Source organism: Prosthecobacter vanneervenii (assembly GCF_014203095.1).
Classification (GTDB): domain Bacteria; phylum Verrucomicrobiota; class Verrucomicrobiia; order Verrucomicrobiales; family Verrucomicrobiaceae; genus Prosthecobacter; species Prosthecobacter vanneervenii.
The window spans coordinates 111,825-169,495 of sequence record NZ_JACHIG010000006.1 but is presented as its reverse complement, the minus strand read 5'-3'; the positions used below and the strand labels follow the sequence as shown (position 1 = coordinate 169,495).

Here is a 57,671-nt window from a genome sequence, read left to right as displayed (position 1 = left end):
GCAGCAGAAGTAGCGCTGCACTTTCAAAACAAAGACAGCACCGCAGATCACACGGGCCGCAGGTGTCATGCGTGGACACCCGCATTACTGGCCATCTGCCAGCCATCTGGCGGAGTGGGATCGTCCCGATCCCACATCACCCGGCGTCACCGCTGATCCGCAACCCCTCTGCAGATGCGAAAACAGGCCACCGAATCCTCTATCTACGCCTGCTCTACCGCACTCAACACCTGCTCCAGGCCCTGCGCCATCAGGTCGTGCTGCCAGCTCATCAGATGACTGGCAGGATCGCCATCAATGACGAGTTCCTCGATGGTGGCGCGCGATCCCAGCAGCGAGGCTTCGATCTCCAGTCCCTGCGCCACCTGTTCACGGTAGGCACACAGTTTGTCGATCTGCTCTCTCTGCGCATCGCTCAGGCGTCCCTTTGTCTTCTTGGCACGCTGGGGCCAGTCGGCGGGAGCAGAGGCCATGATCGCCACCACGATGTCAAAAAACTCCTTCTTCCAGCGCGGGCGCCAGCCGTTCGGCGGATTCAGCGACTGCCCAGCCTCAAACTGCTCGGCATAGGCCACCATCTGCTTGTTGGACATGATCTTGAAACAGGGCGTGTCACGCTCACGGGCGATGCCCTCGCGCCATTCCCACATGGCCTTCAGAATCGCCAGACCTTTGGGATGCAATCTGCCACACCCCTGCACACGCCAGGGATCTTCACGCGAGATCTTTTCTCTCGCAGCCACATCTTCCTGCAGGGAGCGGCAGCTTTCGTGAAACCATTCTTCCCGGCCCTTGGCCTTGAGCTCAGCCACAAATTTGTCCGCGATCGGCAGCAGATAGCGCACGTCATCCACCGCATACGAAAGCATGTTTGGCGGCAGTGGGCGGCGGCTCCAGTCAGCCTTCTGCGAGGCTTTGCAAAGATCCAGATCAAAAGCGTTTTTCACCAGCGCAGCCAGCCCAAACTGCCTCGCGCCCAGCAGACGTGCCGCGATCTGCGTGTCCCGGATCACCCGCGGGCTCCAGTCGTAAGTCCGCCTCAGCATCGTCAGGTCGTAGTCTGCTCCATGGAACCACAGCTCATGCGCATCCAGCAGTTCCAGCAGGGGGGAAACATCAGAGATGGCCAGCGGATCCACCAGCGCGTACTTGCCCGCGCAGTTCACCTGCAGCAGGCACAGCTTCTCATGGTAATGATGCAGACTGTCCGCCTCGGTGTCGAGGCAGCAGCGTTTGTCAGGGCTTTCTGCCAGCCAGAGGCGCATCTGGCCGATCCACTTCTCGAGATGAGCTGGAGTGTCGATGAACTCGTAGTCCGGCGCCTGGGTTGATCCTTCCTCGTTCATTTCAGTCCCAGCAGAAGGATTTCAGCATTGTTGCTGGTGCGATTAATGTTTCGGATCAGCATCTCAAGTGCCTCCACAGCTGGCACAGCGGCCAGCTGCTTCCTCACCTGGGTCACACGGCGGAATTCATCCGGATGGTAGAGCAGGTCGTCACGCCGTGTGCCGGACTTCAGCAGATGCAGCGCCGGGAAGATGCGGCGCTCGGAGATTTCGCGATCCAGGGTGGCCTCCATGTTGCCCGTGCCTTTGAATTCCTCAAAGATCACGTCATCCATGCGGTTCTCCGTTTCGATCAAGGCCGTGGCGATGATCGTCAGGCTTCCTCCTTCATCCACATTGCGGGCGGACCCGAAAAACTTGCGCGGCTTCTGCAGCGCCTTGACGCCCACACCACCGGAACCCGTGCGGTCCTTGCCGCCGTTCAGCGCATTGTAGCCACGGGCCAGTCGCGTGATGCTGTCCAGCAGAATCACCACATCCTTCTTCAGCTCCACCAGTCTGCAGGCGCGCTCACGCACGATCTCCGCCACCTGGCTGTGCCTCTTCGGACCTTCATCAAAGGTCGAGCTGTAAATCTCGCAGCCCTGCACGGTTTCCTCAAAATCCGTCACTTCCTCTGGCCGCTCGTCCAGAAGCAGCACGATGAGCGTGATCTCCTTGTGATTTTGCGTGATGGAACGGGCGATGTCCTTCAGGATCACCGTCTTGCCAGAGCGTGGCGGTGCGCAGATCAAACCGCGCTGGCCTTTGCCCAGCGGGGCCACCAAGTCCAGAATGCGGGAGCTGACAGCGCAGGGCTTTGGAGTTTCCAAAATGATGCGCTTGTTCGGGAAAGTGGCTGTGAGCTTGTCAAACTCCACCGGCGTCTCCCACTGCTCAATAGGCACGCCTTCCACTTCCGTGATGCGGTCGATCGCGATGTACTTGTCACGATCCTTTGGGGCCTTGGCCTGGCCGGCGATCCTCTGGCTGGCGCGCAGGTTAAACTTTCTGACCAGGAAAAGCGGCACAAACACGTCTTCCGGCAGAGGCGCAAAGCTGTATTTCGGGTAGCGGATCAGCGCGTAGTTGTCGGTGCCGATTTCCAGCACACCCTCTACCTTCAGCCGGGTCTTGTGCTCGGCCATCCAGGAGCACAGGTCATAAATGAGCTGGTGCTTGCTGCGGCTTGCGTTCAGGCGGAAGCCCACCTTGTCCGCCAGTTCCAGAAGCTCCCCCAAGGATGCATCCTGCAGTTCGTTGATGGAAATTTCCTCCGGGAATGGCGGCTGTGCTCCTTCCGGTTTCTGCACCTCTGCGGGCTTTTCGACCGCTTCAGCAACGGCCGTCGTAGCAGCCTCCGGGCTCTGAGTCTCAGTAGATGCCACAGGAGCACTGTCCGTGGAAAGTGGAGCCTCCGATGAGGGAGTGGCTGTCGGGGAGGCCACCGTGGAGGGGGATTCGGGAGTTTGATCGTTCATGCTTGCAAGAGTGGACTTGCCAGCGTCAGCACCTGGGCTTCAAGAGAGGCCAGCGCACCATCATTCCAAATGACAGCGTCTGCTCTTTCAACCTTGGCTTCGATGGGCCATTGGGCCTCCAGGAACTTATGAACGGTCTGTTCGTCGAGCCCCCGGGTTTCCATCATCCGCCTGACCTGTATCGACCGGCTGGAAGCCACCACGATGACAAGGTCTGCTGAAACTGTACCTCCAATCTCATAGTGGAGGGGGACTTCCGCAAGGAAAAGATTTGCCCCCACCTTCTCAGCACCCACACGGGCCGCCTCAAGCGCTTCCAGCACCACCGGGTGCAAAATAGCCTCTAACTTCTTACGCGACTCAGAATTCGGCAGCACTACTTCCCTCAGCCACTGCCGGTTAGCGCCACCGGAAGTGGACAGCGCTTGGGATCCAAACACTCCCGCAAGTTCTTTGAGAGTAGCCGCACTCCTCAGGGCTTCCGCCACTGCTAAATCGGCGGAAAACAGCACAGCCGCTTCCGAAAACTGCTGCATCAGCAGTTTCGTCACCGTGCTTTTGCCACACCCAGCCCCACCTGTAATCACCCAAGACTTCATCGTATTTGGTCAAAATCTTTCATTTTCCGCCATCCTAAAACAAATCAGGCAGGACGCATGATGCATCCTGCCTGAAATTTGTTTAAGTAAGCCTAACAGCGAAGGCTGATTAGTTTACTGGACCCGAAACTGGGGGCAGCAGAGCATTACCACCGCTAGCAGCCGCAGCAGCATCAGCACCGCCACTGGCTTGACTGTTGACCGGCTTGATGCGCTGACCAGCAGGATCGATCAGATGAGCGGTCACGAAGATCATCAGGTTGCGCTTGTAATGCTGTTCAGCTTCACTCTTGAACAGACGGCCCACGATCGGGAGATCACCAAGAATTGGCAGTTTGTCCTGCACATCCTGCACGTCCTCACGCATCAGGCCGCCAAGGGCAACCGTCTGGCCGTCCCAGATGGAAACACCAGTGGTCACTTTACGCACCGAGAACACGGGCTGATTGATGATGTTCGGGGTGATCAGACGTTCTGGCTGCTGCAGGGGGACGTAGCCCTGAACTGCTGTCTGGTTGCCCAGTGCGTCAGTGACGATGGAGATAACGCTCAGCACCGACTGACTGGACGGAGAGAGAATCGGCGAGCCGTAGTTGATGAAGCCGTCAAACTCAACCACTTCAGGGGCGAGGGTAAGTTCAATCGTGTTGCCATCAGCGCCGACAGTCGGTTCAGCTTCAAGACGAACACCGGTCTGGCGCATTTCGAAAGCTGTGGGAGTCGTTGGAGTTGCGATCTGGTTACCGCCACCGCCACCACCAAGGTTCAGACCACCGTTGCCTTGGGGAAGACGAGGAGGATCAAATTCGGTAGGATAGATGAATTCGCGAGTCACTTCCATCGTAGCACGAGTACCGCTCTTGGTTGTCACGCTTGGGGCGCTCATGAGGTCCACACCCTTTTTCTGGCTGAGACCGCGCATCACCGTCTGGAATTGGGGATCAGAGAAGATGCCAGCTGTGGAGAAGATGCCAGGAGCCACAGATGTAGTTCCTGTGGTGGAACCCGTGGTCAGCAGATTATCAATGCTGCTGTTATTAACAGCATAACCACCACTGCGATTTCCGGAGGTCATAGGACCACCACCGTAAGGGAATGTCGGAGTTCCCGTGGGGTTAGCCGCTGTAATAGTAGCTGGATTAACAGCTCCTGTTGGAATCAAACCAGCGAAGGCACCAGCGACAGGGATATTTGGAAAAACCTGCGTTCCACCAACATTGTAACCAGGTTGCACCAAATTGGAAGCAAACGGATAATTAGCTGAGTTGTAAGCGTTTCCGTTGCCAGTAGTACCACCGCCGAGAAAGACGTTGCCAGCTCCATAAGCACCAAGCAGCCAGTCGAAGCCCAGCTCTTCTGTGTTCTTCTGGGTGATTTCAACGAACTTGGAAGTGATCACGACCATCTTGGGCGCCGATTTAGTGATGGACTCCACATAGGCTTCCACTAGGTCAAGGTTCGGCTGTGTGTTCCTGACAACGAGCTGCGATGTCGCAGGATTGTAGCTGGCAGAAGAGCCCTCAGGGAAGTTGATGCCTGCAGCTTCGAGAATCTGCTTGGCCGTTCTTCTGGCGATCAAGCCACTGCCACCAGCACCACCACCGCCGCCACCACCTGCTGCAAAAGGATCAGCAGCGGGAGCAGCCGGGGCAGCGGCACCAGCGTCGCCACCACCGTTGCTAAGGAAGTCCGGTGGCACACGATAGCTGCGAGTATATTGCTCGCTGGCATTTTCAGAAAGCGGCACCACGAGCACAGCGTGAGCTTCCACCTTGTACTTCATCTGCGCCAGTTCGGTGACATAACGAAGAGCTTCAGACATTGGCACGTCCTTGAGGTCAAGGCTGATGGACGCATTGCTCGGGGCTTCTCCTTGGCGAAGGATGATGTTCACACCTTTGACGCCGCCAGCCTCAGTAAACGTATCCAGGTCACGGCTCTTGACACGAAGGAACTCGATCGCTTCGTCGATTGTCGCATTGTCAAACTTGACGCTTGGGAACACGATTTTGTTCATCTTCTCAGTCAGGTAGGCACCTGGGCTGCGTCCCACGCCGTAATCAAAAGCAACTGCTGCCCCCTGCACTGGCACCTTGTCCTCCCAAGCTTCGGCAACCTGAGAAAGCATTTTGGCACGCTGATGATCATAAGCCGACTTGAAGTATTCTTGGCGCTTGCGCTCGGCGTTTTCCATACCACGGCGTGCAGCGCTGTTGTATGGGTCCACGCGGATCACATCCTGATATTGGGAAATCGCCGCATCATAGTTGCCGATCTCCACAGAGCTGTTTGCAAGGAGGAGGCCTGCTTGGACTTTGCCCACGTTGGTCACATGTTCTGCAGTGAGAGCCGGCGGCCAGCGGTCTGGGTCGTCCAGTTGTTTGGCAAAGGCTGCCGCAGCTTTGTGCCCTGGCACGGCTTTGATTGCTCCGTCCAGAAGCTCTCTTGCCGCCTTGTAATCCCCTGCTTTGGCGCGTTCTTGCGCCACAGTGACACTGCAATCAGCATACTTAAGCTGCGCAAGATCCAGCCAGTCGCGGGTGAGCGGAGCATTCGGAAGACTTTCGATGGCGGCTTTGTATGAGCCCAAGGCACCTTCGTAATCTGCCCCACTGAAGAGCTTGTCGCCACGATCCATGGCTGTGCGGGCGTCTTCGATGCGGGCATACCTGCGGGCAATTTCTCGATTAGCCATTCCGGAGACTGAGCTTTGCGCCATGATCGGCGAAGCGCCCGCAGAAAGGACGAGGAGGGAAAGGTTAAAGACCAGACGAGAGTGGTGGGTCATAGGGCAAACTGACAATATTTTGTGGTAAAAAAGGATTACTAACAGATGTGGGCAAACTTTGGCGAGTTAATTCTTCATCCATTCAAAAAAAGCGGAGGGTGATTATCCTTGCTTCACTTCAATGGTCTCCTTGGTCGGTTTGCCATCAGATCCCACGGGGGAGATGATGGCCTTGGTTTCCTCCAATTTGTGAATATAGTAGGTTTTACCAAGCCCTGGAAGTTGGAAGGTTCCGCCCTCTTTGATGCCTGGAATCACGTGACGCTTCAGGTAATTGAACATGAACTCGGCTTCATACTCAGCCAGGTTCACTTCTTTGCCCTGCACCATTTCAAATTCCTTCTGGGTGGCTGAGTCGTGGACCTTGATGATGTAAATCTCCTGCGGCCCAAGAGTAGGATTATCTCTGACCTCTTTCCGGCTGGAAAGGATCTTAAAGCGCAGCGTTCCTTTATCGAACCCAAACTCTTCGTTCAGCGGCTTGAAAACACTGGCCTTGCTAGGGACGAGACGCTGCACTTGGAAGGTTCCATCGCTTCCGCCCTTCAGCAGGATGATGTAATCATGGCTGATGCGCTTGCCCAAGGCCAGCTTGTCAGTAAATGGAGGCATTGAGGTTGCATCCCGCGGATCCGTGTTGGCCTTGAACTCTTCCAGGTTGGAAAAGCCGTCGCTGTCCGCATCCAAATCCCCGACGTTGGGAGAAAAAATATTCGGCAGCTGCTTTTCCGGAGGATTCTTGGTCTGGTCTCCCACAAGAAAAAGGTTCGTCATGGGCTCTCTCAGCTTTGGCTCAGGAAGAAGCAGGTCAAACAACTTGCCTTCTTTCATCACCAACAGCACGGATTTATTCAGCGGTGCCCCCTTGCCGTTGCGCACCGGAGAAACCCAAAGATATCTCTTTTTCAAGGTCTCGATGGCATCAGCCACCTTTTGCTTGTCCGGAGCGTTCAAATCGTTTCTTGGAGCCGCCTGCTGCAAGGCGATGCTCTCTTCAAAACCTTGAGATTCGAAGATCAAAAAAACGGCCACTCCGATCGCGATGATGGAGGAGATGACCAAGATGGTTTTTTCGTAGTTTCCCTGTCTGTTCTGCATGATGCTGTTAGGCTGCGGATTTTAAAATTGAGGATCAACGTCCAGCAGGAATCTGAGCTGCCACCCCTTTGGCGGCGTCCAAAAATTTTACCAAGTCAATTTCCATCCTGACTTTCAGAAGCTCATTGCCAAAAACAGGAATGGTGTCGATTGGAGCAGGAGCAGGAGGGCGTATTTCGTCTGAGGCCACTTCCTCGCTTGCAGCGGCAGCCTGCCCACCCCCCATTTTGGGACCATTGGTAGCCGGCAGTCGCACTGAAGAGCGCAAAGGCCCCTCCTGAAGCTGGTTCTCGATACGCAGCTGACGCACACTGGTGAAAAATGGCATTTCAGTAGTGGCCAGTCGGCTAACCAGGAGCTGAAGAGCACCCTGATCAAGAGTCAGAATCAGAGAGATTTGCCTCTTCTCCAAGATCTCCGCCGCCCCCTGCCTCTGAGCCGCCGCACCTCCCGCTGGTGCATTGGCTGCAGCTTTGGCTTCCAGCGCCAGCTTTGAACGCTCAAGCAAGTCAAGAGACTGCACATTGCACTTCAGCAGCATTTTCACCAGTTCGTCCATCGCGTCCAGATAGCCGGAAAGCTCAGTGGCCGCCGCCGCAGAAGTCGGCAGACTGGAGGTGTACTCGTCAAATCCGAAGGCGAAATCAGCAGGAAGCTGCATCTTTGATTGGGCAGCTGTCCGGATCTCCGAAATCTTCGTCTTCAGCTTTGCCTGAAACTCAATGTCCTTCATGGGCTCGACCTTCGGCTGAAGAATCAAAAGCGCGGCTCCAAGCTTGTTCACATCAGCCGCATACTCATCCACCATCTGCTTTTTGGCCTGCAGATTGGCATCGGTAGGTGCCAGACGAGCCCCTTTGAGAGCCGCCATCTGATTGCCTAGACCAATGTATCCTTCCTTCGTTTCTTCGTAGCTGCTCCAGGAGTCATACAGCAGGTAGCCAAGCGCCAGCGTGCCGACGAGAATGACGCCAAGAATGGCCGCCAGAGGTTTGTTTTCACGTATCCAGTCCATGGTTCTTTATTTAAATTGCAGGGGCTTGCGCAGAGGCATTTTGATTTCGAAGCTGTAAGCGTAGCGTGCTTCATCCACACCGCTGTCCACCTTCACATATTTATCGCGTTTGGTTTCAAAGTCCGGCATGTCAAAGGAGTCCATTTTCGCCAGCTTGGCGGCAAAATCGTAAACCACCTTTTGCTCGCCTTCATTGTTCTTGCGGTAGAGACCGCGCACACGGAGGGAATAAGCCGGAGCCGCCGGAGCACCCGCCTTGCTGCTGCTCGAGTCAGATTTGGTTGAATCATTATCGTTGTTAGCCCAGAGCGGCGCAGTGATGGGCTTGTCATCTTTGAGCACCTCCACCACCGGCAGCCAGATAAGATCATTATCAAACTGCTGGTTGAGGTCATTCAGCAGGCGCACCCACCAGGAGCGATCCGTTACAGCCTGCTCCAGCTGCATGCTCCGCCCCTTCAATTCCTCCTGCCGCGCATCCAGCTGTCGGATCCCGTCCGAAAGCGAACTCAGCGTGGAAAATTCTCTCTGCATCGCAGCTGTGCGCTCCTTGATGACATCGTTGGCACTGTTAAACCAGTAAATCGACGCTCCCAAAGCACCCATCAGGCAGAGCCCGGCAAGGATCAACGCAGGCGCACGGCGTGCGGCATCGCGTGCAGAGGCCAGAGCATCTGGAACCAGCTCGATTTCACATGGACAGCCGCTCATGCCACGCAGCGCGAGGCCCACAAGCTCTCCCAATGCAGGAGCGTCAATCTGCGCTGCATCCGCACTCACGGCACGGTCGGTCTGCACCCCTCTCAGGCCGTTGAAAACTTCCACCGGCAGCTTGAGCTTTTCAGTGAAAAACTCCGCCACATATCCGGTTGCCGACCCACCGCCAGCGAGGAAAACCCGTTTCGGAGCACTCCCGCCCTGCTGGCTGCGGTAGAAGGTGATCGTGCGCATGATTTCAGAGTGCAGGCGTGTCATGGAGTTGCGCATGACCTTGGACATGGCGTTCACGCCTTCGTCCGGATGATCCTCCACAGCTCCACCAAGGGCCACAAAGCCCTGAGAGCGCTTCTGCTGTTCAGCTTCAGCAAACGACACGCCAAACTCCTTGGCAATGGCATTGGTCACAGCCGCTCCACCGACAAGCAGATTACGGGTGAAAAACCGGTCGCCTTCAATGAACACAAGGTTGGTGGATCTTGCACCCATGTCCACCACGAGCACAGGCTCATCGACATCAGGATAGCTGTAGCGGAAGGCGTTGTAGAGCGCCAGAGGCCCGACATCCATGCCCACGACCTTCACACCACTTGCGCTTACCTCCTGATACATCTCATTCAGAGGCTCACGCTTCATGGCGGCCAGCACCACTTCGACCTCGCCTACATCAGATTTGGTGACCACTTCGTAGTCCCAGGAGACTTCGTCCAGCTGCCACGGCACGTTCTGGCGAGCCTCAAACTCCACAATCTGAGAGAGCTTGTCATTGGAAACCGGAGGCAGCTTCACAAAACGGCTGAAAACCGGGTGTCCTGGCACGGAGCACCAGGCTTTCTGCCCTTTGATTTTCAGCTTAGTGGCAAGCTCTGCCAGAGCCGTTTTCATCTGAGACAGACGGCTGACATCCACCGAAGGATCTCCGTCAAGCTCAGTAATTTCATAGCGTTTGAGGATTAGATCCCCACCTGGCGTCTTGCCAAAGACGGCTCCACTGACACGTTGGGAGCCGAGGCTAACGACTGCGATGCTGTTTGGGTCTGCCATGCTGTAAAAGGGGAAATTTGCTGATCAAATCTGAGCTGATTGAGGGCAAGGATTACTTGCTTTGGACAGGCACGTCGTAATCGCCATACACGTAGGCAAAGGGAGTCTGCGTCTTGTTCAGGAGCATGCCCGACATGATGGCAAACGCATCTTTGTTTTCCCACCACGCTGTTTTGCCAACGCTGGACTTTGCCGCGATCACTTTGCCGTCCACCACAAACTCAACACCCCAGCCCTGAATGTCCGTCGATGCTGTCACTGTATCCTTTTGGAAAATGGATTTCAGTGAAGCTGGGGAAATGTAGGCGAGCGCGTGGCAGGGCTGGTCAGCGGGGATTTCGATCAAGTTCAACGTTCCAGTGACCACTTCACGCTTGTTCTCTTTCGACATGTGCTGCAGCGCCACGTAAATGTTGAGCTGCATCCCTCCAAAGGTGCCCTTTCTGCCGCCAGCTTCCTCAGGAAGCTTGATGTCAAATTCCACGTCCAGCTCGATCCAGTTCTTCGGCTCCCAGCGCTTCATCTTGATGTTGCTCACATTGAACTGGGGAGTCGGCTGCTCCTCGACCACCACATTTTTAATCCTCAGCTTGACCTTGTCGGCGTTGCTGCTGGGGGCCTGAGCCTGGACTGAGCAGGTGAACAGAAGGGAAGCAAGAATCAAGCTGAAGGATTTCATGGCTGGGGGCTGGTGGTTCCGGGAATTTAAAAGTTTTATCAGCAAAACACCCTGCGCATCAAGCAGTGATTCGCAGAAAGTCGCGAAAATGCTCCGCCCTAGAGCAGATTTGCCTCTCAAAAGGCGCAGACAGTATCTTTTTGTGCTTCATCAAGCTGGAATTGAGCAGAGGAAAAAACAATCAGTCTGATGCCTCGGGCACATCCATGCAAGCAGAAGACTGGTGGAGATTTGGCATTTATCTGGTTCTTTTGCGGTCTGGCACCCAGATCCTCAAATATCAACCAGCATGTCATTACCTTTCATTCGCACCGCCGCCCTTTGCCTGGCCACCGCCTTGCTTCCAGCCTGCGGTCCGTCGGAGCCGCCCGCCTCAGATGCCGCCCCCAGCTCCAGTGAGCCGGCTGCTCAAAAGCCCTCGCCACAGCAGTCCACTCCGGCCACTCCCGCCGCCCTGCTATCGGCTTCCAGTCTTGCCGCCAAAGACGAGCGTGCGGAGATACGCCTGCTTCTCTCAGATGCCCGCATCGCCATGCAGGCATTTCAGCGCGACGGCCTCAGCATGCTCGTCGGCAGGCGGGCGGGCTACCAGCTCACCACCAGCGACGCCGAAGGCAGCAGTGCCAGGCAGATCGAGCAGTTCCGCCAGTCCATCGCCACAAAGCCGGCCGCCATCATCGTCAGCCCCATCGATCCCGCAGCGCTCGCAGCCCTCATCGTCGAGGCCAAAACCCAGGGCATCATCGTCATCGGCCTCGACAAACGCATGCTCAATGAAGGCTGCGCCAGCATCGTTTACTCAGACCAGCGCCTCATGGGGCGGCTGGCTGCAGAGACGGTCGTCGAGGCCTTGAAACGCAAAGCCGCTGAAGAAAATCGTACCGACATCACCGGGCGTATTGTCCAGCTCCGCGGCGCGGCTGACAGCCACACCTCCAGCGAAATGGCCGAGGGCTTTGGCGAAGGACTCCGCAGCCAGCCTGGCATCATCATCGTTCACGATGCACCCGCAGACTGGAACACAGAAAAGGCCACCCAGCGCACGGCGGAAGCCTTCAAACTCCAGCAAAGTTTTGACGCCATCTATGCCCACAGCGATGCCATTGCCGTCGGCGCTGCCAAAGCTGCCGAAACCGCAGGCAGGCGCGACAATGTCTTCATCATCGGCACAGACGGGCTCTCTGGTCAGAAGCGCGGTCTCGAATCCGTCCGCGATGGTGAGATCGATGCCAGCGTCATTCAGCCAGCGCTCGTGGATCTTGCACTGCAAATCATCGCCAAGCTGCGCACAGATAAAACCTTCAAACCACAGCCCGCCTATGAAATTCAGCCGATGGTGATTCTCCCGAAAAACGTGGAGCAGTGTCTGCGCACCGGCACCTACAAGCTTCCGCAGCTTTAGCCCTTTCGGCATCGGTACCGCCCCCTTTTCTCTACCCTCCCTCTTCCTGCGATGCGCAAAAAACGCCCACCGCAGGCCGTTCACGGTCAAATATCGCCCACCGCACCACTCCCCCGCCCCCGCATGATTGCCGCCCCCATCCGCCTTCGTACTCCTTCCCCAGCCATGCTGCGCTCCCTCGCCGCCACCGCCCTTGTCCTTATCGCCCTCGCCGACCTGCGGGCGCAGGATGCCGCGCCCAAGCCCGACGCCAAGGCCCAGCTCGAAGAGGCGCAGAAACTCGTCAAGCAGGTCTCCCCCGGAGTCTTTGACCTCAACGGCATCCAGATTACCGCCGCCACCCGCGAGCTCCGCATCCCCTGCTCCATCCTCCATCAAAAGCTGCCCATCGAGTACGCCCTCTGCCATGAGGCCGGCGAAAAAGTGCACGAAACCATCCTCGAGACCAAGGTGCGCCCCATCCAGATCCAGCTCGCCCTCCTCCTCGCCAATTATCAGCCCGGCACCCTCGGCATTCTCGAAAAACTCGACCCCAAAGAGGAACGTCCCTACAAGGCCAAAGACACCGAACCCAAAACCCCCGGTGCCAACCGCCTCGCCATCCACGTCGAATGGAAAGACGGTGACAAAATCAAAAAAGTCCCCCTCTCCGACTTCATCCAGGACATCGAAAAACGCAAAACTCCCGATGACCTCGACACCTGGATCTTCAATGGCTCCTTGATCGACGAAGGCGGATTCGCCGCCGAAACCACCGGCTCCATCATCTCCACCTACGTAGACCGCAGCGCCATCATCAATTCCGCAGCCAAAGGCAACCAGCGCGACGATCTCTGGATCAGCATGCCATCCAACATCCCGGCAGAGGAAACCAAAGTCACCCTCATCATCACCCCCGCAGCCACCAAATAATCCCCCCTCTCACACCATGAAAATCCCAGCCTTCATCCTCACCCTGGCGCTCGGCACCACCGCCGCCTTTCCCCAGGCCGCCACCCAGCCGGCGCGCAATGAATCCCTCAAGCAGGAGCTCCGCCTCAGTGTCGAGCGCGGCATCAATTTCCTCCGCTCCAAGCAGAACCCCGCCACCGGCCAGTGGGGCGAATCCGAGCCCGTCGCCATGACTGCCCTCGGCATCATCGGCTTCATGCTCGACCCCAACCGCAAGCCCGGCGATCCCGTCCCCGCCGAGGTCGAAAAAGCCACCAAGTACCTCATCAGCCAGGCCCGTCCGGATGGCGGTATCTTCACCAAGGCCCGTGGCAACTACAACACCGCCATGGCGCTGACGGCGCTTCTCATGAACAACAAGCCCGAAAACGAAGAGGTCATGCTCAAAGCCCGCCGCTACCTCGTCCGCTGCCAGGTGGACCTTGATGAGAAAGGCAAGCAGGACAATCCCCTCGACGGCGGCGTGGGCTACGGAGACGAAAAAGGCATGCACGCCGACCTCTCCAACATGACCTTCGCCCTTGAGGCCCTCTACTACTCCCAGTCCATGCTCGCCGACAAAGGAGACGCCGCCAAAAACGAGCCCCAGCTCAATATCAGCGCCGCCATCGACTTCATCCAGCGCTGCCAGAACCGTCCCGAAAGCAACAAATCCTCATGGGTCAGCAAAGACCCCGACGACGCCGGCGGCTTCATCTACAACCCCTCCGAAACCCGCGGCGCCAAAGTCACCAATCCCGATGGCAGCGTCGCTCTTCGCAGCTATGGCAGCATCAGCTACGCCGGCCTTCTGAGCTTCATCTACGCCGGACTCGACAAAGACGACCCTCGTGTCAAAGCCGTCATCGAGTGGCTCCAAAACCACTACAACCCCGATGAAAACCCCGGCCTCGGCGCCGCCGGCCTCTACTACTACTACCAGACCATGAGCAAGGCCCTCAGCATCGCCAAGATCGACTTCATCAAGACCAAGGACGGCAAGCTTATCGACTGGCGCAAAGACATCACCGAAAAACTCCTCAGCCTCCAGAAAGGCGACGGCTCCTGGGCCAACGCCGAAGGCCGCTGGATGGAGTCCGACCCCGTCCTTGTCACCAGCTACATCCTCATGGCCCTCGGCCGCATCCACCAGACCCTCTAAAAAGTTGCCCAGTTGCGCCGCAACTGGCTCAGCTCCATCTCCCAACGCCGCGCCCTCAAAAGCGCGGCGTTTTTTGTGCCCTCACATTGCCCCTCCTCATTCAGCCGCCCCCATTTGGACTGCGGTCGCGAAGTGAGGCACGAACGCAGCTATCGCTTTCGACGGCCTCACTGACTCACGCGCACCACAAAATCCCTCGAATGCGGCAGCCGGCCATTCATCGCCAGCCCTCCAGACCAAAGCCCGCCGCCAGTCACGCGAAAGCCATCCCCCACTCCAAACATCCCTCTCGACACTCCGCCCCATCACCCGGTAATCTCACCAGCATGCACCGCTCCAGCAGCCTCCTCCTGCTTTTGGCCATCATCACCCTGGCACACGGAGCAGAGCCAGCCAAAGACAAAGCATCGCCTCAAAGCCCCGCCACAGCACAATCTCCCTTGGAGCTGGCTGCGATAGCCCGGCTGAAGCAGAAAATGAACGAGATCATCATCCCCTCGGTTCATTTCGAAAATGCCACGCTTGAGCAGGCACTGGAATTTCTCCGCAAGAAGAGCCGTCAGTTGGACAAATCATCTGCTCCCACTGGCACCAAAGGCATCAAGCTCATCCTTCGCCAGCCCGCTCCACAAGAGGAGATCCGCATCACCCTCGATTTGAAGGACGTGCCCTTTTCTGAAGCCCTCCTCTATGTCACTGAGCTAGGACAGATGGTGTACCGCGTGGATGCCGAAGGCGTGATTCTCTCAGACAGGCATGCCTACGAAAGCGAAAGACACACCCGCACCTTCAGAGTTCCGCCAGACTTTTTTTCAGTCGAAGATTACGATCCTTCAAATGTTCCAACAGATCCATTCGCAACAACTGCTCTCGCACCAAATACCCCGGCTGGTAAAATCCCACGAAAAACCCCACAGCAAATCCTCGAAGCCGCAGGCATCACCTTCCCCGAAGGCAGCAGCGTCAGTTTCAATCCACTCACCGGCCTTCTCAGAGTTACCAATAACCAGCCCAACCTCGATCTGGTTGAAGCGTTGTGTGAATCGATTCTCTACCATCCTCCCAAAATCATCGCCTTAACCCTGACCATCATCGAAGGCCCGGGTGACCTCGTCCGCCAGATCAATACAGATGCCTCCAAGTCTGCCGATGCCGGCAGGCAGCTCACCAGCCTGCTCGATCTCGCACACAAGCCCGGCTCCTCCGTTCGTGTCGCTGGCCATGCCTTCATCGAAACAAAATCTGGATACCCCGTCACCACAGAAGCCGTGTCTGAACCCTGGCTTTCAAACCGTGCCCCCATAGATCTAAGCAGCCGCATCTCAGAAACAGCAGACCAGCAGCCCACCGGCCTGTGCCTCAATCTCGAACCTAGCATTCAGGCCGATGGACAGACCATCGATCTCAAACTCGACCTCGAATTACGCCAGTTTGCTTCCTCCGCAACGGATGCCCCACACTCAGACGGCACGACACCAGCGACAGACATTCCATCCCACCATCTTACCTCGAGTCTGATGATCCGCGATGGCACCACCAAGCTTATCGGCATAGCCCGACCACCCGGCCTGCAGCAGAAAGCCAACGACACCCTCTGGGCCGCGTTCATCACGACCGCCATTCGTTACGTAGAAAATCCGCCCCACCACCTCGCGCTCGGCATCCCCTCCACTTCCACGCCTCCCAAGGGCCTCTCAAGCATCACCTTCCAGATCCCGGAGGGGCTCTTTGAGTCGATCATGGAGCCCGCACCCAAATCTCTCAAGGATTGGCTCATCGACCAAGGTGTCACCTTCCCCTCAGGCTCAGTGATCGAACTGAAAAACGACCTCCTTCAAATAACGAACACGCAGGAAAACATCGACACCATTTCCACTTTGATCGCGGCCGCAGTGCATAAAGCCCCCAAAAACGTCGCTGTCAGACTGCACACCGTGCGCCTGCCCTCATCTTATTTGCCAAAGCTCTCTCAGGCCGCACTCAACTCCACCGACCAAACTGCCGAATGGAAAGAAGTAGAATCCGCCGCCGCACGCGGCGAAGCCGTGTTCCTTGAATCCGCCTTCTTCGAAACCAAATCCGGCACTCGCTCCTCCCATGTGGCCGCCAAGGAATGTTACTTCCTCGCTCAAACACCACCCAAAGACAAAAGCCCTCCCGCCATTTCCCTCAAAAACCAGACTCTCGGGTCTTCTTTGGAGTTAGAGCCCACCCTGGGTGCCGATGGTAGGACCATTGAAGTGGACTACAACCACGATCTGCATGTCACCGCAGCAGACAGCATCCGCGCGCTTAAAACCCGCAGCCACACCACCATGCATGAGGGAGAAATAAGACTCATCGCCCTGCATCAGGACCTCTGCAGCAGCCATGCAGACCACATCTGGGCCACCTTCCTCCAATGCAACGTGGTGCCTCACTTCCCCAGGCCCAAGCATCCGCTGAAAGTCACAGCCCTTGCATCTGCAAATCCTGACGCACTGGAAACAAAAACGTACTACCCACCTCCGGAAATCCTCTTTGAATTGCATAAACTGAACTCTCCGTCGCCCTTCCCAGCGATGGGAGCAGATCCCTTTGGAACCAATGATTCTCCCGCTCCACAAGAAGTGCCCCAAAGCCCAAAGAGCCCCCAGGACGTGTTAAAAAAATTAGGCTTCACCTTCCCCAAAGGCAGCCTCTCTCATTTCGACGCCACCACGTCCACCCTGACGGTGCGCAACACTCCCGCAAATCATGCCCTGATTGCCGCTGCCATTGAAAAACACATTCTCGCCTTGCCCAGCACCGTCGCCATCACCACGCACGTCCTGCAAGGCCCCGGACCCCTCCTGCGCAGCCTCGCCTCCCAGGCATCTCACAAAAGCGACCACCGCACCGAGTTCGACGAACTGCTCACAGCAGCCAAAGCTGGCACCGTCTTGCACCTCGACACCGCACGCCTCGAATCCAAGCCCGGCACCCGCGCAATCACCAATCAAGGCCATGAGCACAAAGCCATCTGCGAGATCACCCTGGATGAAAAAGGCCAGCCCGTCCTCAAGCAAGAACCACGCCCCGTCGGCTGCAATGTCGAACTCGAAGCCACCGTCAGCAAAGACAGCCCCTTCGTGGATCTGATCATCTCCGCCGAGTACCACACCGCCCCTCCCCTCGAACACCGCGAGCACCTCATCGCCCCCCAGGGCCACCGCCTCGATTTCCCGCTCACGGACTTCTTCACCTCCAAGACCGTCACCGGCATCACCATTCCCTCCGGCACCGCCCGTCTCCTGTCCCTCTACAGACCCACCGGCAAACCCGAGTTCGAAAAACAAGACATCCTCCAGGCCATCTTCATCACCTGCGACATCCTCCGCCTCAATGATCCGCCCGCGGCCGCGGTCAAGTAGCTCCGCTTTGCATCAGCAGTTCCGGTTCTTCGTGTGGTAGCATCGGCCACCCTGTCCACCTTAGCTCGAAGAGCTACGGTGGGAGCCCGTTCCGGCTCCCCAGAGCATCCACGCGTCCACAGCTCACACCCCTCTCACCAACAACTGCAAACCACAGCGCCCCCTCACTCCTCAAACTCCGTGTAGTGCTTCCTCCTCGGCGGCTCCGTCACCAGTGCCTTTTGCTTCCAGAAGGTGGCCTGCTGCACATCCTTCTCGCATCCCACTCCTTCCTGGTAGCACTGCACCAGGTTTTTCATCGCCTCCACCACGCCCTCTTCCGCAGCAGCCTTGATCGCGGCAAAGCCCGTTTTGCGTTCACGTGTGGTCTGGCCATGGTTCAGCAGCACCATGCCCGCCAGATTTTTGGCCGGAGAAAATTTCTCCGCCACCCGGGAGAGTGAGTCATACACATCCTGCCACAGTGCAGGGTCATGCTCTGCTTTCCGCCATAGCAGGTGCGCCACCAGATAGGCCTCCAGCGGGTGCTTCGACCGGCTCATCACCACCAGCACCAGCGCCCCGGCCTTTTCCGCATCCTGCGGCACCCCGTTTCCTTGAAACAACGCCTCCGCATAGTAGAAGCGCGCATCACGCCTCTTGCTCAGCTCAAAGGCCTGCTGATACAGTGCCACGCTGCGTGCGGCATCGCGCTCGCAGCCATACCCTGCGGCACACAGGTGCCCTTCCAGCAGGAGCGCCGAGATGCTGCCGTTCAGCGCCAGGTGATGCACATTCTCCACCCATCCGGCGTCCAGCCATTTGCCTTCATTGAAAAGCTGCCGCGCCATCCGGTCACACACCTTGTCGGCATACAGCATCCAGAACTTCTCCTGCGGAAACTTCTCCACCGCCTTCAGCACCACGGCCAGCGCAGGCTTGAAGTCCTGGATCATCTCCAGCCCCCGCGTCTGCTCCAGAATCTCCAGCTTCATCTCCTCCATCTGCTCGGCGGGAGTGAAGGCCGGCTTCAGCTCACGCAGAGACTCCGCATGCAAAAACTGCTCCTTCGCCGGAAGCAGCTCCCCCAGCTCGATTTGATCCGCCGCCGACGTGATGCGCCAGTGCTCCGCCGTATCACGCTGCACCGTGCACGTCAGCACGCCCTTCCCACGCGCAATGCGTTCCCCTCTCTGCACCTCAAACTGGTACGGCTGCTTCACCTTGATCAGGTCCAGCGTCTCCGGCTCTGCCCGCGCACCCTCCGCCACGCTGATACGCCTCAGCGGCCAACACGCACGCAGCTCCTCCTCCTGCCTCAGCAGCACCTCCACCGCCGGATGATCCAGCTCATAAAATCTCCCCTGACCCGCCGCCACGTGGTCCAGCAGCGTTGCCACAGACATCTCGTTCCATGATCTCACATAAGCAGCCGCACGCTCCAGCGCCTCCTTCTTCGCTGAGAGCTTCGCCGCCGCTCTCCGGTCTCCCGCAGCCAGTGCTTTCTCATACGCCGCCAGCGCCTGCCCGATGTCCGGCTCCGTGCCATGGCCATGCTCATACCGCTCCCCCAGTGGCATCCAGGCGGAGGCCGCTCCCAGCTTGGCCGCCAGCTTCAGCTGAGTGAAAGCCTCCGGCGTATAGCGCACCGGATTCTCCGGATCATCCGCCACGCTCACATAATCCCCCAGCGCATCCAGACGTCCGGCCTTGATCGTGTGATGCAGCAGCGTCATCACCTCCGGCCCAAACCCGCCCGAGTCCCGCAGTGCCAGCGCCAGCTGCTGCGTCGCCCTCGGGTCTCCCTTCTCCGCCAGCGGCATCAGCAGCTCTGCAGCCAGATGCGGCGCCCCTGCAGCACGCAGGCCAGCACAGGCCCGCACCATTTTCTCATCACTCACCTCCGCCACGGCGGCCCTCTTTTCCTCGGCCGCCTGCTTCTCAGCCGCCAGCCGGTCCAGATGATGCGGCCAGTAAATGATCCCCGCGATCATCGCCGCACACACCACCAGTCCCGCCAGCAGCAGAAAGGAGGATTCCTCCTCTGAGTCTGCCTCATCCACCAGCTCCGTCGCCGTAGGCCTGGACTTTGTCACCACCACCGCTTCAGCAGTCGCTGTAGCCGCATCTCCCCCGGCCTTGGGTGGTGGAAAAGCCGGCAGGATCACCTCTCCCACCCGCGCACCCGCACGCGGCTTCAGTGTGATGGGCTTCAGCAGATACCCACGGCGGCTCGGGCGTGCACCAGCGGCAGTTTCACCAGCCTCTGCTCCGCTTCCCTCCACCTCGTCTGCTTCCATCAGCGCCTCTTCCTCACCCTCCGCCAGATTCATCTCAAGCACCTCGCCGCCGATCCCAAATTTGAACGGCACATTCACTTCCAGTTCGCTCGAAATAACCCCGTTCACCGAGAACTGCGCGGCAGCTACCACGGCGATAATCTGAAACGTGCGCTCGCTGGTGCGGTACAGCACACAGTGCCTGTCATGAATCCCCGGCCCCTCAAACGTGATGTCGCACTTCTCCCCGCTGCCCATCGTCAGCGAGCTGTGCAGGGGGCACGAAATCCGGTGCTCGCCACCATCTTGAGTACGCAATGTCAAAACTGTCAGGGCCATCGCCGCAGACTAGGCTGAACATTTATTTAGGTCGAGTCAGCTTTATCTGAATCAATCTAATACATCTTTACTTTCCAGCTCCCAGCTCCTGGTAGTAGCGCTTCACCAGATCCCGGTACTCCGCCGGCACCGGATCACGGTCCACCGGGGCCAGATTCTTGCCTGCATCTTTCTTCGACAGTTCCTCCACCACGCGATCCCTCAGCTCCATCAGTGGCTGCGTGATCCGTGTGTTCAGGTGGGAGACCTGCGGCGCCTCATTGCTGCGCTTCAGCTCAATGCGCAGCGCCCGTGCACGGTCCTGCACCTTGGCCGCTTCGTTGCGCAGCTCCGAATTCTCCAGCAGTTCCTCCACATTGCGCAGGCGGTCGCTCCACTGCTCGTAGCCGTTGCCGGTAAAGACGCCCGTGTCAGGCTGCTCCTTGCTGTCTTCAAAAAACAGCGCCTCAGGCACCGCTCCGCCCGCGATCTGCGGCCGCCTGCGGTCGTTGTCAGAATCTCGGTCCCCCGTGGCACCAATGCCCTCATTGCTGTCGGCCATCTGCTGCGCCTGCCCCCGGCCTTGTCCTGGCCCGGAATTTCGCCCCTCGCCCGGCTGCTGCCCCTGCCCTGGCTTCTTGCCTTGCCCCGGCTGCTGCCCCTCGCCGGGTTTGCCACTGCTGTCTGCGGTCTGAGCCTGCTGCTCGCCCTGCCCCATCCCCTGCCCTTCTTGCCCGGGCTGCATGCCATCCTTGCCTGGCTGACTGCCATTCGGCTGCTGCGCGGCTGCCTGCTGCTGTCCCTTGCCTTTTCCCTGTCCTTGCCCCTCAGTTCCGGGTTGCTGCCCCTCCTGACCTTTCTCGCCTGGCTTGCCACTCTGTCCGGGCTTCTGGCCGTTTTCCGCCGTCTGCGCTTCCTTGCCTTCGCCTTGGCCTTCTTTCCCTTCCTGCCCCTTGCCGGCCTGCTGCCCCTGCTGGGCCATCTTCGTCTGCCCCTGCCCTTCCTGGCCTTTGCCTTTCTGCCCCTCGGCAGCTTTTGGATCTTGCTTCTCTCCACCGCCTTGGGGATCGGTGCCATTCGCAGTCTTCGCGCCCTTCTCACCTTCGCCCGCAGCCTCCTGCTCCTGGGCTTCCTTGATCAGCTTATCCAGCTCGTTCTTCGCCACGCGCAGCGCCTCGCTCTCACTGCCCAGCACACTCTCAGCCGCTTTCTCCACGCCTTTTTTCAGCTCCTCCACCGCGTTTGCTGCCTTGCGCTCGGCATCCTTCGCATCCGCCTGTGAGCCATAGCGCAGCTGGTTTTGCGCCTCCTGCAGGTTTTCCTCCAGCGCGCTCGTCTGCGCTTTGCGCACGGCATCGTAGAGATTCCGGTGCAGCAGCGGCTCACTTTGCTCCGCCTGCTCACTCAGCTGCTTCATGTTGTTCAGCAGCTTTTGAATGTCCTCCTGCTGCCCCGCCATCTGCCGGCTCTGTGCCGCATTCTGCATGTTCCGCTCGATGTCGGACCCCGCCTCCTTCTGATTCTCCAGCGCCTCGCTGATCTTCTTCTGGTTCTCCGCCGCATCACGCGCCTGCTGACGTATCTGCTTCATCTCCTCCGCAAATTTTTTCGAGGTCTTCTGCCGGAAATCCTCCCCCATCTTTTCCAGCTCGCGCTGGGCACGGGTGGTTGAGTTCGCGGCATCTGTCAGTTTTTGGTCCTTCAGCTGTTCGGCCGCTTCCATTGCCTTCTCACGCGCCTGCTCCAGTTGCTCCTTGGCCTCCGCCATGTTCTGCGCGTTGTCAGGCTTCTCCATGCGCTCCTTGAGGTCGTCGATGTCGCTCAGCAGCTGCTCCTGCTCCGTCTGCAGACGCTTCAGCTGGTTCTCCAGCTCCTGCTTCTCCTCCTCCGTCTTCGCATTCGCCATCTGGTTTTGCAGCTCCTTGATCTTCTCCGCTATCGCCTCCTGCCTCCTCGCCAGCTCCTTCAGGCGGTTCAGCACCTGCAGGTTCTCCTGCTGCTCGGCAGTCTGCTCCTCCGTCGCCATCTTCTCCTCCTCATAGCGCTGCTCCTTCTGCTTCAGCTCCAGGTCCATGATCTGGTTCTTGTTGGCCTGCTGCCCGGCTCCCTGCTGCGGCTTGTCCTGCCGCATCACCTGGTGCTCGCGGCTCTGCGCACGGTGCAGCCATTCCAGTGCCGTCTGCTCAAAAGTCAGCGCCTGATTCAGCGGCGACCTCTTCTTTTCCTCCGCCGCCTGCTGCAGCGGCCCTTCCGCGTCCTTCAGGCTCTTCCATGCCTCCGTCAGCGCCTGCTTCACCTGCGAATCCTCCGCCTTCTCCATGCCCTCCTTCACCTTCTCCAGCGCGATCCCGGTGGACTGATGCACCACGTTGATGTCAGGCACCGCCGCCTCGATCACGCGCCCCGCGTTCGTATCACGGATGATCTTCCATGTCGCATTCACCAGCTGCTTCACCAGATCCACCAGCTCGTCGCTCTGCGCCTTCGGCTGTCCCGGCTCGCTCGGTGGAGCCTCCATCTCGCGGAAGATGTCTTCAAAATGCCGCACATCGGCAAAGAACATGTCGCTCATGTTGCGCCGCACCTCGCCCTTCGGCCCGGTGTCCTCCGCCCACAGGTAATAGCTCACCAGCTGCCGTGGCTCCGCGTGCTCCTTCTCCAGCGCCAGCTCAGCCTTCACATCCTGCTTCTTCAGCGGCGCGGTCACCGCATGCTTGAACACGATCTCCTTGCTGCTCCCGTTGATGCTGAACACCGCCCCCGACTTCACCACCCCCAGGTCGTCAGACACCTTTGCCTCCACCGGCAGCTCCTGCAGGCTCGAAACCTGCAGATCGCGCTTCGGAAACACCACCTCGATCTTCGCCAGTTGGTTCGACTGCACCGTCACCGTAAACCACGGCGGATTCTTGTTCCCGCGCTCCGCCTCATCCACCAGATGCAGCCGGTACTTCTGCGTTTTCTCCGCCATCATCACGCCCTCTAGCACCGTCGCATCTCCGGCTGTAGCCGCCAGAGGTATCACCAACTTGTCCTCGCCAAAAAGCTCCGCAGCCGTCAGGTGCGGCCCAAAGGGGCTCACATCCTTGCGCCCCGCGCCACCCGCCTCGCCGCTCCCGATCAGCGGCTTGTTCACCTTGATCCGCCACACAATTTTCGATCCCTCCAGCGCCGTCACCTTCTTCGTGTTCTTCGTCTCCTTCACCGGCAGCTTCGTGTACTCCGGCGGCGTCACCGTCACATCGCTGCCCACCAGCGCCGGATAATCAAACACCGTGATCGTGTGCACCGCCGACTTCTGGCCGCTAAACTCCACGTGGTATTTCGTGTCACGCGCCACCTTGTGGATCATCCCGCCATACACCTGCTCATCCACCGTCAGCCGCATCGGCAGCCGCTCACGCTCCTGACCGTCCGCCTCGCTCACCACCAGCGTCGCATCCGCAGGCACCGGCCCGTTGAACCTCGCCTCCACGATCAGCTGCATGCCGCGCTCCAACTCCGTATCCCCCGGCGTCAGTGTCGCTTTAAACTCCGTCGGCTTCGCCGGCTCCTCCGCCTTCTTTTGCTCGGCCACCACCAGGCTGCGGCGAGACTGCACCCTCAGCGCCACCTCCGTTCCCAAAAACACCACCACCGCCAGACACGCCCCCACCAGCGCCCGCATGTAGGGCTTCTGCGTCACCGTCACCTGCCACTGCTGCGTCGCCGCATGCGCCAGCGCGCGATCAATCAGCCGCTCATGCAAAAACCCCGCCGTCTCGTCAGCACCGGCTTCGTGCTCGATCGCAGTCAGCAGCAGCGCATCCAGATTCGCATGCCGCTTCTCGATCAGGCGCGCGATCTCCCGATCACTCCACACATTCCGCCGCCCCTTGATCCACGCGATCACTCCCAGCACCACCAGCCCCAGCATCGACCACCGGTCCGCCCTTTTCGAAATCGACATCCCATTCAGAGCCGCCAGCAGAAACGCCCCCCTCACCAAAACCCCTAGCGCAAAAACCACCGCCAGATGCCGCATCAACCGCGCACGGCGCAAAATCTCCCGGACCTCAGCAATACGGGCTTCAAGAATGGTGCGAGCGATCATGATGAGAATGAATTACGCGGTTTGTAGGACAGTCTGTCGGGCGCGCCCCGCCACCCAGGTTTCCAGCACAAGAACGGCCAGCAGCACCAGAAGAATATACCACCACGACTGCTGCCTCTGTTCGGTATCCGTCGCGGTGAGTCGTTGCTCCGCACTCTCTCCAGCCCCCGCCTTCTCGTCACCGCTCGCCAGCTTGACTCCATACTCCGCCAGCTTTTGCGGCGGCATCGGCAGCACCCGCCCCTCGTCCGGTGGTAGATTGACCGCCAGCGTGCGCGTATGCGTCCCGCCCTCCACCTGATGCAGCCCCACCTGCCCCGCTGTAAAAGACTCTCCCGCCTTGAGGCGCTGCACCTTCCCATCCGGCTCCGTGATCGTATGCACAGCCCCGCTGTCCAGCGGCAGCACATCTCCCACCACCAGCGCACCCGCCGGATCATGGCTGAATCCCGCCGCTGCCAGCCACCCATACAGCAGTGGCACAAACTTCGTGCTGAGCGCCAGCTGGCTGTCCCCCGGATGCCATCCCGAGGCCAGCACAATGAGCGTTCCCCGGCCAATCTTTCCGCTGAGGATCGCAGGCTTCCCGTTGTCAAAACTCGCCAGCGTTTCCAGCTTGCCTCCTGCATCCTTGACTTCAATCTCGCGCTGCTTCCAGAAGCGCAGCTTCGTAAAGTCCCGCAGCTTTGGATCCGCAAACGGCCTGAGCAGCGGATGCTCCGTCTTGACCTCCGCCAGCATCCGGTAGTCGCCCTCCCCGCCACCGTCTTTGACCGTGATTCCAGGAATGCCCGTGAGAGTTTGTAGCAGTGCTGCATCGGCGGCGGAGGTGACGACCTCTACCAGAAACCCGCCCCCCGTCACAAAGTCGCGCAGCCCCGCATGCATCGCAGCAGGCTGCGTCAGTCCAGACACCACCAGCAGATCCGGCTTCTGCTTCGGCAGCGCCGGGCTCGCCGTCAGCGCCGGAGCCAGCGTCGCAGTGGGCTGCAGCGCACGCGCCAGATAGTACAGCGGAGCCGCCGCCTCATCCCGCGTGCTCTCCTCGCCAAGAAAATGAATGCGCACCGCTCGCGGCTGCGGCGGTGCGATGAAAAGCCGGTTGTCAAAATCATGCCTGTCACCCGTGAGCACCAGCGTCGTCGCCTTCGTCTCATTCGGCGGAGCCACCATAATGCGCGAGGCCCCCGGCGGCATCTGCGATGAAATCCCGCCCGCCACCGGAGCCCCCTGCCACGCCAGCGTAAAATCCCGCAGTGCCGAATCCCGAGTGTTGCTCACCCTCACACGCACCAGCGCATCCGCACTGCTCTCATCATCCCGCGCCGCCTGGGCGATCGAGAAATCATCATTCGTGCTCGGCTCCAGCCGGTGCACTTCCACACTCAGTTCCGCAGGCCACGCAATCGTCCGCAGCGCATCCAGTCGCGATCCTTCCTGCAAATCCGAGATGAGATGAATCCGCTTCTTCAGTCCTGCCGTGCTCGCATCAAACGACGGCACCGCCGCGATCAGCGCGCGATCCATCTGCGTGGCACTCCAGCCCGGCGACATCTCAGCCAGCCTGCTTTGCAGCGCCGCACTGCGGTTCCCAGGCGTGTTGCGATCCTCCTCAAAAGTCCACACCGGCACCAGCTTCCGGTCAAACACCGCCAGCGCCACATGGTCCGTAATCTTCGCCTCCTTAAAAAGCCTCTCCGCCTCCGCCACCCCACGCTTCCACAGATCCTCTCTCCGCATCGACGCACTGCGGTCCAGCAGGATCAGCATCGCCCGGTCCGCAGATTTCGCCGCAGAGCTCTCCCCCTGCAAAAACGGCCGCGCAAACATCAGCGCCAGCAGAATCAGCGCCAGGCACCGCAGTGCCAGCAACAACCAGTTCTCCAGCCTCCTCTTGCTCACCGGCACCGGCGTGCTCGCATCCAAAAACATCAGCGTGCTAAACTCCACCCTGTCCTGCGGCGGCTTGCGTCTCAGGTGCAGCAAAATCGGCGCAATGATCGCCGCCGCACCCGCAAGGTATATGGGAAACAACCAGCTCATAATATGCTCTGAATCCTCCTCTTCCTCCTACTCATACTCCTCCTCCCTGTGGCCTGCAGCCCACAGTTCAGCACAAAGCCAGCAAAGAAGGCATCACTCATACCGCGCCCCTCCCCACCTTCTTCTTCCTCTGCCTAGCACTCAGAAAATCAAACAGCACCTCCTCCAGCGCCACATCCGTCGGGCAAAAGTGATACTCCACATTGTGCCGCTCCGTCGCCGCCTGGATCGCATCTCGGTGCGCCCCCAGCCGCTTCAAATAATTCTCCCTCACCAGCAGCGGATCGATGAACCTCTCCGCCCCCGTCTCCGCATCCCGGAAATACGCCGACTTCTCAAACGTAAAATCAATCTCTGCCCGGTCCATCAGGTGAAACAGCACCAAATCGTGACCCATCGCGCTCAGCAGCGCCAGCTGCTTCTCCAAATGCTCCACCGGTGCCAGCAGATCCGTGATCAGGCAGATCATCCCCCGCTTCCTCAGCAGTTCCGCCAGCTGTCCCACCGACACCGCCAGCGACGTCCCCGCCGCCTTCGCCGGCCTATCCAGCTCCGTGATGATTCGCCGCAGATGCCCCGGCCTGTTTCGCGCCGGCAGATGCTCCTCAATCCCGTCCGCAAACGTCGTCAGCCCCGCCGCATCCCCCTGCTTCATCAAAAAAGACGCCAGCGTCGCAGCCAGCGTCGCCGCATAATCCGCCTTCGTATAGCCCGCCGATCCAAACCCCATCGACTTGCTGTGATCAATCACCATCTGGCACCGCAGGTTCGTCTCATCCTCAAACTTTTTGATGTACGTCCGGTCACTCCGCGCCAGCACCTTCCAGTCAATATACCGCGGATCATCCCCCTGCACGTAAGCCCGATACTCCGAAAACTCCACCGAGAACCCATGATAAGGACTCCGGTGCATCCCCTTCCAAAGCCCCTCCACCACCACCTTCGCCCTCAACTCAAGCGACTTGATCCGCATCAGCGCGGCAGGATCGAGGAAGGTGGTGGTCTGAGCAGGCATCGGGTTGGAAAATGACTAATGAGTAAATCCGAATGACGAAATAATGACGAAACGCTGGCAAGCCTCGTCACTTGGGAGGAGGCGCTTTCCGCAGAATAGCCGAGAAGATGAGATGCAGTTCCTTGGCCTCCTGCCAGATCGGCTTGGCCGCTTCACGCATCTCAGGTTCTGCACGAACAATCATGCGGCACCAATGCTTGGTTTCCCGCGACTCCTTTTTGCAGGTGGCGATCTTGTTTCGGAAGTCTTTGTTCGAGATGGCATCATCCGCTTCTCCATAATTGGCACCGACACTGGTTCCCGACCGAACGATCTGAGAGATCAGAGGTTTCGTCACCTCATTCCGAGGCACCGCCTTCGCAAAGTCTATGACTCGTTCGCCGAACATCGCTGTGCGCTCCTCCAAATCGAAATTTTTGTCATTCCCAGCGCTCATCTTCGTCATTCGGCATTCAGATTTATTTAGTCATTCGGATTTACTCATTCGTCATTTTTACCCCCTAGGCCTTCACATGCTCCAGCAGCCTCTGTATCACCTTCTCCACCGTCACCCCCTCCGCCTCCGCTTTATAATTCACCAAAATACGATGCCTCAGCACCGGCAGCGCCATCGCCCGCACATCCTCCACCGTCACATGCGTCCGATTATGCAGCAGCACCCGCGTCTTCGCCCCCAGCACTAGGTTCTGGCTCGCGCGCGTCCCTGCGCCCCAGCTCACCCACTGGTTCACAAAATCCGGCACGCCCTCTCTTCCTGGCCGTGACGCCGCCGAAAGCCGCACCGCATACCGCGCCACATCTTCCGCGATCGGCACCTTCCGCACCGTCTGCTGAAACGCCAGCATCTCCTCACCGCTGAACAGCCGCTGCACCGGCTCTCCCTTCCCCGCCGTCGTCTTCGTCACCACCGCCACCTCATCATCTTCACTCAGGTAGTCGATCACGATGTTCAGCATGAAGCGGTCCAGCTGCGCCTCCGGCAGCGGATACGTCCCCTCCTGCTCGATCGGGTTCTGCGTTGCCAGCACAAAGAACGGCTCCGGCAGGTGCATCGTCTTCCCGTTCACCGTCACCTGATGCTCCTGCATCGCCTCCAGCAGCGCCGCCTGCGTCTTCGGCGGCGTGCGGTTGATCTCATCCGCCAGGATCATGTTCGCAAACACCGGCCCCTGGCTAAACACCAGCTTCCGCCCCTCCGGACTGTCCTCCAAAATCTCCGTCCCCGTGATGTCCGAAGGCATCAAATCCGGCGTGAACTGAATCCGCTGAAAGCTCAAATGACAAACATCCGCCACCGTCTTGATCAGCAGCGTCTTCGCCAGCCCCGGCGCTCCAGTGATCAAACAATGCCCCCCGCTCAGCAGCGCGATCAGCATCTCATCAATCACATGCTGCTGCCCCACGATCACCTTCCCCACCTCCGCAAAAATCCGCTGCCGCGCCGTGGAGAGCAGCTCGACGATCTGGCGTTCAGTGAGGGGTGCAGACGACGGCGATAGATCGGGAGGAGCGCTCATGAGATAAAGGTTTCTATCAAACAGCGCCCGCGATGCCAAGTTTTCATCCACCCCGCAGGAACTGCAATTGATCCCTCGCGCACGCGCCAGCGAGCGCAGCGAGCCCTCCGTAGCACGAAGTGCGAAGGACGGGCAGCCCCCTCACTTCGACCACGCCGGCTCCGGCTCCCATTCCTTCTTCCCAGCACCCACGCCCACCAGCTCCTCTTCCTCCACCTCCTCCGTCTCCTCCAGCAGCGGCGCAAACCTCTCCGACCTAAACCCCAGCTCCTGCTTCACGCTCGAGTGCGGATCATCCGGATTGTTCAGCTCCTTCAGCAGCAGCAGAATGTCAAACTCCGCCCCCGCCAGCTTGATCTCCGCATCATCATTCACCACAAATTGCGGATTCGACCTCCCCGCACGGATCGCCCGCACCGTGTAGATCTCATCCTTCTTGGGCAGTGACTTGTACAGGTCATACACCCAGGGATCGAACTGGTCATTGATGCAGACAACTTGCTGGCCGGTCTTGAACATGAAGCGAAAATAAAAAGGTTACGGTTGTACAAAATAGATGCCGTGCTCGCCGGCAATCTCCACAAGTCGTCCCATATCAGGCCCGCCCTCTTTCGCAAACTCCACCGCACACCGGTCAAAGAAAGTCTCAAAGCCCGACGGCACAGTCGTGATCAGCATCTTCAGCGGCGTACTCCCCGCATTGCGAAAGGCATGCACCGTCCCCTTCGGCATAAAGACCGCCGTGCCCGGCGCCACCGCCGTCCACTGCCCGTCTTGGAAAAACTCCACGCTCCCCTCGATCACATAAAAGTTCTCATCCTCCCTTGTGTGATAGTGCGGCGGCGGTCCGCCACCCGGATGCGTCGTCTCGATCCACTGCGTAAACCTCCCGCCCGACTGCTCACCCGTGATCACAAACTCCACCTGATCTCCAAACACCGCCATCCCCCGCCCCTCTCCGGGTTGGGTGATCACAGGAACCGCATCTTTTTCAAAGCTCATAGTCTTCCGATCCTAGCTCAGCACACCCAACAGGCAAGACACCAGGCCAAAACAGAAGCCGAAAAAACCGTCCTTCCACCACTCCGTCTCATTGTCCCCCTGTCTGATTGTCTCCCCCTCTCTCCTGCAACTTTGGCCCACTCACGAAGTTCAAGCACCAATCATCGCCCGCTTCATCATGCACCGCCGCCACCTCTTCTGCCTGCTCATCCTCCTGCTCACCATCGCCACCGGCCACGCGCAGCTCCAGCTCCCGCCAGGAATCACCAAGCTCGACATCACCGTAGGCGGCCTCTCCCGCACAGGCTTCATCTACGCCCCCACCACCGCCAGAGAGCTGCCCGCACCCGTCGTCTTCGTCTGGCACGGCCACGGCGGCACCGCCCTCAGCGCAGGCCGCAGCTTTGCCATGTTCAAGCACATGCCCGAGGCCATCTCTGTCTATCTCCAGGGCCTCAACACCCCCGGCCAGCTCACCGACCCCGAGGGCAAAAAATCCGGCTGGCAGCACGGTGCAGGCGCTCAGGACGACCGCGACCTCAAGCTCTTCGATGCCGTCCTCGCCCACCTCAAAGAACACTACAAGGTCGATGCCAAACGCATCTTCTCCACCGGCCACTCCAATGGCGGCGGCTTCACATACCTTCTTTGGCAGACACGCCCCGATGTCCTCTGCGCCGTCGCTCCCTCCGCCGCATCCTCCATCCGTCTCCGCGACACCCCCTTCAAGCCAAAGCCCTGCATGCACCTCGCCGGCACCGCCGATCCCCTCGTCAAATACGAGTGGCAGCAGCAGGCCATCGCCAAGGTCAAAGAAATCAACCAATGCGAACCCGAAGGCAAACCCTGGGCCCCCAACTGCACACTCTACCCCTCCAAGGTCAGCGCCCCGCTCATCACCTTCATCCTCCCCGGCGGCACCCACAAATTCCCCGAAGAAGCCCCCGCCCTCATCGCCAGATTCTTCAAAGAACAATCCGCCGCTGTGAAGTAAAAGTACGATAGGCACTCCTGCCTGTCGATCAGCGCCCCGCAAACACCCGCGCCCCTCACTTCCGCCAGCGCTGCGCAGCTTCCTTCACCATCAGCTCACGTACTTGCCAGTCAGACTCCAGCAGACACAGCACGGCATCAGCCCGCACTAGAGGCTTTTCCTCAGCCGAGGCATTTTCCCAGAGATCTCTGAAAAGCCGCACCTCCGCATACTTGCCGGGCAGTGCTCCAATATGGGCAGCGATCCAAAAAGGACCGCCTACGACGCCGTCGAAATAATCAGGCGGGAGATTCAAGACATCGCGCACCCAGCGAGACAGGGCATCTTCTTTCACCTGCCAGGCCTGCAATGGCACACCTCCCCAGCTCCACCGGGTTCTTGTCGCGTGGCTGTAGTGGTCTTTCTGCACCGCATAGCCCAGCGGCAGCAGCACAGCTGCCGCCAGGGCCAGTAGAAATTTCAAGATCGCTTTCACACGCATGCGGTACGTTCCCACTCTTTTCTTCGCCAGCCAATGTCTATGTCAGCTGAAAACGCCCGCTCTCTCGCGGCGTACCTTACGCCTAATGCGTTCTGCCCTCACCTCTTTCCTGCTTTCCACCTCGTTCCTCACCCTCGCCTCCGCAGCGCCCACACCTGCGGCTGGCACCACCGACTGGCCTGAGTTTCGCGGAGCAGGAGCCCAGGGCCACTCCGCTGCCACCGGTCTCCCTCTCACTTGGAGCCCCACCTCCCACATGGTGTGGAAGGCCCCCGTCGCAGGCATCGGCTGGTCATCCCCAGTGGTCGTAGGCACCCGCATCTTCCTCACTTCCGCCGTCTCCCTCTCCGGCAAGGAAGAAGCCACCGCAGACCGCTCGTTGCATGCCCTGGCCTTGGACGCCGCTACAGGAAAACCAGCCTGGGACGTCGAGCTCTTCCAGGCCAAATCCCCCCGCGCCCATCGCAAAAACAGCCACGCCAGCCCCACCCCCGTCTTTGAAGATGGAAAGCTCTACGTCCACTTCGGCCACCTCGGCACCGCCTGCCTCGATGCCGCCACTGGCAAGACGCTCTGGTCCACCCAGGAGTTTGCATACTCCCCCGTGCACGGCAATGGCAGCAGCCCCGTGCTTTTTGATGACCTCCTCATCTTCTCCGCCGATGCCGAGACCGAGCCCAAGGTCATCGCCCTCGACAAAACCACCGGCAAGCTCCGCTGGGCCTTCGCCCGTCAGTCCGACGCCAAAAAGAAGTTCTCCTTCTGCACCCCGCTCATCATCGACGTCGCCGGCCAGAAGCAGCTCATCACCCCCGGCAGCGGCGTGGTCAATGCGCTCGATCCCAAAACCGGCACCGAGATCTGGCACTTCAATTACGACCAGGGCTACTCCGTCGTCCCACGCCCCATCTATGCCCATGGCATGATCTATCTCTCCAGCGGCTACGACAAACCCGTGCTCTACGCCATCAAGGTGGACGCCTCTTCTAAAGGCGACGTCACCTCCACCCACCTCGGCTGGACCATCGACAAAGCCGCCCCGCACAATCCCAGCATGGTCGTCGTGGGAGACGAGCTCTACTTCGTGGCCGACAACGGCATCCTCACCTGTGCCGACGCCAAGACCGGCACCGTCCACTACTCCGAGCGCTGCACCGGCCCCATCTCCGCCTCCATCCTCGCCGCCGATGGCAAGCTCTACCTCCAGGACGAAAAAGGCCTCGGTGTCGTCGTCAAGCCCGGCAAGACCTACCAGGTGCTCGCTCAAAATGACCTCGCAGAGCGCTCCCTCGCCTCCTACGCCATCATCGGCTCAGACCTGCTCATCCGCACAGAGGGGAATCTCTACCGCGTGGCCAAGTGATTCGAGGTCACTGAGTCATCGTTTCCCCCTCGAAGACAACTCGCGTATTGTAATCGACGCGGGCACCGCCGCCTGCAGGCTTGGTACAGCCTGTCCCGCACTCCCATGCCTCTGCTGAAATTCTTTCTTCACCTTCTCAGGCTTGATCACGAGCTGGCGGAAAGCTCTGTCACGGGCGAGTCCCCTCTCGCCCGTGAGGGGCGCCTCTTTTGGCGGAATTGCGGAGCGGTGCTGGTGGTCCTCATCATTCTCAAAAGCATCGGCTCCAGCTTGGGGTAGTGGTAGTCGGTGGCGGAGCCCGGAGCACTCAGGCGGGGACTTGCCATGAACCCATCGCCCAAAGTTCAATTTTGAAGCACAACCCCTGCTCCATCAGGATTTTTAACCCTGAATTGATCAATTTTCATCACTCCACCAACTCCAAAAAGGCAAATTCACCCCGAAATCACGAATTTTTGATTGTGATTTTCCAAATCAACCCCACTTTCACCCTCGAAACATCAATTTTTACCCAACCCCATCATGAGCCAGCAAAAAATGGACGGCGCACAGGCGCTGATTAAAACCCTCGCCGATCTCGGCATCGAGTATGTCTTCGGTTACTCCGGCGGTGCCGCCATCCCGATCTTCGACGCCCTCCAGACCGTGAAGACGGACATGAAGTTCATCCTCGTCCGCCACGAGCAGGGTGCCGTTCACATGGCTGACGGCTATGCCCGCGCCACGGGCAAGCCCGCCGTCGTTCTCGTCACCTCCGGCCCTGGCGCTGGCAATACCATCACTGGCCTCATGACCGCGCAGATGGACAGCGTTCCCATGATCGTCCTCTGCGGCCAGACCGTCAGCTGGATGCTCGGCAAGGACGCCTTCCAGGAGGCCGACATCTTCAACATCACTTCCCCGGTCGTTAAGCACAACTACCTGGTCAAGAATTCCAACGCCCTGCCCCGCATCGCCCGCGAGGCCTACCACATCGCCACCACCGGCCGCCCCGGCCCGGTCCTCATCGATATCCCCAAGGACATCTCCCAGGGCCCCTTCACCGGCACCTTTGACGAGCCGATGGACCTCCCCGGCTATCATCCCGAAGAAAACTTCAAGATCGATCAGGCCGGCATTAAAGAAGTCGCCCGCCTGCTGGCCAATGCCAAGCGCCCCGTCATCCTCGCGGGTCAGGGGGCCATGATCGCCCGTGCCGACAAGGAGCTGCTCACACTCGCAGAAACCCTCGGCTGCCCCGTCACCACCACCCTCCTTGGCAAGGGCGTCTTCCCCGAGACTCACCCCCTCTCCCTCGGCATGCTGGGCATGCACGGCACCGCCTATGCCAATAAGGCCATGATCGAGGCCGACCTCATCTTCAATGTCGGCTCCCGCTTTGACGACCGCATCATCGGCAAGGCCGCCATGTTTGGCCGCAATGCCAAGCTCATCCACATAGACATCGATGCCGCTGAGTTCAACAAGATGATCAAGGTGGACGTCGCCATCAAGGGCGATGCCAAGGCCGCCCTCAGCGACCTCCTCCCCCACGTCGAAAAACTCCCCACCGAAGACTGGCTCGCCCACCTCGACGGCTACAAGAAGAAGTACCCCCTCACTTATAAGAAGCAGGGCGGCCTTCGCATGCAGCAGGTCATCGACGAGCTCTACAACCTCACCAAGGGCAAGGCCATCGTCTCCACCGACGTCGGCCAGCACCAGATGTGGGCCGCTCAGTTCTACAAGAACGACGAAAGCTACCACTGGCTCAGCTCCGGCGGTGCCGGCACCATGGGCTTCGGCTTCCCCGCCGCCATCGGCGCGCAGCTCGCCTGCCCGGACAAGACGGTCGTCTCCATCTCCGGAGACGGCGGCTTCCAGATGACCCTGTTTGAGCTGGCCACCGCCGCCATCCACAAGCTCCCCATCAAGATCCTCGTCCTGAACAATAGCTACCTCGGCATGGTCCGTCAGTGGCAGGAGCTCTTCTTCGAAAACCGCGAAAGCGGCGTCGATCTCATCGGCAACCCCGACTTCGTCAAACTCGGCGAAGCCTACGGCATCAAAGGCTGGCACATCCGCCGCCCCGCCGATGTGGAGCGCATCCTCCAGCAGGCCCTCGACTACAACGACGGCCCCTGCATCATCGAAGCCGAGTGCATCAAGACCGAAAACGTCTTCCCCATGATCCCCGCCGGTGCCGCCCTCGAAGACATGCTCATCGAGGCTCCCAAGCAGAAGATGGAGAAGCCCACCGGTTCTACGTAATAAAGAGAGCGCGGACACTCTTGTCCGCCTCTTGATCGGTTCGATGAAAACCAACCGCATACTCAAAGGCGATGCCCTCAAGGAGCTGCAAAAACTCCCCTCAGGCGTCGCTCAAACCATCATCGCCGATCCTCCTTATTTTAACGTTCTCGAAGATGAAGCCTGGGACACTCAATGGAAGACAGCCGCCGACTACCTCGCCTGGTGCGATGCCTGGGTGGCCGAGTCCATGCGCATCCTGCGCGATGACGGCCTCGCCTTCATCTTCGGCCAGCTAGGCAAGCGCGAGCACACCTTCCTCCACCTCATGTCACGTCTCAGTCAGCAGCACCAGTTTCACGATCTCATCATCTGGGATCGCGCGGTGGGCTATGACGAGCGGCGGGACAGCTTCACCCCGCAGTACGAGATGATCCTGGTGCTGCGCAAAGGCGATGACGTGAAGTTCAACAAAGACACCGTCCGCATCCCCTACGACGCCGCCACCATCGAGGCCTACATGCGGGACAATCGTTACAAGGACAAGACCGCCCGCCGTGCCCATCTGGAGAAAGGCAAGTACGCCACCAACATCATCCGCGTGCCCAGCCTGAAGGGAAACTCCAAGGAGAAGTGCGGCCACCCCTCGCAAAAGCCGATCAACCTCATCGACAAGCTCATCGCCTGCTCCACAGACGTGGGCGACCTCGTCCTCGATCCCTTCCTCGGCTCCGGCACCACCGCCGCCTCCGCCCAGCGCTTGCAGCGCCTGTGGCTCGGCATCGAGCGCGACTCCAACTACATCAAGATCGCCAAGAAGCGCCTCGCCCCACCTTCCAAATCATCAATCAAAAATCGTAAATCATAAATTCTATGAGCGACCGCATCCCCGCCACCACCGACAAGAAGCCTGCGCCGCAGGCCGACATCATCAACATCCACACGCTGAGCGTCATGGTGAACAACCAGCCTGGCGTCCTCGGCCGCATCTGCGCCGTCTTCAGCCGCCGTGGCTTCAATATCGAATCCCTCGTCGTCTCCCAGACCCGCGACCCACGCTTCAGCCGCATGACCATTGGCATCAGTGGCCATCCCGAAGGCCTCACCCAGATCATCCTGCAGGTGAACAAGCTCATCGACGTCATCCACTGCATCGAGCACACAGACCGCGATGCCGTGGCCAAGGAAATGGTGCTCATCAAGGTCGCCGCCAGCGCCGCTGAGCGCACCGAAATCCTGCAGATCATCGAGCACTACAATGGCAAAACCGTTGACCTCCAGGAAGACAGCCTCATCGCCCTCATCAGCGGCAATACCGACAAGCTCGACGCCGCCCTGCGCCTGCTCAACAAGTTCGAAATCGTCGAAACCGTGCGCACCGGCAAGGTCGTCATGGCCCGCGGCCTGACTGAGACCTAAACACACGTCATCACACGAATGAACGAAGCCAGAACTCCGCAAGGGGCTCTGGCTTTTTCATGCCTTGGACGCGGAGCGCGAAACTTCAAAAATCAAAAATCGATGGCTCGACAATCATCAATCCTCCGGCCTTGGAGCACGGTGCGTATGAATGATTGAAGATCCATCCTTCGCAGTTCCTGCTACGGAAGACAGGTGGACGAATATTCGATTGCTGATTTTCGCAGTGGCGGCCCAGCCCGGTCGTAGGACGGGTGTGGCGACAGCCCGCCCGTCTGCGAGCATGTGGCAGACACACCGGCGTGCTAGACCTGTTCTCGAAAAGAATGTCCGATTGAACCGGCGAGCGCAGCGGCCCCAGTGGCAAGGCAGGAGCGCCGACTGCTATTTGAAAATAACAGGCAAGCGACTAACGCAGCCAATGGGGCCGCTCCGCCGCCCGGGCAATGTGACAGGCTTTTCGAGAACAGGTATAACACCACAATAATCGGGCGGCTTGGCAAAGCATGCGGTGGAACATCGAAAACCAACGACACCCAACGCACCTAGCTTACGTCAGACAACTCTGAAAATCTCCTCCCAGCCCGTCAAAAATCCCTTTTCCTAACGCTCTTCCAAGACGAAATCGGGAGGACGAACCGGGACCCGCCAGCGTATCCCTTCCTACCAGGGGCGCTCCTGTGTGCGGCTCACGGTTGTCCCTGTCATTCCTCGTACTGGTTTCGTCATTTTCATGCGCATCCTCCACCTCACACCCGGCACCGGCAATTTCCACTGCGGCTCCTGCCTGCGCGACCATGCGCTGATCAAGGCGCTGCGCGTGCGTGGGCACGATGCACTCATGGCGCCGCTGTACCTGCCGCTGGTGACGGACCGTGAATTTGGCGCGCAGGAGCTGCCCGTGCAGATCGGCGGCATCTCGCTCTTTTTGCAGCAGAAGTTCACCTGGTTTCACAAGCTGCCAAGGTTCGTCCACAATTGGATCAACAAACCGGACCGCCTGCGCCTGGCCTCAAAGCGTATGGGAATGACCAGCCCCCGGGTGCTGGGGGAAATGACCCTCGGCGCACTGCTGGGTTCCGAAGGCCGCCAGTGGGGCGAATGGCACAAGCTCCTCGAATGGATTCGCGGTCACGGCAGGTTTGACGTCGTCTCTTTGTCCAACAGCCTGCTCACCGGCCTCGCTCCGGCCATTGAAAAAGAGCTGGGTATTCCGGTGGTATGCTCTCTGCAGGGAGAGGACAGCTTTCTGGACACCCTGCCGGAGCCCTATCGCGCGCAGTGCTGGCAGGCCATGCAGCGGAATGCACGCAGCATACGCGCTTTCGTCGCCCCCAGCCAGTTCTACGCCGGCCTCATGCGCCAGCGCCTGGATGCCGCCGAAGGACAGATCAAGGTCATGCCCAATGGCATCGACACCACCGCCTTCACCACCTCCTCCCCGGACCCGAACTGGCCCACCATCGGCTACTTTGCACGCATGATCCACGGCAAGGGCCTCACCACCTTGGTGGATGCCTTCATCGACCTCGCAAAACGCGGCTCCGTGCCGCGCGTCAAGCTCCGCATCGGCGGCGCCAAGACTCCCATCGATGAAAAATACGTGGCGGAGCTCCAGCGCAAGATCAAGGCCGCCGGACTGGAGAAGCGCGTGGAGTGGCTGCCGAATGTCAGCTTCAAAGACAAGGTCCATTTCTTCCACGACCTTACCGTCTTCACCGTCCCTGCCACTTATGGGGAGGCCTTCGGACTCTACGTCATTGAGGCCGTCTCCAGCGGGGTCCCCGTGGTGCAGCCGGACCATGGCGCCTTCCCTGAGCTCATCGCCTCCACGGAAGGCGGGGTGCTCTGCAAGCCCGACGACGCCAAGGCGCTGGCCGATGCCCTGGAAACCCTGCTCAACGACGGCGAACTGCGCGACAAGCTCTCCCGCAACGGCGTGGCGCGCGTACGCCAGGAATTCAGCGCCACCCGCATGGCCGAGCGCTTTGAGGCCGTGCTGCAGGAGGCCGTGGCCTCCCCCCAAGCCGTGAATTGACCCTGCTCTTCTCCCCTCCATTGTCCGCCCGCTCATGACTCCCATCAGCTTCGGCGAGGCCGTCCGGCGCTCGATTCAAAATGACCCACGTTACCACCCGGCAGCCTACGAGCTGGTGCGGGATGCCCTTCACGTGGCCGCCAAGAAATTCCGCGATGAAAATGCCGAGGACCAGCATGTGAGCGGCCAGGAGCTTCTGGCAGGCTTCCGTGAGCACGTGCTCTCCGAGTACGGCCCCATGTCCAACATCATTCTCGACCAGTGGGGCCTCCAGCGCGGAGAAGACGTCGGCAACATTGTCTATAACCTGATCGAGTGCGGCTACTTCGGCAAAAACGACGGCGACAGCATCGAAGACTTCGCCGGTGGCTACGACTTCGCCACAGCCTTCACCAATCCTTTCCTTCCCTCCTCGCAGCGTGAGCCGCGCGAGAAAAAATCCTCATGAAAAAAGTTCTGTCCCGTTCCGCGCCGTCCAAAGCAGGCGCGCCTTCCGTCCCCGCCCTGGATGCCGCCGTCACCACCCTGCCCAATGGCCTGGAAGTCATCGTGCGGGAGGATCACGCACACCCGCTGGTCAGCGTGCAGGTATGGATCAAGGCAGGCAGCATTCATGAGGAACAGCACACGGGCGCAGGCATCGCCCACTGCGTGGAGCACATGCTCTTCAAAGGCACCGCCAGACGCGACGCAGCGCAGATCTCCCAGGGCATCCAGGCTCTGGGCGGTTACGTCAACGCCTACACCTCCTTCAACCGCACCGTGTACTGGATCGATGGTCTGGCCGAGCATGCCGAGGGCTACCTCGACATCCTCGCAGACATGATCCGGCATTCGAAATTCGACGCCGACGAACTCACTCGCGAAAAAGAGGTCATCCGCCGCGAGATGGCCATGGACAATGACGATCCCGGCAGCGCCGTGCAGCACCTCATGCAGGCCACCGCCTTCCGCCAGCACCCGCTTCGCCACCCCATCATCGGCCACCGCGAGGTGTTTGACCAGATCTCCCGCGCGGATGTTTACGGCTTTGTGCAGCGGCACTACGTGCCCAACAACGCCTTCATCGTCATCGCCGGAGATGTGGACACCGCCGCCGTGCTGGAGAGCGTCCGCAGCCTCTTTGGCGACTGGCAGCGCCGCGCCTTCGACCCCGTGCTGCTCCCAGCCGAGCCACGCCAGCAGGGCGGCCGCACAGCTTCCAAAAACTTCGCCACCGAGCTCACCCGCATCGCCCTGGGCTGGCAGATTCCCGGAGACAGCCATGAGGACAAGCCCGCATTGGACGTGCTCGCCTTCCTGCTGGGCTCCGGCCGCAGCTCACGCCTCTACCAGGAGCTGCGGGAAAAGCGCAGCCTCGCTCACTACATCTGGGCCGGCGCTTGGTGCGCACCTGAAGTGGGCCTCTTCAATGTCGAGGCCGAATGCAATCCCGACGACGCCGAAAAGCTCCGCAAAGGCATGCTGGAAGTCATCGAGGTGATGAAGAAAACCGGCCCCGGTCGCGCCGAATTGGAGAAAGCCGTGCGCGCCACGCTCAGCAGCCAGATGCGCACCCTCAGCACCGTGAAAGGCCAGGCCGGCAGCCTCGGCCATGGCTGGCTGCTCACCGGCTCCCTCGATTACCAGCGCCAGTTTCTGCACGCCATCTCCGCGCTGACGCCAGACGTCATTCGAGATGCCGCCCGCCGCTACCTCGTGCCCGAGGCCATGTGCACCGTGACCGTGGGAGAAGACGTGGAGACCAGCTCCAAAGCCACGGCCAGCTCAGACTCCGCACGCCCCGACATCCACCGCTTCAAGCTCAAGAACGGACTCACCCTCATTGTGGGGGAAAACCCGCGCCTGCCGCTCGTCAGCGTCCGCACCAATTTCCTCGCCGGCGTGCTCGCAGAGACAGACCTCTCCGCTGGCGTGACGCAGGTGTCCGCACAGATGCTTCTGAAGGGCACCAAAAAACGCGCCGCCGCAGAGATCGCTGCAGAGCTGGAAAACCGCGGCGGCAGCCTCATCTGCACCGCCGATGCCCACCGCTACACAATCGGCGCCGATGTGATGCGTGGAGATGAAGCCGACGCTCTTGACCTCGTGGCCGACCTTATTCTCAACCCCGCCCTTCCCCAGGCCCAGCTGGCTGAAGTGAAGAAGCGCCAGATCGCCAGCATCCTCGAAGAAAAGGAGGACCCGCTCACCGTCGCCATGCGCAAGGCACGCCGCGAGATCTTTGCCGGCCAGCCTTTCCACCGCACCGCACTCGGCACCGAAGAAACCGTCTCCTCACTCAAGCTGGCCGACTGCCGCGCCATGCTTCAGGCCAGCTTTGCCACCGGCAACGGCGTCATCTCCGTCTTTGGCGATGTGAAAGCCGCCGAGATGAAAAAACAGGTCGAAAAAGCCCTGGCCAAACTCCCACGCGGCAGCCGCCAGATCGCCCTCGGACGCGAGTACCACGCCAGCGCCAAGCCCGCCGCCTGGACCGAGCACATGGACAAGGAGCAGGCCGTGCTCGTCGTCGGCTTCCGCACCGTCGGCCTCGAAGACCGCGATGTACACGCCCTCAATCTCATTGATGAAGCCTGCAGCGACATGGGCAGCCGCCTCTTCAACCGCATCCGCGAGGAGCTCGGCCTCGCCTACTACGTGGGCGCGCAAAACTTCGCTGCCATGGGCGCTGGTGCCTTCTACTTCTACGTCGGCACCGACCCCAAAAAAGTGAAGCTCGCAGAGAAGGAGCTCATGGCGCAGATCAACGACCTCGCCGCCAATGGCCTCCACACCGACGAGATCGACCGCGCCCGCGTGACGTGGCGCTCCTCCTGGCTGCGCGCCCAGCAGGGCAATGGCAGCATGGCAGACGTCTGCGCCTGGAACGAGATCAACGGCCTCGGCTGGGATCACTTCCAAAAGCTCCCCGGCATCATGGCTGACATCAGCTCCAAGGAAATCCAGCGCGTCGCGGCCAAGTACTTCGGCGAAAAGAAAGCCTTCATAGTGCGCGTGCTGCCAAAGTGAGACTTGGCTAAAGCGGCAGCTCAAAAAAGTTGCCGCCTTTTTCATTTTTTCAAACTTCCCCGCCAAACTTGGCCCGGCGGTTGCTCTATCCATCACTCAGTTGGGGCGCAAGCTTCACAAATATTTCTCGGGTTCGCCTGAGAAAACACACAACGAGCTGGGGAGTCGCTTCATGGTTGGGACTCCTTGGTCACCTAAAAGGCCCGGAAGGATTTTGGTTGGGTCCTTCCGGGCCGAGTTGTTTTTACACTCCGGCATCACCGCCAACCGCTCCGGCACATGGCGCCAAATTTTTTCACTTTCCCCATCATCTTCTCACTCACTTTGGCCCGCTGGCTGCTCTACTAAAAATCAGCTGAGGCGCGAGCTTCGCAAACATTTCTCGGGTTCGCCTGAGGAAACACACAACGAGCTGGGGAGTCACTTCATGGTTGGGACTCCTTGGTCACCTAAAAGGCCCGGAAGGATTTTGGTTGGGTCCTTCCGGGCCGAGTTGTTTTCAGCCCTCGGCATCCCCCAATTTTGACCATTGCAAATCAATGGCGCCGTGGCTCATTCGCGGTTCTTACCAACCCACCTATGAAATCAATCGCACCGACTCTTGCCGCTCTCGTTTTCGCGTTTGCCGGTCTGACCGGAACATCCCCAGCCCAAACCGTGAGCGAAGCCAAACCTGTGAAAATCGTGATGGAAACCACCAAAGGCACCATCGAACTCGAACTCGATGCCGCCAAGGCCCCCATCTCCGTGGCCAATTTCGTCAGCTATGTAAAGAAAGGCTTCTATGACGGCCTCATCTTCCACCGCGTCATCCCAGGCTTCATGGCCCAGGGCGGCGGCTTCACCCCCGACATGCAGCAGAAGCAGCCCGACGGCCAGATCGAAAACGAAGCCAAGAACGGCCTCAAGAACGTCCGCGGCTCCATCGCCATGGCACGCACTCCCAACCCCCACAGCGCCAGCTCCCAGTTCTTCATCAACCTCAAGGACAACTCCTTCCTCGACTACCCGGGCCAGGACGGCTGGGGCTACTGCGTCTTTGGCAAGGTGACCAAGGGCATGGAAACCGTGGACGCCATGGCCGCCGTCGAAACCGGCCGCAAGGGCCCTCACGGCGACGTCCCTCTTGAGCCCATCATCATCAAGAGCGCCAAACTCGCGGAATAATCACCCCGCTCAGCTCCGAGAACTCCCCATGCCAGCCGAGAAATCGGCTGGCATTTTTATTTCCGCACTCCTGCCCGTCGATCAGCGCATGGCAAACACCCAAAACAACAACCACCCCGTCGCCAACAACGGTCAACAACTGTAAACCACCGTCAACAAACGTAAACCATCGCTCTTTACATAAACTTCTTCACGCGGTCGTGCACATCCGCCTCCAGCCGCTTCACATAGTTCACCGAGTACTCGATCGGGCACAGGCTGTCGTCCTGCGTCAGCGGCGTCAGATCCATCGCAAACGTTAAGAGGCTCGTCTTGTCCGTCGTGTGGGAGTCAAAGTAGGTCGCATTCGCGTGGCGCAGGCCTTCTTCCGCCAGGTCATAGCGCTTCCCACCGCTGATCTGCGAATCAAACACTCCCAGCAGCGGGCGCAGCATGTGCGGGTGCTTGTCCACCCACAGCATCACCTTGTCGTCGTGCAGCAGCCAGTCCAGCTTGCGCCACACCTCGCAGCCATAGACCTTCTCCGGGCGCATCTCCGGCGGCAGCTCGCGGATCGCCTCCAAGCAGCGTAGAAAGGTCGCCACATGCGTGTCATGCCTGTCGCACGGGTTGTGGAGGTACAGGATCTTCGGCTGCGCATGCTCCAGGATGAATTTCAAATCCTCCACCGCCGGCGCATGCCGCGGCTTCTTGATCTCATCGCTCGGGTACCCCAGCTGCACCATGATGCTGTACTCGCCCACATACGCCGCCTTGCGCTGTTCGATCAGGCGCACCTTCTGCATCTCCTCATCCGTGTAGCTCTCATACGGCCCCTTGCGCGGGCTGCCCGCACCATCCGTCACCACCACTCCGCCAAACCACTGCTCCTTGTCATGAAAGCACTCGGTGATGCCATGATACGCGGCGATTTCCAGGTCATCCTGATGGGAGACAATCCCCAGATGCGTGACGCGCCTCAGCGCCGTCCACGGTTCAGTTTCGTCTGGAATGTAGAGATCGTGTTTGGGATGTCGAAATTGCACGGGATTGTGACCATGCACCGCATGACGGGCAGTGCCAAGCGCATTCCCATTCACCCCTCCCTAACGTCTGGACAAAGCCCGCCGCCACGCCATGATCGCCAGCCCGTCTAAATCCAACCCAGCCGCTCCCCACCCATGAGCTTCACCGCCCAAATTTCCGAAGACCTCAAAAACGCCATGCGTGCCAAGGACACCGTGGCCCTCAACGTCATCCGCAACCTGAAGTCCGCCCTCAAATACGCCGCCATCGAAAAACTCGGCGCCGAAGGCGAGCTGGGCGACACCGACGCCCTCGCCGTCGTCCGCAAGGAGATCAAAAAGCTGCAGGATAGCGTGGACGGTGCCGAAAAAGCTGGCCGCCCCGAAGCCGTCGCCGCCGCCAGGGCCGAGATCGCCGTCCTTGAGAAATACCTCCCCGCCGCCATGAGCGCCGAGGACCTCGGCAAGCTCGTCGAGGCCGTCATCGCCGAGCTCGGCGCCACCTCCAAAAAAGACATGGGCGGCGTCATGAAGGCCCTCCAGGAGCGCGTCGCCGGTCGTGCCGACAGCAAATCCATCTCCACAGAAGTGGCCAAACGCCTCGCTTAAAACCCGGCCTCTGAAACACTGAACCAATCAACACCGCAGACAATGAAAAATCACAGAGCCTTGATTCAGAAGGTATTCTCTGCGGTCTTCTAATCTCTTGCGTTGTTAAATCAGGGTCCCATAGCTCCATGATTCCCCGGCCTTCATGACCTCCGCCATCATCGTTGCCGCAGGCAGCAGCCGGCGCATGGGGTTCAATAAACTCCTCGCTCCCCTGGCAGGAAAGCCCGTGCTCAGCCGCACCCTCGCCGCCTTCCAGGCCTGCGAGGCCGTGGCCGAGATCATCGTCGTCACCAGCGAGGGCCTGCGCCCCGAGATCGAGGCCTGGCGCACCGCTGGCGGGCTGGAAAAGGTCACCCAGATCATCATCGGCGGCGCAGAGCGTCACCTCTCCGTCCACGCCGGCCTCCAGGCCCTCAGCCCCGCCTGCGACATCGTCGCCGTCCACGACGGCGCACGCCCGCTCATCTCCGTCGCGCAGATCACCCGCTGCATCAAGGCCGCACGCACCCAGGCCGCCGTCGCCTGCGCACGCCCCATGACAGAGACCCTCAAGCGCTGCGATCCCTCCGGCCTCATCATCGGCTCCATCGACCGCGCCCACGCCTGGATCATGGAGACCCCCCAGGTCTTCCAGCGCCCCCTCCTCGTCCGCGCCTACGACGCCGTCATCCGCGACTCCCTCCTCGTCACAGACGAAGTCTCCGCCGTCCAGCACCTCGGCGCTCCCGTGCACGTCGTCGAAAACTTTGAACTCAACCCCAAGATCACCTTCCCGGCAGACATCCTGCTGGCACAGCGATTTGTGGACTGATCTCCCCCATGCCCGACTCCGCAGACCTCGACCACGCACCCCATCTGCCACGCCGAAACTGGGCGTCCATCGTGCTCGTGCTGTTCGTGCAGGCCATGAACTCCTTCAGCGACAACTTCGTCAAGATGTTGCTCATCGCGCTGTCCATCATCATTGCCAAGGACTCCTGGGTCGGCCGCCACATGGAGCTCTGGCTCGGCGCCATCTTCTCCCTTCCCTACATGATCTTCGCCCCCCTCGCGGGCTACTGGTCTGACCGCTTCTCCAAGCGCAACGTCATCATCTGGATGCAGGTCATGCAGATCATCTGCTTCGTCTGGCTCTCCCTCGCCCTGTGGATGCAGCGCGTGCCCGGCTCCCTCGAGATCTCCCTCGTCGGCTTCTTTGTACTCGCCGTCCAGGCCGCCGTCCTCAGCCCGGCCAAGATGGGCATCATGAAGGAGCTCGCCGGTTCCCGCCGCCTCGGCCAGGTCTCCGGCTGGCTCCAGGTCACCATGCTCGCAGGCATCCTCGGCGGCATGTGGGCCGGCGGCGTCTGGTACGGCACCGAGTATGAAAAGACCCACGATGCCTGGATGTCCGCTCTCTGGCCGCTCATCGTCATCAGCATCTTCGGCATCCTCGAGCTCATCGCCTCCCTCTGCATCCAGCCCACCCCCTCCCACACCGAGGTCCACTGGCGCAAAGGCATGGCCCTCGAGCACTTCGAGAGCCTCAAGATCGTCTTCCGCCGCCGCTCCATCCGCCTCGCCGCCCTCGGCGTCACCTACTTCTGGTTCATCTCCAATGCCCTCAGCTTCATCCTCGTCACCCTGACCAAGGAGCTGCACCCCGACACCGGCCACGGAGACGGCCCCATGGAGCTCGCCAAAGTCGCCGGCATCCTCGGCATCGGCGTCATCAGCGGCAGCTTCTTCGCCTCCCACATCTCCAGAAACCGCATCGAGCTCGGCCTCATCCCCCTCGGCGGCTTCGGCCTCGTCGCCGGACTCCTCTGGTCCGGCCTCGCCCCCCTCGGCAGCAGCTGGATGTACGCCGGCATCATCTTCACCGGCGCCGCAGGCGGCTGCTTCATGGTCCCCCTCTACGCCTTCGCTCAGGACAAGGCGGAAAAGCAGGAAAAAGCCCGCATCCATGCCGGCATGAACCTCATGGACTGCCTCGGCACCCTCGTCGCCGTCGCCATCGTCGCCCTCATGAAGTGGCTGGACCTGCACTCCTCCACCCAGTTCCTCATCCTCGCCATCCCCACCTTTGCAGCCGCCGTTTACATCATGCGCCTGCTGCCCCAGGACCTCGTGCGCTTCCTCATGCTCGCCGCCGTCCGTTTCACCTACAAGGTGCGGCCCGTCCACGTCGAGCGCATCCCCGCCACCGGCGGCGTCCTCCTTTTGCCCAATCACGTCAGCTACGTCGATGCCCTCATCGTCGGCTCCGCCAGCCGCCGCCCCGTCCGCTTCGTCATGTGGGACGCCCTCTACAATCTCTGGTGGCTCAAGTGGCTCATGCGCCTCGTCGGCACCGTCCCCATCTCCGCCACCCGCGCCAAAGACGCCGTCCGCGCCGTCGCCGCCGCCCTTCAGGAGGGCGAGGTCGTCTGCCTCTTCCCCGAAGGCCAGATCACCCGCCACGGCATGATCAATGAGCTCCGCCGCGGCTTCGAGCTCATGGCCCGGCAGGCCGATGCCCAGGTCGTCCCCGTCTATCTCGACGGCCTCTACGGCAGCATCTTCTCCTTCCAGGGCGGCAAATTCTTCACCAAGCGGCCCAAGCACATCCGCTACCCCGTCTCAGTCCACTTCGGCCAGCCCCTCGCCCCACGCGCCGCCACCGCCGAGGCCGTCCGCCAGTCCATGCTGCAGCTCAGCAGCTCCGCCTTCCTCCAGCGCAAAAGCTGGCTCCACGCCGAAGCCGACCTCCCCGCCTTCGCCAATGCCCTCCGCCTCGCCGAAGTCGAGTGGCATCAGGCAGGCGATGTCTTCCTCTCCCTCGAGCCCGAGGGCAGCATCATCCACCGCACCGTCAAAGCCCTCACCCAGGTGATGCCCGGCACCAAGTTCATCGACCACCCCACCGACGCCCACGCCACCCACATCGTCGCCTTCTGCACCCGCACCACCCTCAGCCAGCTCACCGGCCACGAGCGCCTAGTCTTTTGCCTCGACAGCTCTCCCACCAATCTTCCTCCTCCTCTTACTCCTACTCCCCCTCCCTCGCCCGGATCTCCGTCTCCCTCCCCCAGCTTGGGCTTCGAAGCTTCAGCGAAGGAGGCCCTCCGCGGCTACATCGATCCCCTCACCTCCCTCCTCCTCAGCACCGAGACCCCCAACCCGCCCATGCCCGCCGGCGACAAAGACGAGCAGCTCGGCCGCAAACCCAGCACCCTCGGCCGCCTCCTCCCCGGCCTCGCCATCCACCCCGCCCCCGAAGGCCTCCACATCACCGGCCTCCTCCCCAAAGACGACCGCACCATCATCCTCTCAGGCATGAAAGTAGACGAGCACGGCTTTTTGGTCGCCACGGTTTGATTCAAATTCGCGGTCATTCGCAGCCCATTCTTCTGCATTCGTGTTTGAAGTACGATAGACACTCCTGTCTATCAATCAGCGCGCCACCATTCCCCCAGGCCAAGTCCGGCCCTAGCTCATTTATCTGCGATGGTAAATCCGTGCGCCCCTAAATTTCACCAATGGCGCTAAGTCAGGTTCTAATTCGCGATCATTCGCGAGTATTCAAAACCATTCGCGTTTCCAATTCAGCCTTTCAGGAACCGCATTTCATCTGCGCCATGGCTGTCTGCCCGGAAGAAGTGCGGAGAATCTCACCAGCATGTCATACCACGATACATTGAAAACAGGTCGATTTGCGTATTCCCCAAAAGCCAGACAGCGATCCCCTCTGCACTGAATCTTACCCCCTCGGGCTCAGACTTGTCCTTCATAGCTTTAGCGAAGAAGGAAGCTTTTCTCATTTGAAGCAACACTCGGAGCATTACGCATAATTTTTCCAAAAACAACGGGGCCATCCGAAGATGGCCCCGTGACGCTAGTGCAGGGTGTGTGTGGCTCGGTGAAAAGCCACAAAGCAACGTGAAACGCTAATCTCATGCAGCCGTAGAAGTTGTCACATGTGAAAATCACATGTGACCTCTATTGATCACTCAACAGGTCACTCACTAAACGCGGAGTTACCTTAACAGATTAATATCCCAAGCAAAGCTCTTTCTTTTGTAGATATACAAGATTATCGACAGTTCTGTCCCAATCAAAAAACCATGTTTGAGAAGAAAATTCATGTACAAATGAGTTAAGATCAGCTCGAGTGGGTGCTGGCAATTTTAGTTCAGCGTATATTTTTTTTCCGATATTTAGTTTGAACGAAACTTCAGCCCATGGGCAACTTAACATATCAAGGGAAAGGCAGAACATTTCCGTATCTTCTAAAATACTCGCTGCTCCGGCAATAAGCTGTTGAGCAACATCAAACGCCATTACCTGAAGTCCTTTATATTCAGCGCGGTCCGAAGCGAAAAATATAATGGCAATAATTGTAAAATATTCGGGCCTTCGCTTTGTGTTAACACCGACCATACAGAGTGGCAACACCAGCCTTTCTGGCACCCTCCAATATTCTTTAATACTGCTCAGTGCGATAAGAAAATTAGAGATTTCAAGGTGATTGTCGCCGTGATTAAGATTAGCGTGCTTCAATATAACAATCGATTCTCTCACAATTGCATCTTCAATTTCCTTTGAATCAACAGAAGGAAGCCACTCACAAGACTTAGCAATGTCCGACAATATTCGACTAATCAATATCGAAGTCCTGAACCTGACATCGACAGAAAATAAATAAAAAGCAACTTCAACAACGCATCTTATCCATTGCCCTGCCAAAACATTTCCTGGTTTCTCCAACCGAAAAAAACCAATCTTCTTGCACACAAGATTGTGAATGATCTTCAAGGCGGAGGACGAAATATCTGGATACTCAACTCTCACTTCACCAATGATTTGTCTCACACCGTTAATCACTTTAACACTTGAAAAATGATGGTTGCTTTGAGTCAAATCACTCTTCTCAGAAAGAGAAGATACAGCATTAAAATCTAATAGACTTGTTATCAACTGGCTGATTCGCACTTTTGCCGTCGAAATCCCTGTGATAAACGGCCTTCTTGAGGTCGAAGTTTTCTTTTCGTTTACGTAAAGCTTGAAGTATTCTAAATGATCTTCAATAACTTCTTGAATGTGGTCCAATACACGCACTTCGTTAGCAAAAATGAAGTAATCATCAATATAACGGCGCACTGAATAGTCTACCCCATCAACCAACTTGATATTACAACCAGTTGTGTTGATTTTATCGGGCATGCAATCTGCAGAAAGTTGACGTTTCGCCCTAGAATCAATTTCTTGAAAAATAATCTCCGCAAATATTCGTGAAAGTTCAGCGCCAATAAGAATTCCATGTGTTTCGCCGTGATTCGAACGGCGCATAATTGCATCAAACTTCGCATCAAATGTATGAGCACAAGATTTTTCCATTTTTGCAGCCGCTTTTCCTTTAATCGCCCATGATATAGAATGCGTGTAAATACTACCGAAGCATTTCGATATATCTATACGTCGACATGCGAAAAATTTACGTTCTAACGCCAATAAATCTTTGGAAGTATAAAACTTTTGAAGCAAATTATGAGGCTCGTACACAAAAAACGAGCTGGCATGTTTTTGAAGTTGATTTTCCACCTCTCCGTTTAATCCAATTGAGGGCGTTCCCGAGTTAGGCTGATATGCAGTTAAATTATGTCCAACTCCGCTATTCGTATTCTGCTCATGGCCGAAATACATTTTAGCAATTCGACAGGGCCTGCGAAGACTCCACTTGCTTTTTGAACATAGGCTAACTATGAGGTCGCCATAGTCTGAGTATAATATAGCTGCATCCTCTAGGAGGAGTGGATGTATCAAACCGAGCATCCGCTTGCGCCCTTCACCAGTGCGTATCCAGTATGAATATGGAATACAGGAATCTATTTTTTTTGCGAGTAATTTTTTTATCCCTGACGAGGGAGAAGACGGCTCCAGAATGGCTCGATGCAAGTGATGAAACGAGAACCGAAGCGGCACTTCGTAAGGTATAAGATCAGTAAGGATTGCTCGCTTAGAGTCACTTTGTTGAATCGGTCGCTTCATTCTGACCATGCAGTGCTGATTTGTTGAAGGCGCAATTGAGAGAAACGATGAAGTATTCGCTTCTCCCAGCCGATAACAAATGAATACTTCATAAGGCTTTTTATTTGTTGCGCTTGACGCACTCTCCCACGTCTATTCAAAAAGGCCCGCAGCCTTACAAACCGCAGCCGTAAAAATTCGTCGATCTCAGCGAGTTGCGTTTTGGCCGTTGTGATCTCAGAGTAGTTATAAAAAATACCCGTTCGAATCGGGGATGAGTGTGCAGATTTGTTAATAGTATAATTTCCGGTGAGCGATTTGATGCGATCTCTCAATAGAAACCAATCTCCATTTTTGTAAAAATCGGAAAAAGATTCAATAATGCGTTGGCGCAATCTTTCACACTTAGATTTCGAAATCGAGATAGTAACATCAGCTGGCTTTTTGCTTTTTTGCAAAGCGCGTGTGAATTGATAGCCGAGATAATCTAGCTTAATCGGAACTGTATGCGACTCTGAGACTGCAATAGTTTTAATTTTATTCAGCTTTAAGCTTTGGCTCTCAAGCACCTCCGTTATTCGATCTAATATGTTTTGGGCATTTTCGGATGCCACCAAAATCATATCATCAACAAACCGTCGATAGTAATACACTTGTTTAGTCTCTCTCAGTTTTTCATCAAATTCCAGGAGAAATATTTCAGCTAAAGTCGAACTAATAGAAAGCCCCCAAGGAATTCCTAACGCGTGAAATTTTGAACTGAAATGTTCAATCTGGATAATTGTATTTAATTCTAATGCGGAGAGAAATCCATCCATTCGGAGTCGTTCAATTAGCCACCGAAAATTGATGGTTCTAAAAAAGCGTTTTATGTCAGCTCGGACAAAATTTAGATACGCATCTGATTTCAGGATGACACTAAGTTGACGGACTATTGCGTTACGATTCGGTGGCGTAATCTTGTAGAAACGGCGTAGACGGCCGTTTAGGTAGCGGAGAAACAGCTTGTCCTCGAGCCTTGCTGGCTCAAACACTAGTTCTTGGCCTTTTAAAAATGGCTTATTTAGCCCCAATGAGTACGTGGGTGAATTCAGACTATCCCTCGCCAGCAAAACTTGCTTTAGCACTTCATCTTCAGAATCACCTAATTGATACGTGCGAACGTCCTGTTGCCGCATGTAAAATCGGAGCTGTCCCTCTGTAAAAGGTGGCGATGACATGGGTTATTTACTCGTTTTCTAATTTAAAGGGAAAATTATCGTAACCCACTATCGAGCATCTTTTTTACAAACAAATGATTAATATTTTAATTCTTCCTCAAGAAAAAACGCCAAATTTTACACGGTTCGACCTAAAACTTTGATTATCAAATGGGTGCAAAATCCAGTCCCCTTTCAAACCCTCCATGGTGCGCAAGCTCATCCCCAAATGAGCCGCCCAATCCAAGCCACACGCTGCGAACAACGTTCAGGCATATCCGCCCACCCACAGCCCCTCACCAGGACAGCCAAGCAGAACAACATCTCACCATCGACGCCCAGATACAAACTCCCACGCCGACCCGGCGGCACAAATTCCGCCAATAACGCGAGCCCTGAATCCCCCAACCGACAGCACCTCAGCGCCACGATTTCAGAAGTCATCTCTGTGGTCTTCGAATCTCTCGCGGTGCAATCTCCGGCCATTCCTCCCGAGTGACTCCCCGCAAGGAGGTGCAAACCCACCACGAATATTTCATTTCAAGCCAGAGGCTCAATCGTATCCACCAGCAAAGATCTTCTTCCATTCCGGACTCAGCAGCTCCCACGGAAAATCGCCAGGAAACGACTTCTTGATCCTCGCCCTCTCCTCGGGGTCAGGCACATCCGTGCGGCTCAGGTCGATGATCACATGCCAGCCCACGTGGATTCGTTTCAGGCAGTGGATGTATCCCATGTCCGGCAGAAAGGCCGGAATCGCATCCGTGCCATCTTCAAATTCCGGCGAGCATTCAACAAAGCAGTAATCACCGCTCACCTTCAGGTACTCGATCTTCAGCACAATCGCCTTGGTCAGCTTCTTCTCAGCATATTTTCGTCTCCCGATTCGCCCGAGCTCCAACTCAAAGAGCCTTTCTCTGCGTTTTTCCAATCTCTCGCGGTGCAAAATCCCTCTGCCCTCTCCCCTCATCCCCCCTCATTCAAAATCTCCAATTTCCGTGTCTTCCGCGCCTTCCGTAGGCCCTCCCTCTTTTTTGCTCACCCTACGCCTGCGAAACCCAGCGCCCCCTTCCCCCCACAGCTTCCGTCATGACTCCCTGCTCCGACCATTAGTGTTTTATTAGTGTACGATCAGTGGTTCAAAATCTGGCTCCAAGCCATCCACAAAGCTGCCTCTTTTTCGGCTCGCCATTCGCCCAAGCTCCAATTCAAAAAGCCTTTCTCTGCGGTCTTCCAATCTCTCGCGGTGCAAAATCCACATCCGCCCGCCTTCCGCTTCAGCCTTCCGTGTATTCAGTGCATTCCGTGGTTAAAAAACTCTGCTCCCTCTGCCTCTCCGCCCCTCTGCGGCAAAATCGACTCCCCCAACGTCTCCTGATTTCCAAGACCATGAAGCTTGACCGCATGGCACAAAAGATGTTCCCCTCCCCGCATGCCTGACTCCCCACCCGCACCATCCTCATTAAAGCAGACCATCCTGCGCGGAGCCGTCCTCGCCCTCTTCTGCTGGGCCGTCGGCTGGCTGGCAATGTACAAGCTGGCCCTCGGCGTGGTGGCTGGCTGGGTGATCGGCGGAGCAACCTTTGGCATCGGGCTGTATGCCATCGCAAACCTGAAGGGCGCGCCGGCGGGGCTGTGGGTGACGTTTGGGCTGAAGCTGCTGAGCGTGACGTGCTACAAGATCCTGATGGTGGTGATGGTGAGCTACCTGAGCAAGGACTGCGGCATGAGCGCTGCAAACGCGCAGTATGCATATGCGGTATTTGGATTCATGATGTCGTGCTGCACGCTGCTGGCAGGCAGCATAACGGATGCCATCGGGCTGCGGCGGACGCTGACGCTCGGGGTGTCGCTGGCGGTGCTAGCGCGCGTGATCATGATCTCGGCATCGAACCCTTGGATCGCGCTGACGGCTGGGCTGGTGCCGGTGGCAGTGGGTGAGGCGCTGTGCACGCCGGTGCTGGTGGCGGCCACGCGGAAATTCAGCACGGCGGAGCAGCGCAGCGTGGCCTTCTCCGTCTTTTACGCGCTGCTAAACCTGGGCTTTCTGGCGGCTTACTTCATCTTTGATGGGGTGAAGGGATTGTCCAACGGTGGCATGACGATTCATACCTGGGTGGGTGACCACAGCGTGCAACGTGTGCTCTTTGCAGTGAGCGCAGGAATCGAGGTGGTGATGCTGCCGGTGCTGCTGCTGCTGCGTGAACGCGATGCGCTGGGCGAGGACGTAGCCGAAGGCGCGAGTGCGCCGATGCAGAGGATGACGGCGGGAGAGGCGGTGGCGAAGTCGGCGCGGCTTTTTTCAAAGCTGCTGAGTCATCCGGGCTTTCCCCGGCTGCTCATGTTTCTCGCAGTGATCGGCCTTCTCAAAATCGTCTTCAGCATCATGGACGGGGTGCTGCCGACTTTCCTGGAGCGCGAGCTGGGGGCGGAGGGCGGTGCGCGTGCGGGACGTGCAAACGCGGTGAACAGCGTGCTGATTCTCATCCTCGCGCCGATCGCGGGGATTTTGACGCGGAAGATTCCGGCGTATCCCATGGTGATCTTTGGGGGTTTTATCACCGCACTGTCGTTTGTGTTTCTGGCGCTGCCGTCATCATTCTTTCAAGGGCTGGCGGACGGGCCGCTGGGGCAGGCGGTGATCCGCGGTTATTTTGCGTGGCAAGGTACAGCGCATCCGTTGTTTCTAATGGTGGTTCTCTGGCAGGTGGTGTTTTCCATTGGCGAGGCCTTTTACTCCCCGCGTGTGTATGAGTATGCGGTGTCCATCGCCCCGCGCGGCCAGGAAGCCAGCTACGCCGCACTCTCGGCGGTGCCACTGATCTTGGGTAAGATCACGACGGGCACGGTGTTTGCATGGCTGCTGACAAGCTACTGCCCTGAGACCGGCCCGCGCGACACCGCCACCATGTGGAGCATCGTGGGCGGCCTGGTGTTGATGGCCCCCCTGCTGCTGCTGGTGCTACGCCCCTTCATCCGCATGAAGGAAGAAGGCAAAGAATAGCAGTATCAGTACCCGGGGCATTCCTGCCCCGTCAGAATTCTTTACTGGGAGCGCCGGTGTCCACACCGGCTCCGGCCACCGCTCCGCCACACACCAAACTCCGCACCACCCACAGCTCTCACTCCGCCTCAAGAACCCAAGAAAGCGCCCCAATAAAAACAGAAGAATCAGCAAAATTTCCGAACTCAAAAATCCGGAAAAATATTTCCACCCAAAATCTTTCTACCTTCACACCGCCTTAACCACAGCGCCCCAAACCATGACATGAGTCCCCCACCTCACTCCGTCATAAACAGCGCCTGAATATCCGCCTGCGTCAGCTGCAGCTTGTCCGCACGCCCCGCCAGCAGCCCCTCCACCAGCGCCGCCTTCTGCTGCTGCATCTTCAAGATCCGCTCCTCAATCGTCCCCTCGCAGATCAGCTTGTGCACAAACACCGGGTTCTTCTGCCCGATGCGATACGCCCGGTCACTCGCCTGCGCCTCCGCCGCCGGATTCCACCACGGATCATAGTGGATCACCGTGTCCGCCGTCGTGAGATTGATGCCCGCACCACCCGCTTTCAGGCTGATCAGAAACACCGGCACTTTTCCAGCCTGAAACTCCTGAATCGGCGTTTCACGGTCTCGTGTGCTACCAGTCAGCTTCACATGACGAATACCGTCTTTTTTCAGCCTCGCCTCGATCAAGGCCAGCATTTCGGTAAACTGAGAGAAGATCAAAATCCGCCGCCCTTCATCGATCAATTCCGGCAGCAGCTCATCCATGAGGAACGCCGTTTTTGCCGAATCCGACACACTTTGAGCGCTTTCTTGCTTCAATAATTGCGGGTGACAGCACACCTGCCGCAGCTTCAAAAGCGCATCCAGCACCACGATCTGGGACCGGTCCAGCCCGTTCGCCGCGATCGCCTCCCGCACTCGTTTGTCCATGGCTGCGCGGATCGTCTCATAAAGGTCCGTCTGTTCCTTCCCGAGCTCAATCGTGTGCAGAATTTCCGTCTTCGGCGGCAGCTCCTTCGCCACCGCATCCTTCGTCCTTCGCAGCAGCAAAGGCTGAATCCTTGTGCTCAGCTGCTTCTGCCGCTCCACATCCGCATCCCTTTCAATAGGATTCCGATAATGCTGCCTGAACGTATCCGCATCACTCAGCAGCCCCGGCATGAGGAAATTAAACAGACTCCACAGCTCCCCGAGATGATTTTCCATCGGAGTCCCCGTCAGGCACAGACGGTGCTTCGCTTTCAACCCGCTGCACGTTTGTGCAGCCAGGCTCTTCGGATTCTTGATGTTCTGCGCCTCATCCAATGCCACGATATGCCACTCCTGCGCCTGCATGACATCCGCGTCCTTCACAAGCAGCGGATAGCTCGTCACGACCAGATCATACTGCTTCAGGTGCTTGAAGTCACTCTTGCGCGACTGCCCCTGCATCAGCAGCAAACTCAGCGCAGGCGTGAATTTGATCGATTCATTGATCCAATTCCTCAAAACGCTCGTCGGTGCCACAATCAGGCACGGATGCTTCATGCGTCCGCTTTCCTTCTCAAGGAGGATATGAGTCAACGTCTGCAATGTCTTGCCCAGCCCCATGTCATCCGCCAGGATGCCATGCAGTCCAAACTCACGCAGAAACTGCATCCACGACGCACCTTCGCGCTGATAATCACGCAAACTCGCCTTCAGTCCCGCCGGAGGCGTAATAAGACCGATCTCGCGGAAACTGCCCAGTTGCTGACTCAATATCGCCAGTTCTGCAGGCGCACGAATCGGCATGCCATCCAGTGTCGCCAGCTGCGCAGCCCGCAGCTTGTCCAGCTGCAGCTTCCCATCTTTCCGCACCGGTCGTGTCGAAAGCAGCTCATCAAAGAAACGCAATAGCACGACAAGGCGTTGAGCGGGCACAGACAGCACATCCCCACGATCTCCGCCCAATGAGAGCAGGAAGCGCTGATCCAGGTTCTTTTCCAGCACCGCAGACGTCAGCCCTTGGTCGATGCAGTCCACCAGCAGCGGCACCAGCGAGATCCGCCGCCCCTCGATCTCCACGCCAAGATCCAGCGAGAACCACTCCCGCCCGCCCTGGTCTCCTTCGAGATTGGTGAACCACGCATCGTCCTCAGCCTCAAAGATCTGAAAGCCAATATCCTCCGGCACCTCCACCCGCCAGCCGCTCTCGCGCAGCTTGGGTACCCGGTCCTTGAGAAACTGCGCCCAGAACAATGCCTGATCTCCCGGCACCGTCATGAAGCCTAGCGTGGATTCAGGCGCCTTAGCACCTGGCAGTGCTTCTGAGAACGATTTGAAGCCAAGTCCGGAAAGATCCGCCAGCAGCAGACGCTCCGCGCGCTGATTGCGCACCAGCGTGTTCCTCGTGCCATCCGCATCCGTCCACTGATGCGCCGGGCTGCGCACCAGCATCTCAAACCGCACAGGACAGCCCTCATATTCCGCGCAGGGATGAATGAAGGCGATGCTGCGCGGCTCCCACCCGCCAATGTTTCTTCGTGCCGTGATCTGCGGCATCTGCACCACCATGCGCCGCACACACAGCACCGGGCTTGGCTCTCCAGGCGGCTGGTCCTCAGGCAGCGCAGCCGCTGAAGGCGCAGGAGCAGCAGGCTCCGCATTCGCCTCTCCCGCCGCCGACTTGTCCCTGACCTTCGCCATGCCCACGATGCGCTTGCGCCCCTCTTCATGATCCAGCAGCATCATGACAGCCACTGCATGCTGGCACAACGTCCCCGCGACGCAGGTGCAATGCGTCGTCAGTGCCAGGCTGCCATCTTCTCGCAGCCGCAGGTGCGCGGTCACGGACGCCGCATTGAACAATCCCGTGCCGATTCCTGCAATAATCTCCAGCTCATTCTCCGCACACACATGCACCCCGGCCAGCCCAATCTCCCCATGCTTGAAGAGCCGCCCGCCCTCCTCAATCTGCTGCCGCCTGAACAGCCAGAGCCACGACTTGGAACGCACCTGCGCCCAGAGTTTAGGAAAGGAAAAATCTTCTACAACCATGCACTTAGATCAGCGGCGCTTCTCAAACACTGTGCTTCACCTCATCCCATGCGGCGTCCATCTGCTCCAGGGAGAGTTTTCCCAGTTCGTGCCCTTGTTTGCGCAGATGGTCCTCCATGGCGTGAAAACGGCGCGTGAATTTCTCATTCGCGGCGGCCAGTGCAGGCTCGGACTCGATGCCGAGCTTGCGTGCCAGATTCACCACGCTGAAGAGCAGATCGCCCAGTTCTTCCTCCATGTGCGCTTTGTCACCTTTGGCGATG

At 58.6% G+C, this 57,671-nt stretch carries 41 protein-coding genes (2 of these 41 cut by a window edge); 18 read left to right on the top strand and 23 right to left on the bottom strand.

The features are described 5' to 3' along the window. Positions 1 to 13 carry the end of a molybdate ABC transporter substrate-binding protein gene (gene modA, locus HNQ65_RS15070; RefSeq protein ID WP_184340402.1) on the top strand. Its footprint begins 1,514 nt before the window's first position, so only the last 13 of its 1,527 coding nucleotides appear in the window; the start codon falls outside the window, past its left edge; the stop codon is at positions 11 to 13. Positions 14 to 203: 190 nt separating this feature from the next. On the opposite strand, the gene HNQ65_RS15065 is transcribed toward modA, so the two are convergent. The 8 genes from HNQ65_RS15065 to HNQ65_RS15030 form a co-directional block, all read right to left on the bottom strand. Then, positions 204 to 1,346 carry a ribonuclease D gene (locus HNQ65_RS15065; RefSeq protein WP_184340401.1) on the bottom strand — a complete coding sequence of 381 codons (1,143 nt, stop codon included), beginning with the start codon at positions 1,344 to 1,346 and terminating at the stop codon, positions 204 to 206. After that, complete coding sequence (gene rho, locus HNQ65_RS15060; RefSeq protein ID WP_184340400.1) at positions 1,343 to 2,806, bottom strand: transcription termination factor Rho; 1,464 nt, start codon at positions 2,804 to 2,806, stop codon at positions 1,343 to 1,345. The genes HNQ65_RS15065 and rho overlap by 4 nt, the downstream gene beginning before the upstream one ends. After that, positions 2,803 to 3,405 (bottom strand): dephospho-CoA kinase, encoded by a 603-nt coding sequence (gene coaE, locus HNQ65_RS15055; protein WP_184340399.1) that lies wholly within the window; start codon positions 3,403 to 3,405, stop codon positions 2,803 to 2,805. Before coaE ends, rho begins: the two co-directional genes overlap by 4 nt. Positions 3,406 to 3,514: 109 nt before the next feature. Next, complete coding sequence (locus HNQ65_RS15050; RefSeq protein WP_343076563.1) at positions 3,515 to 6,193, bottom strand: Amuc_1098 family type IV pilus outer membrane protein; 2,679 nt, start codon at positions 6,191 to 6,193, stop codon at positions 3,515 to 3,517. Between the two features lie 102 nt (positions 6,194 to 6,295). Next, on the bottom strand, positions 6,296 to 7,291 hold the full coding sequence (locus tag HNQ65_RS15045; RefSeq protein WP_184340398.1) for an Amuc_1099 family pilus-like system protein: 996 nt from the start codon (positions 7,289 to 7,291) through the stop codon (positions 6,296 to 6,298). A gap of 34 nt (positions 7,292 to 7,325) precedes the next feature. After that, a complete protein-coding gene (locus tag HNQ65_RS15040) occupies positions 7,326 to 8,306 on the bottom strand; it encodes an Amuc_1100 family pilus-like protein (RefSeq protein ID WP_184340397.1) in 981 nt (326 codons plus the stop codon). 6 nt (positions 8,307 to 8,312) lie between these two features. Then, the gene (locus HNQ65_RS15035; protein ID WP_184340396.1) at positions 8,313 to 10,067 is read right to left on the bottom strand and encodes an Amuc_1101 family PilM-like pilus complex protein; all 1,755 of its coding nucleotides are present in this window, start codon (positions 10,065 to 10,067) and stop codon (positions 8,313 to 8,315) included. A gap of 52 nt (positions 10,068 to 10,119) precedes the next feature. Next, a complete protein-coding gene (locus tag HNQ65_RS15030) occupies positions 10,120 to 10,746 on the bottom strand; it encodes an Amuc_1102 family pilus-like protein (protein WP_184340395.1) in 627 nt (208 codons plus the stop codon). Between the two features lie 289 nt (positions 10,747 to 11,035). Between HNQ65_RS15030 and HNQ65_RS15025 the strand changes: the two genes are divergently transcribed. The 4 genes from HNQ65_RS15025 to HNQ65_RS15010 all read left to right on the top strand — a co-directional run bounded on the left by HNQ65_RS15025 (position 11,036) and on the right by HNQ65_RS15010 (position 17,632). Further along, the gene (locus tag HNQ65_RS15025; protein ID WP_184340394.1) at positions 11,036 to 12,148 is read left to right on the top strand and encodes a substrate-binding domain-containing protein; all 1,113 of its coding nucleotides are present in this window, start codon (positions 11,036 to 11,038) and stop codon (positions 12,146 to 12,148) included. Positions 12,149 to 12,271: 123 nt separating this feature from the next. After that, complete coding sequence (locus HNQ65_RS15020; protein WP_184340393.1) at positions 12,272 to 13,060, top strand: YdjY domain-containing protein; 789 nt, start codon at positions 12,272 to 12,274, stop codon at positions 13,058 to 13,060. 16 nt (positions 13,061 to 13,076) lie between these two features. Continuing rightward, complete coding sequence (locus tag HNQ65_RS15015) at positions 13,077 to 14,240, top strand: prenyltransferase/squalene oxidase repeat-containing protein (protein WP_184340392.1); 1,164 nt, start codon at positions 13,077 to 13,079, stop codon at positions 14,238 to 14,240. 326 nt (positions 14,241 to 14,566) lie between these two features. After that, the gene (locus tag HNQ65_RS15010; protein WP_184340391.1) at positions 14,567 to 17,632 is read left to right on the top strand and encodes a hypothetical protein; all 3,066 of its coding nucleotides are present in this window, start codon (positions 14,567 to 14,569) and stop codon (positions 17,630 to 17,632) included. Positions 17,633 to 17,796: 164 nt separating this feature from the next. Here HNQ65_RS15010 and HNQ65_RS15005 read toward each other — a convergent pair whose 3' ends face one another. The 8 genes from HNQ65_RS15005 to HNQ65_RS14970 all read right to left on the bottom strand — a co-directional run bounded on the left by HNQ65_RS15005 (position 17,797) and on the right by HNQ65_RS14970 (position 29,878). Next, positions 17,797 to 20,229 carry a hypothetical protein gene (locus tag HNQ65_RS15005; protein ID WP_184340390.1) on the bottom strand — a complete coding sequence of 811 codons (2,433 nt, stop codon included), beginning with the start codon at positions 20,227 to 20,229 and terminating at the stop codon, positions 17,797 to 17,799. Positions 20,230 to 20,296: 67 nt separating this feature from the next. After that, the gene (locus tag HNQ65_RS15000) at positions 20,297 to 24,301 is read right to left on the bottom strand and encodes a hypothetical protein (RefSeq protein WP_184340389.1); all 4,005 of its coding nucleotides are present in this window, start codon (positions 24,299 to 24,301) and stop codon (positions 20,297 to 20,299) included. A gap of 12 nt (positions 24,302 to 24,313) precedes the next feature. Next, a complete protein-coding gene (locus HNQ65_RS14995; protein WP_184340388.1) occupies positions 24,314 to 26,344 on the bottom strand; it encodes a BatA domain-containing protein in 2,031 nt (676 codons plus the stop codon). A 97-nt stretch (positions 26,345 to 26,441) separates the two neighbouring features. After that, the gene (locus HNQ65_RS14990; RefSeq protein ID WP_221306175.1) at positions 26,442 to 27,359 is read right to left on the bottom strand and encodes a DUF58 domain-containing protein; all 918 of its coding nucleotides are present in this window, start codon (positions 27,357 to 27,359) and stop codon (positions 26,442 to 26,444) included. A gap of 67 nt (positions 27,360 to 27,426) precedes the next feature. Beyond that, positions 27,427 to 27,804 carry a four helix bundle protein gene (locus HNQ65_RS14985; RefSeq protein WP_246438287.1) on the bottom strand — a complete coding sequence of 126 codons (378 nt, stop codon included), beginning with the start codon at positions 27,802 to 27,804 and terminating at the stop codon, positions 27,427 to 27,429. Positions 27,805 to 27,859: 55 nt separating this feature from the next. After that, the gene (locus HNQ65_RS14980) at positions 27,860 to 28,876 is read right to left on the bottom strand and encodes an AAA family ATPase (RefSeq protein WP_184340387.1); all 1,017 of its coding nucleotides are present in this window, start codon (positions 28,874 to 28,876) and stop codon (positions 27,860 to 27,862) included. A gap of 141 nt (positions 28,877 to 29,017) precedes the next feature. Beyond that, positions 29,018 to 29,395 carry a hypothetical protein gene (locus tag HNQ65_RS14975; RefSeq protein ID WP_184340386.1) on the bottom strand — a complete coding sequence of 126 codons (378 nt, stop codon included), beginning with the start codon at positions 29,393 to 29,395 and terminating at the stop codon, positions 29,018 to 29,020. Between the two features lie 18 nt (positions 29,396 to 29,413). Next, the gene (locus HNQ65_RS14970; RefSeq protein WP_184340385.1) at positions 29,414 to 29,878 is read right to left on the bottom strand and encodes a dimethylsulfonioproprionate lyase family protein; all 465 of its coding nucleotides are present in this window, start codon (positions 29,876 to 29,878) and stop codon (positions 29,414 to 29,416) included. Positions 29,879 to 30,056: 178 nt separating this feature from the next. Here HNQ65_RS14970 and HNQ65_RS14965 point away from each other — a divergent pair, with 178 nt between their 5' ends. Further along, complete coding sequence (locus HNQ65_RS14965; protein WP_184340384.1) at positions 30,057 to 30,872, top strand: alpha/beta hydrolase family esterase; 816 nt, start codon at positions 30,057 to 30,059, stop codon at positions 30,870 to 30,872. Between the two features lie 55 nt (positions 30,873 to 30,927). Here HNQ65_RS14965 and HNQ65_RS14960 read toward each other — a convergent pair whose 3' ends face one another. Next, entirely contained in the window at positions 30,928 to 31,335 is a 408-nt protein-coding gene (locus HNQ65_RS14960) for a hypothetical protein (RefSeq protein ID WP_184340383.1), read from the bottom strand. Positions 31,336 to 31,438: 103 nt separating this feature from the next. Between HNQ65_RS14960 and HNQ65_RS14955 the strand changes: the two genes are divergently transcribed. The 8 genes from HNQ65_RS14955 to HNQ65_RS14920 all read left to right on the top strand — a co-directional run bounded on the left by HNQ65_RS14955 (position 31,439) and on the right by HNQ65_RS14920 (position 42,581). Further along, positions 31,439 to 32,716: a PQQ-binding-like beta-propeller repeat protein gene (locus HNQ65_RS14955; protein WP_184340382.1), complete on the top strand. Its 1,278-nt coding sequence runs from the start codon at positions 31,439 to 31,441 to the stop codon at positions 32,714 to 32,716. A 522-nt stretch (positions 32,717 to 33,238) separates the two neighbouring features. After that, positions 33,239 to 34,966, top strand: coding sequence for a biosynthetic-type acetolactate synthase large subunit (gene ilvB / locus HNQ65_RS14950; protein WP_184340381.1), 1,728 nt, complete (start codon positions 33,239 to 33,241; stop codon positions 34,964 to 34,966). Positions 34,967 to 35,009: 43 nt separating this feature from the next. After that, positions 35,010 to 35,813, top strand: a complete 804-nt coding sequence (locus tag HNQ65_RS14945) for a DNA-methyltransferase (RefSeq protein ID WP_184340380.1) — start codon at positions 35,010 to 35,012, stop codon at positions 35,811 to 35,813. 5 nt (positions 35,814 to 35,818) lie between these two features. Next, the gene (ilvN, locus tag HNQ65_RS14940; RefSeq protein ID WP_184340379.1) at positions 35,819 to 36,364 is read left to right on the top strand and encodes an acetolactate synthase small subunit; all 546 of its coding nucleotides are present in this window, start codon (positions 35,819 to 35,821) and stop codon (positions 36,362 to 36,364) included. A gap of 733 nt (positions 36,365 to 37,097) precedes the next feature. Then, entirely contained in the window at positions 37,098 to 38,402 is a 1,305-nt protein-coding gene (locus tag HNQ65_RS14935; protein WP_184340378.1) for a glycosyltransferase family 4 protein, read from the top strand. Between the two features lie 34 nt (positions 38,403 to 38,436). Next, positions 38,437 to 38,850, top strand: a complete 414-nt coding sequence (locus tag HNQ65_RS14930) for a Minf_1886 family protein (protein WP_184340377.1) — start codon at positions 38,437 to 38,439, stop codon at positions 38,848 to 38,850. Beyond that, positions 38,847 to 41,414: a M16 family metallopeptidase gene (locus tag HNQ65_RS14925; RefSeq protein WP_184340376.1), complete on the top strand. Its 2,568-nt coding sequence runs from the start codon at positions 38,847 to 38,849 to the stop codon at positions 41,412 to 41,414. The genes HNQ65_RS14930 and HNQ65_RS14925 overlap by 4 nt, the downstream gene beginning before the upstream one ends. Before the next feature lie 675 nt (positions 41,415 to 42,089). Continuing rightward, the gene (locus tag HNQ65_RS14920) at positions 42,090 to 42,581 is read left to right on the top strand and encodes a peptidylprolyl isomerase (RefSeq protein ID WP_343076566.1); all 492 of its coding nucleotides are present in this window, start codon (positions 42,090 to 42,092) and stop codon (positions 42,579 to 42,581) included. Positions 42,582 to 42,757: 176 nt separating this feature from the next. Here HNQ65_RS14920 and HNQ65_RS14915 read toward each other — a convergent pair whose 3' ends face one another. Next, on the bottom strand, positions 42,758 to 43,606 hold the full coding sequence (locus HNQ65_RS14915) for a PIG-L family deacetylase (protein ID WP_184340374.1): 849 nt from the start codon (positions 43,604 to 43,606) through the stop codon (positions 42,758 to 42,760). Positions 43,607 to 43,741: 135 nt separating this feature from the next. On the opposite strand from HNQ65_RS14915, the gene HNQ65_RS14910 reads away from it, so the two are divergent. The 3 genes from HNQ65_RS14910 (at position 43,742) to HNQ65_RS14900 (ending at position 47,536) form a co-directional block, all read left to right on the top strand. Next, entirely contained in the window at positions 43,742 to 44,194 is a 453-nt protein-coding gene (locus HNQ65_RS14910; RefSeq protein WP_184340373.1) for a GatB/YqeY domain-containing protein, read from the top strand. 145 nt (positions 44,195 to 44,339) lie between these two features. After that, positions 44,340 to 45,008, top strand: a complete 669-nt coding sequence (gene ispD, locus HNQ65_RS14905; protein WP_184340372.1) for a 2-C-methyl-D-erythritol 4-phosphate cytidylyltransferase — start codon at positions 44,340 to 44,342, stop codon at positions 45,006 to 45,008. An 8-nt stretch (positions 45,009 to 45,016) separates the two neighbouring features. After that, complete coding sequence (locus HNQ65_RS14900; protein WP_184340371.1) at positions 45,017 to 47,536, top strand: MFS transporter; 2,520 nt, start codon at positions 45,017 to 45,019, stop codon at positions 47,534 to 47,536. Between the two features lie 672 nt (positions 47,537 to 48,208). Here HNQ65_RS14900 and drt3b read toward each other — a convergent pair. The 3 genes from drt3b to HNQ65_RS14885 form a co-directional block, all read right to left on the bottom strand. After that, positions 48,209 to 50,206 carry an antiviral reverse transcriptase Drt3b gene (gene drt3b, locus HNQ65_RS14895; RefSeq protein WP_184340370.1) on the bottom strand — a complete coding sequence of 666 codons (1,998 nt, stop codon included), beginning with the start codon at positions 50,204 to 50,206 and terminating at the stop codon, positions 48,209 to 48,211. Continuing rightward, the gene (gene drt3a, locus HNQ65_RS14890) at positions 50,203 to 51,405 is read right to left on the bottom strand and encodes an antiviral reverse transcriptase Drt3a (RefSeq protein WP_184340369.1); all 1,203 of its coding nucleotides are present in this window, start codon (positions 51,403 to 51,405) and stop codon (positions 50,203 to 50,205) included. Before drt3a ends, drt3b begins: the two co-directional genes overlap by 4 nt. A gap of 532 nt (positions 51,406 to 51,937) precedes the next feature. Further along, on the bottom strand, positions 51,938 to 52,285 hold the full coding sequence (locus tag HNQ65_RS14885) for a hypothetical protein (protein ID WP_221306174.1): 348 nt from the start codon (positions 52,283 to 52,285) through the stop codon (positions 51,938 to 51,940). A gap of 531 nt (positions 52,286 to 52,816) precedes the next feature. Here HNQ65_RS14885 and HNQ65_RS14880 point away from each other — a divergent pair. Beyond that, positions 52,817 to 54,388, top strand: a complete 1,572-nt coding sequence (locus tag HNQ65_RS14880; protein ID WP_184340367.1) for an MFS transporter — start codon at positions 52,817 to 52,819, stop codon at positions 54,386 to 54,388. 278 nt (positions 54,389 to 54,666) lie between these two features. Here the strand turns inward: HNQ65_RS14880 and HNQ65_RS14875 are convergent, their stop codons facing one another. Further along, positions 54,667 to 57,408 carry a DEAD/DEAH box helicase gene (locus HNQ65_RS14875; RefSeq protein WP_184340366.1) on the bottom strand — a complete coding sequence of 914 codons (2,742 nt, stop codon included), beginning with the start codon at positions 57,406 to 57,408 and terminating at the stop codon, positions 54,667 to 54,669. Positions 57,409 to 57,430: 22 nt separating this feature from the next. Next, positions 57,431 to 57,671 carry the final stretch of a nucleoside triphosphate pyrophosphohydrolase gene (gene mazG / locus HNQ65_RS14870; protein ID WP_184340365.1) on the bottom strand. The gene runs 551 nt beyond the window's last position, so 241 of the gene's 792 nt are visible here — the last part of the coding sequence; the start codon falls outside the window, past its right edge — the gene reads right to left on this strand; it ends in the stop codon at positions 57,431 to 57,433.

Coding starts and splice junctions, on each gene's coding strand:
- HNQ65_RS14985 (WP_246438287.1), bottom strand. CDS start 27,804: ATGACGAAGATGAGCGCTGGGAATGACAAAAATTTCGATTTGGAGGAG.
- HNQ65_RS15005 (WP_184340390.1), bottom strand. CDS start 20,229: ATGGCCCTGACAGTTTTGACATTGCGTACTCAAGATGGTGGCGAGCAC.
- HNQ65_RS15065 (WP_184340401.1), bottom strand. CDS start 1,346: ATGAACGAGGAAGGATCAACCCAGGCGCCGGACTACGAGTTCATCGAC.
- HNQ65_RS15030 (WP_184340395.1), bottom strand. CDS start 10,746: ATGAAATCCTTCAGCTTGATTCTTGCTTCCCTTCTGTTCACCTGCTCA.
- HNQ65_RS14930 (WP_184340377.1), top strand. CDS start 38,437: ATGACTCCCATCAGCTTCGGCGAGGCCGTCCGGCGCTCGATTCAAAAT.
- coaE (WP_184340399.1), bottom strand. CDS start 3,405: ATGAAGTCTTGGGTGATTACAGGTGGGGCTGGGTGTGGCAAAAGCACG.
- HNQ65_RS15040 (WP_184340397.1), bottom strand. CDS start 8,306: ATGGACTGGATACGTGAAAACAAACCTCTGGCGGCCATTCTTGGCGTC.
- HNQ65_RS14995 (WP_184340388.1), bottom strand. CDS start 26,344: ATGAGCTGGTTGTTTCCCATATACCTTGCGGGTGCGGCGGCGATCATT.
- rho (WP_184340400.1), bottom strand. CDS start 2,806: ATGAACGATCAAACTCCCGAATCCCCCTCCACGGTGGCCTCCCCGACA.
- HNQ65_RS14970 (WP_184340385.1), bottom strand. CDS start 29,878: ATGAGCTTTGAAAAAGATGCGGTTCCTGTGATCACCCAACCCGGAGAG.
- HNQ65_RS14990 (WP_221306175.1), bottom strand. CDS start 27,359: ATGCCTGCTCAGACCACCACCTTCCTCGATCCTGCCGCGCTGATGCGG.
- drt3b (WP_184340370.1), bottom strand. CDS start 50,206: ATGAAGCGACCGATTCAACAAAGTGACTCTAAGCGAGCAATCCTTACT.
- drt3a (WP_184340369.1), bottom strand. CDS start 51,405: ATGTCATCGCCACCTTTTACAGAGGGACAGCTCCGATTTTACATGCGG.
- HNQ65_RS15010 (WP_184340391.1), top strand. CDS start 14,567: ATGCACCGCTCCAGCAGCCTCCTCCTGCTTTTGGCCATCATCACCCTG.
- HNQ65_RS15020 (WP_184340393.1), top strand. CDS start 12,272: ATGATTGCCGCCCCCATCCGCCTTCGTACTCCTTCCCCAGCCATGCTG.
- HNQ65_RS14925 (WP_184340376.1), top strand. CDS start 38,847: ATGAAAAAAGTTCTGTCCCGTTCCGCGCCGTCCAAAGCAGGCGCGCCT.
- HNQ65_RS14910 (WP_184340373.1), top strand. CDS start 43,742: ATGAGCTTCACCGCCCAAATTTCCGAAGACCTCAAAAACGCCATGCGT.
- ilvB (WP_184340381.1), top strand. CDS start 33,239: ATGAGCCAGCAAAAAATGGACGGCGCACAGGCGCTGATTAAAACCCTC.
- HNQ65_RS14875 (WP_184340366.1), bottom strand. CDS start 57,408: ATGGTTGTAGAAGATTTTTCCTTTCCTAAACTCTGGGCGCAGGTGCGT.
- ispD (WP_184340372.1), top strand. CDS start 44,340: ATGACCTCCGCCATCATCGTTGCCGCAGGCAGCAGCCGGCGCATGGGG.
- HNQ65_RS15015 (WP_184340392.1), top strand. CDS start 13,077: ATGAAAATCCCAGCCTTCATCCTCACCCTGGCGCTCGGCACCACCGCC.
- HNQ65_RS14965 (WP_184340384.1), top strand. CDS start 30,057: ATGCACCGCCGCCACCTCTTCTGCCTGCTCATCCTCCTGCTCACCATC.
- HNQ65_RS14880 (WP_184340367.1), top strand. CDS start 52,817: ATGCCTGACTCCCCACCCGCACCATCCTCATTAAAGCAGACCATCCTG.
- HNQ65_RS14935 (WP_184340378.1), top strand. CDS start 37,098: ATGCGCATCCTCCACCTCACACCCGGCACCGGCAATTTCCACTGCGGC.
- HNQ65_RS15035 (WP_184340396.1), bottom strand. CDS start 10,067: ATGGCAGACCCAAACAGCATCGCAGTCGTTAGCCTCGGCTCCCAACGT.
- HNQ65_RS14945 (WP_184340380.1), top strand. CDS start 35,010: ATGAAAACCAACCGCATACTCAAAGGCGATGCCCTCAAGGAGCTGCAA.
- HNQ65_RS15045 (WP_184340398.1), bottom strand. CDS start 7,291: ATGCAGAACAGACAGGGAAACTACGAAAAAACCATCTTGGTCATCTCC.
- HNQ65_RS15000 (WP_184340389.1), bottom strand. CDS start 24,301: ATGATCGCTCGCACCATTCTTGAAGCCCGTATTGCTGAGGTCCGGGAG.
- HNQ65_RS14975 (WP_184340386.1), bottom strand. CDS start 29,395: ATGTTCAAGACCGGCCAGCAAGTTGTCTGCATCAATGACCAGTTCGAT.
- HNQ65_RS14955 (WP_184340382.1), top strand. CDS start 31,439: ATGCGTTCTGCCCTCACCTCTTTCCTGCTTTCCACCTCGTTCCTCACC.
- HNQ65_RS15025 (WP_184340394.1), top strand. CDS start 11,036: ATGTCATTACCTTTCATTCGCACCGCCGCCCTTTGCCTGGCCACCGCC.
- HNQ65_RS15050 (WP_343076563.1), bottom strand. CDS start 6,193: ATGACCCACCACTCTCGTCTGGTCTTTAACCTTTCCCTCCTCGTCCTT.
- ilvN (WP_184340379.1), top strand. CDS start 35,819: ATGAGCGACCGCATCCCCGCCACCACCGACAAGAAGCCTGCGCCGCAG.
- HNQ65_RS14900 (WP_184340371.1), top strand. CDS start 45,017: ATGCCCGACTCCGCAGACCTCGACCACGCACCCCATCTGCCACGCCGA.
- HNQ65_RS14980 (WP_184340387.1), bottom strand. CDS start 28,876: ATGAGCGCTCCTCCCGATCTATCGCCGTCGTCTGCACCCCTCACTGAA.